This is a genomic window from Salipiger mangrovisoli (genome assembly GCF_015223355.1).
GTDB classification, from domain to species: domain Bacteria; phylum Pseudomonadota; class Alphaproteobacteria; order Rhodobacterales; family Rhodobacteraceae; genus Salipiger; species Salipiger mangrovisoli.
Map to the genome: position 1 here is coordinate 224,059 of NZ_JADFFK010000005.1, position 57,671 is coordinate 281,729.

25 protein-coding genes (1 of these 25 running past the window's edge) are annotated in these 57,671 nt (G+C 67.6%); 12 read left to right on the forward strand and 13 right to left on the reverse strand.

The window, feature by feature from the left end:
- Window positions 1-65, reverse strand: partial view of a MurR/RpiR family transcriptional regulator gene (locus IQ782_RS08990; protein ID WP_194134288.1) — the beginning only. Its footprint begins 802 nt before the window's first position; only the first 65 of its 867 coding nucleotides appear in the window; its start codon is at window positions 63-65; its stop codon lies beyond the left edge, outside the window.
- Window positions 66-176: 111 nt separating this feature from the next.
- Here IQ782_RS08990 and IQ782_RS08995 point away from each other — a divergent pair, with 111 nt between their 5' ends.
- From IQ782_RS08995 to IQ782_RS09045, 11 genes are all read left to right on the forward strand, one after another.
- Window positions 177-1,199: an ABC transporter substrate-binding protein gene (locus IQ782_RS08995; protein WP_194134289.1), complete on the forward strand. Its 1,023-nt coding sequence runs from the start codon at window positions 177-179 to the stop codon at window positions 1,197-1,199.
- A 122-nt stretch (window positions 1,200-1,321) separates the two neighbouring features.
- On the forward strand, window positions 1,322-2,320 hold the full coding sequence (locus IQ782_RS09000; protein ID WP_420832631.1) for an ABC transporter ATP-binding protein: 999 nt from the start codon (window positions 1,322-1,324) through the stop codon (window positions 2,318-2,320).
- A complete protein-coding gene (locus IQ782_RS09005) occupies window positions 2,317-3,201 on the forward strand; it encodes an ABC transporter permease (protein WP_194134290.1) in 885 nt (294 codons plus the stop codon). Before IQ782_RS09000 ends, IQ782_RS09005 begins: the two co-directional genes overlap by 4 nt.
- Window positions 3,198-4,016, forward strand: coding sequence for an ABC transporter permease (locus IQ782_RS09010; protein ID WP_194134291.1), 819 nt, complete (start codon window positions 3,198-3,200; stop codon window positions 4,014-4,016). The genes IQ782_RS09005 and IQ782_RS09010 overlap by 4 nt, the downstream gene beginning before the upstream one ends.
- Window positions 4,013-5,119, forward strand: a complete 1,107-nt coding sequence (locus IQ782_RS09015) for a DmpA family aminopeptidase (RefSeq protein ID WP_194134292.1) — start codon at window positions 4,013-4,015, stop codon at window positions 5,117-5,119. Before IQ782_RS09010 ends, IQ782_RS09015 begins: the two co-directional genes overlap by 4 nt.
- Before the next feature lie 356 nt (window positions 5,120-5,475).
- Window positions 5,476-6,303, forward strand: a complete 828-nt coding sequence (locus IQ782_RS09020) for a hypothetical protein (protein ID WP_194134293.1) — start codon at window positions 5,476-5,478, stop codon at window positions 6,301-6,303.
- Window positions 6,304-7,087: 784 nt separating this feature from the next.
- Window positions 7,088-8,830: an Ldh family oxidoreductase gene (locus IQ782_RS09025; protein ID WP_240989192.1), complete on the forward strand. Its 1,743-nt coding sequence runs from the start codon at window positions 7,088-7,090 to the stop codon at window positions 8,828-8,830.
- Between the two features lie 37 nt (window positions 8,831-8,867).
- Window positions 8,868-9,857 carry a sialic acid TRAP transporter substrate-binding protein SiaP gene (locus IQ782_RS09030; RefSeq protein ID WP_194134294.1) on the forward strand — a complete coding sequence of 330 codons (990 nt, stop codon included), beginning with the start codon at window positions 8,868-8,870 and terminating at the stop codon, window positions 9,855-9,857.
- 70 nt (window positions 9,858-9,927) lie between these two features.
- Window positions 9,928-10,524: a TRAP transporter small permease gene (locus IQ782_RS09035; RefSeq protein ID WP_194134295.1), complete on the forward strand. Its 597-nt coding sequence runs from the start codon at window positions 9,928-9,930 to the stop codon at window positions 10,522-10,524.
- A gap of 9 nt (window positions 10,525-10,533) precedes the next feature.
- Window positions 10,534-11,811: a TRAP transporter large permease gene (locus IQ782_RS09040; RefSeq protein WP_194134296.1), complete on the forward strand. Its 1,278-nt coding sequence runs from the start codon at window positions 10,534-10,536 to the stop codon at window positions 11,809-11,811.
- 131 nt (window positions 11,812-11,942) lie between these two features.
- Window positions 11,943-13,280 carry a cytochrome P450 gene (locus IQ782_RS09045; RefSeq protein WP_194134297.1) on the forward strand — a complete coding sequence of 446 codons (1,338 nt, stop codon included), beginning with the start codon at window positions 11,943-11,945 and terminating at the stop codon, window positions 13,278-13,280.
- Between the two features lie 41 nt (window positions 13,281-13,321).
- Here IQ782_RS09045 and IQ782_RS09050 read toward each other — a convergent pair whose 3' ends face one another.
- A complete protein-coding gene (locus IQ782_RS09050) occupies window positions 13,322-13,933 on the reverse strand; it encodes an RraA family protein (protein WP_194134298.1) in 612 nt (203 codons plus the stop codon).
- A 159-nt stretch (window positions 13,934-14,092) separates the two neighbouring features.
- Between IQ782_RS09050 and IQ782_RS09055 the strand changes: the two genes are divergently transcribed.
- The gene (locus tag IQ782_RS09055; protein WP_194134299.1) at window positions 14,093-15,028 is read left to right on the forward strand and encodes a LysR family transcriptional regulator; all 936 of its coding nucleotides are present in this window, start codon (window positions 14,093-14,095) and stop codon (window positions 15,026-15,028) included.
- A 78-nt stretch (window positions 15,029-15,106) separates the two neighbouring features.
- On the opposite strand, the gene IQ782_RS09060 is transcribed toward IQ782_RS09055, so the two are convergent.
- The 11 genes from IQ782_RS09060 to IQ782_RS09110 form a co-directional block, all read right to left on the reverse strand.
- Window positions 15,107-16,351: a Zn-dependent hydrolase gene (locus IQ782_RS09060; protein ID WP_194134300.1), complete on the reverse strand. Its 1,245-nt coding sequence runs from the start codon at window positions 16,349-16,351 to the stop codon at window positions 15,107-15,109.
- 33 nt (window positions 16,352-16,384) lie between these two features.
- Complete coding sequence (locus IQ782_RS09065; protein ID WP_194134301.1) at window positions 16,385-17,665, reverse strand: TRAP transporter large permease; 1,281 nt, start codon at window positions 17,663-17,665, stop codon at window positions 16,385-16,387.
- On the reverse strand, window positions 17,662-18,129 hold the full coding sequence (locus tag IQ782_RS09070) for a TRAP transporter small permease (RefSeq protein WP_194134302.1): 468 nt from the start codon (window positions 18,127-18,129) through the stop codon (window positions 17,662-17,664). Before IQ782_RS09070 ends, IQ782_RS09065 begins: the two co-directional genes overlap by 4 nt.
- Complete coding sequence (locus IQ782_RS09075) at window positions 18,126-18,503, reverse strand: cupin domain-containing protein (RefSeq protein WP_194134303.1); 378 nt, start codon at window positions 18,501-18,503, stop codon at window positions 18,126-18,128. Before IQ782_RS09075 ends, IQ782_RS09070 begins: the two co-directional genes overlap by 4 nt.
- Window positions 18,500-19,483, reverse strand: coding sequence for a TRAP transporter substrate-binding protein (locus tag IQ782_RS09080; RefSeq protein ID WP_194134304.1), 984 nt, complete (start codon window positions 19,481-19,483; stop codon window positions 18,500-18,502). Before IQ782_RS09080 ends, IQ782_RS09075 begins: the two co-directional genes overlap by 4 nt.
- 283 nt (window positions 19,484-19,766) lie before the next feature.
- Complete coding sequence (locus IQ782_RS09085; protein WP_194134305.1) at window positions 19,767-49,571, reverse strand: LEPR-XLL domain-containing protein; 29,805 nt, start codon at window positions 49,569-49,571, stop codon at window positions 19,767-19,769.
- A 70-nt stretch (window positions 49,572-49,641) separates the two neighbouring features.
- On the reverse strand, window positions 49,642-50,445 hold the full coding sequence (locus IQ782_RS09090) for an efflux RND transporter periplasmic adaptor subunit (RefSeq protein ID WP_194134306.1): 804 nt from the start codon (window positions 50,443-50,445) through the stop codon (window positions 49,642-49,644).
- On the reverse strand, window positions 50,442-52,436 hold the full coding sequence (locus IQ782_RS09095) for a preprotein translocase subunit SecA (protein WP_194134307.1): 1,995 nt from the start codon (window positions 52,434-52,436) through the stop codon (window positions 50,442-50,444). The genes IQ782_RS09090 and IQ782_RS09095 overlap by 4 nt, the downstream gene beginning before the upstream one ends.
- A 5-nt stretch (window positions 52,437-52,441) precedes the next feature.
- Window positions 52,442-53,227 (reverse strand): SapC family protein, encoded by a 786-nt coding sequence (locus IQ782_RS09100; RefSeq protein ID WP_194134308.1) that lies wholly within the window; start codon window positions 53,225-53,227, stop codon window positions 52,442-52,444.
- On the reverse strand, window positions 53,161-55,437 hold the full coding sequence (locus IQ782_RS09105; RefSeq protein ID WP_194134309.1) for an efflux RND transporter periplasmic adaptor subunit: 2,277 nt from the start codon (window positions 55,435-55,437) through the stop codon (window positions 53,161-53,163). Before IQ782_RS09105 ends, IQ782_RS09100 begins: the two co-directional genes overlap by 67 nt.
- The gene (locus tag IQ782_RS09110; protein WP_194134310.1) at window positions 55,434-57,137 is read right to left on the reverse strand and encodes a GAF domain-containing protein; all 1,704 of its coding nucleotides are present in this window, start codon (window positions 57,135-57,137) and stop codon (window positions 55,434-55,436) included. The genes IQ782_RS09105 and IQ782_RS09110 overlap by 4 nt, the downstream gene beginning before the upstream one ends.
- Window positions 57,138-57,671 lie beyond the last annotated feature (534 nt).

Sequence of the window (57,671 nt, forward strand, 5' to 3'; positions counted from 1 at the left end):
TCTTCGACTCTGCTCACAAAATCATCGATCGGCGCCTCGGCATAGGACGCAAAGCCGTGTGACATGGCGGTTCTCCCAATGACAGAAAACTAACATTTGACGAAAAAGACAGTATCGAACCATTTTGACGACTCAAGGCGAAACCGAAAACAGCCTGACAGGGAGTCACAGAAAACATGAAAAAGATGCATCTTGCCGCAACCACGGCGCTCGTCTTCGCACCGCTGACCGTGTCAGCCGAGACGCTCTCGCTCTACAACTGGGGCGACTACATCAACCCCGCCGTGCTCGAGGCCTTCACCAAGGAGACCGGCATCGAGATCACGCTCGACAGCTACGGCTCGAACGAGGAGATGCTGGCGAAGATCCAGGCCGGCGCCACGGGCTACGACATCGTCTTTCCCTCGGTGCACATGCACGACATCATGTTCCAGCTTGGCCTGCTGGCGAAGACCGACATCGGCCAGGCGCCGGACTTCCAGAACATCGACCCGCAGTTCGTCCGCGCCAAGACCGACCCCGACGCCGAGTACTGCCTGCCCTACGCCTGGGGCAACGTCGGCATCGTCTACAACAAGGCGCTGGCGGGCGACATCAAGAGCTGGGACGACTTCTTCGCGCTTGGCGCGGCGGGCAACAAGATCACCCTGCTCGACGACCTGCGCGAGACCATCGGCATCGGGCTGATCAAGACCGGCAACTCGGTGAACTCGACCGACCCGGACGAGGTCACGGCGGCGGCGGACTACATCATCGATCACATCGCCGGGGTCACCGCCTTCACCTACGACTCGGTGCCGCAGGTGATCTCGGGCGACGTGGCGGCAGCGCATTGGTACGTGGGGGCAAACCTCTATGTCTCGGAGAACCCCGAGACCATCGGCTACATGATCCCCGAGGAAGGCGCGACCATGTACCAGGAGGACATCTGCGTGCTGGCCTCTGCGCCGAACAAGGACGCGGCGAAGAAGTTTCTCGAGTTCTACCTGCGCCCAGAGATCGCCGCGCTGAACGTCGAGCAGCAGATGAACGGCACGCCGAACCTGCCCGCCCAGAAGCTGATCCCGGTCGAACTGTCGTCGAACGAAACGATCTACCCGCCGGAAGCGGTGATGGAGAAGCTTCAGATCTTCGAGGACCTGGGCCGCGACCTGCAGCTCTACAACTCCGAGTGGACGCGCATCAAGACCGCGCAATGATGCCCTTTGACACGTTTCCGGCGGGGGTCTTCCCCGCCGGTATGCAGGACCACACGCCCATGCCCTCGCCCCTAGAAATCATCGACGCCCGCAAATCCTTCCGGACCCCGGAGGGCGGGACAATGACCGCGCTCGACGGCATCTCGCTGAAGCTTGCCAGCGCCGAGTTCGTCACGCTGCTCGGCCCCTCGGGCTGCGGCAAGACCACGCTGCTGCGCACCATCAGCGGCTTCGAGACGCTGGACGCGGGCGAGGTGCTGATCGACGGCGCCGCCGTCACCCAGATGCCGGCGCACCGCCGCCCGGTGAACACCGTGTTCCAGCGCTACGCGCTCTTTGGCCACATGAGCGTGGCGCGCAACGTCGGCTACGCGCTCGAGATCGCGGGCCGCGACAAGCGCGAGATCCGCGCCCGCGTCGGCGAGATGCTGGAACTGGTCGGTCTCGCGGGGATGGAGCAGCGCGCGATCCAGCAGCTGTCCGGCGGCCAGCAGCAGCGCGTCGCGCTGGCGCGGGCGCTTGCCGCGAAACCCAAGCTGCTGCTGCTCGACGAGCCGCTTTCGGCGCTCGACAAGAACCTGCGCCAGAAGATGCAGCAGGAATTGAAGGCGCTGCAGCGCGAGCTCGGCATCGGCTTCATCTTCGTCACCCACGACCAGGAAGAGGCGCTGACCATGTCCGACCGGATCGCCGTGCTGGCGCATGGGCAGATCCAGCAGATCGGCGCGCCGACCGAGCTTTACCAGACCCCCGCCAACCTCTTCACCGCCGACTTTCTTGGCGAGAGCAACTTGCTGCCCGTGTCGGTGACCGGCGGCAGGGCCTGCCTGACGGACGGCCAGAGCTTCGCCGCCGCCCACGCCACCGGCGCGGCGACGCTGCTGCTGCGCCCCGAGGCGCTGTCGATCACGCCGCCCGAGGGCCATGCGCTCAGTTTCACCGGCACCCTGCGTGAAACCTATTACACCGGCACCGACCACCAGATCACGCTGGAGACCCCCGCCCATGGCACGCTGCACGCGCTGCTGCGCAGCGGCGCTGCCCTGCCCGGCCTCGGCTCCGAGATGACGCTGCACGCCCCCGCCCAGGGGCTGCACCTGATCGACGAGACCCTGCCATGACCCTCGCCCGCCGCAAGCTGCTGCAACTGGTCGGCCTGCTCGGTGCGCCGACGGTCTTCCTGCTGATCTTCTTCTTCGGCCCGCTGCTGATCATGCTGGTCTACAGCCTGCTGACGCCGGGGCTCTACGGCGGGGTCGACTGGATCTTCTCGCATCTCAACTACGGCCGCATCCTTGGCTGGGCCGACACGCGCTACGAGAAATTCGACCCGGTCTATATCGCCATCTTCCTGCGCTCGCTGAAGCTGGCGGCGCTGACCGTGGTGTCGAGCCTGGCTGTCTGCTACCCCGCCGCCTTCTGGATCAGCCGGATGCGCCCCGGACTGCGCGATTTCGCGATCTTCCTCGTGACCCTGCCGTTCTTCGTCAGCCTGATCGTCCGGCTCTTCGCCTGGGTGCTGATCCTGCGGCCCACGGGATTCCTCAACCAGGGGCTCATGGGGCTGGGGCTGACCGGCGCGCCGATCGAGTTCCTCTACACCGATTTCGCGGTGATCCTCGGCATGACCTACGTCTTCATCCCCTTCATGTTCCTGCCGCTTTACGGCTCGATCGAGAAGCTCGACATGGCGCAGATCGAGGCCTCTTCCGACCTCGGCGCCACCCGCTTCCAGACCTTCCGAAAGGTGATCCTGCCCGCCACCCTGCCCGGCATCGTCGGCGGCTCGGTCATCACCTTCATCCCCGCGCTTGGCAACTTCATCGTGCCCTCGGTGCTGGGCGGGGCGAAGGTGCTGATGATCGGCAACCTGATCGAGCAGCAGTTCCTCTCGGCGCGCAACTGGCCCTTCGGCTCGGCGCTGGCGATGCTGGTGATGAGCGCCGTGCTGATCCTGCTGATCGCGCAGTTCCGGCTCGCCAAGAAGGAGGCACAGTCATGATCCTGCGCCGCCTGCTGAGCCTCTACGGGCTGCTCTTCTTCGTCTTCGTCTACGCGCCGATCCTGCTGGTGGTGATCTACTCTTTCAACGCCAACACGCTGAACATGATGATCTGGGACGGCTTCACGCTGGACTGGTACCGCCAGCTCTTCGGCATGGAGACCTCGCTGACGCAAAGCGCCACCTTCGTCGACAGCACCGACCAGCTCTGGGGCGCGGTGCGCACCAGCCTGATCGTCGCGCTCTCGACCTCGGTGTTCTCGACGGTCTGCGGCACCGCGCTGGCTCTGGCCGTGGCGCGCTACCGCTTCCGGCTGGCACGCTTCTACCGCACGCTGATGATGCTGCCGATGATCATGCCCGACATCGTGCTGGGGATCGCGCTGCTGATCTTCTTCATCACCATCGGCATGAACCTGTCGATGCTGACCATCATCATCGGCCAGTCGACCTTCCTGATCTCCTACGTCTTCGTGACCGTCTCCGCCCGTCTCGCCGAGGTCGATACCTCTGTCGAGGAGGCCTCGGCCGACCTTGGCGCCACCCCGGCGCAGACCTTCCGCAAGGTGACCCTTCCGGGCATCGCGCCGGGCATTCTGGGCGGCTGGCTGCTGGCCTTCATCATCTCGATGGACGACCTCGTCATCACCTATTTCATCGCCGGCACCGGCAACACCACGCTGCCCATCCACATCTGGGGCCTGCTCCGCCGCGGCATCAAGCCAGAGATCAACGCCATCGCGACGCTGATGCTGCTCTTCACCCTGGTGATCGCCGCCGCCGGCCTCTACTTCAGATCGAGACGACAGAAATGACCTGCAACACCAAGCCCCGCGCCCGCGAGCTGGGCATCCCCCTGCCCGGCACCCCCGGACCGCTGAACGCCATCACCGACGTGCCGGGCATCGAGGTCGGCACCACCGAGCTGCTGTCCTCGCGGGATCCGGCGCTGGCCACCCGCGGCATCCAGGTGCAGACCGGCGTCACGGCGATCCTGCCGCGCGGCCGCGATCCCGAGCCGAAGCCGGTCTGGGCCGGGCAGTTCAGCCTCAACGGCAACGGCGAGATGACCGGCGCGCATTGGGTGCGTGACGGCGGCTGGCTGGCCGGGCCGATCATGATCTCCAACTCCCACGCCATCGGCCCCTGCCACACCGCGGCGGTGCGCTGGATGGTCGAGACCTATGGCGCCACCTGGGAGGACAACCACCTCTGGGCGATGCCGGTGGTGGCCGAGACCTACGACGGCGTGCTCAACGACATCAACGGGCTGCATGTGACCGAGGCGCTGGCGCGTCAGGCGCTGGATGCAGCGAAACCAGGCCCGGTGACCGAGGGCAATTCGGGCGGCGGCGCGGGGATGATCTGCTACGAATACAAGGGCGGGACCGGCACCGCCTCGCGGCGGATCGAGGTGGACGGCCAGGTCTTCACGCTCGGCGCGCTGGTGCAGGCCAACCACGGGCTGCGGCCCTGGCTGACCGTCGCCGGGCGCCACGTCGGCGCGCAGATGACCGAGCACCGGATCATGGACATGGTGACCGAGCGCGGCTCGATCATCGTGATCCTTGCAACCGACCTACCCTTGTCGCCGAGCCAGCTCGAACGCCTGTCGCGCCGCGCCGCCATCGGCATCGGCCGCGCCGGCACGCCCGGCGGAAACAACTCGGGCGACATCTTCCTCGCCTTCTCCACCGCCAACGAGATGCCGCTGCCACAGCTCTCCGGTCCGTGGCGGCAGATGACCTGCCTGAACGACGAGCTGCTTGATCCGGTCTACATGGCCGCCGTCGAGGCGGTGGACGAGGCCGTGCTCAACGCGCTCTGCGCCGCCGAGGACGTGCCGCTGGCGCGCCCGGCGAACGGCATCTGCCGGGCGCTGGACACGGGCCGGCTCATGGCGCTGCTGGACGCCTGATCGCGCCACCGCGCAGAACGGTGATTTGCACGCCCGCGGCCCCCCTCGCCGCCGGCTTGCCGTTGCCCGCTGCGCAGATCGACACTGCCACCGTGCAGGCCCGGCCGAGGCACGTCGGCGGTCCGGAAGTGTTGCCCATCAAGAACTTCACCTGCATCGCGCTCCGAGCGTTCGCCCCGGAACACTGTCAGCGCCACGCTCAGAGAAACGATTTGTTCACCAATTTCTGGAAAGACGATCCTTACCCGATTGCTGGAGCCGTGCCAGCCACCCGAAATGGTCCTGGATCGATAGGCTTCACCAGATGGAAATGATGCGGCGCTCCTGTGCCCGCGAGTTTTACCAGTGAGGTCGAAATGAGACGTCTTTACACCGCAATGACGACGATCCTGTCCTGTGCAGCCTTCGCGACGACGGCATCCGCGGTGACAGCGGTTTCGATTTCATCCTATGACGCCCTGACCTATCCCGGCGTCGACTACGCTCCGGGGTATCTGTTCGAAGGGTTCGAGAACGTCGCCGGTGGACCCGTCATCGACGCAAGCGACTCCTTTGCCGTGGGCAGCTTCCAAACCATTGGCGGGGTCGGTTCGGGCAGCGCCGTCGGCGCGTTGCCCTGTCCGAATGGCACCACGCTTTGCATCGGGTCCGGATCGCCGGTCTTTGGCCGACAGAATATCGCACCTTCCGATGGTGACAGCTGGCTCGACAGCAATGACACATTCGGCATTGTCTGGGACGTTTTCCTGGGGGGCACCGAATTCAATGCGCTGAGTTTCACCATGCAGGATGCCACCGATGTCGGAGCCTATGTCACGGTGATCAGCGGAAGCACCACGCTCGACGCCATTGACGGCAGTGCCGCGGATGGGCAGGTCTCGGCCACTGAAGTCCAATATGCATACAATAACAATCTGTTCGGCGGCGCGCTGCTCAATCCCACCCTGCCGAACGGCAACATCCAGTCAGTGACCGTCACCTTCGGCGAAATGGTGACCAAGGCACAGATCGTGATCGCCAGCTTCAAGGACAGCCAGAACGGCGCCTATCTGGTCAACGACGGCATCGGGATCGATGGGCTCATGGTCGGAACGCTGGCTCCGGTCCCCCTTCCGGGCGGCGGCCTGCTGCTGCTCGGCGGCCTGGGGGCACTCGGTTTTGCGCGCCAGCGTCGGCGCGCCTGAACCGTCACGACCACCTTCAAACGCCCGGTGCTATAAAGGGGAAAGGCTGGCGCGACGTGCGGACATTTGAACCCGCGCCCGCCTGTCACCTGCCAACCTTTTCCATCCGCAGAGCGGCTGCTTCTTCGCCCTTGCAGGACCTTGCACCGCGCGACTGACAAGACAGCAAGATACAGGATCACACGCCGAAGCGCGTTGCGCACGGTCGACGGATCGCGTCCGGGACCGAAAGCTGATCCCACGCCGCGCGGCAAGGCGCGGCGGCATGGCCATGCCTGCCGTCGAGCAGCGCGGCGCCGGCGCTCGCGGCCGATTTTCACGCGGCCAAGCGCCGGGGCGTGCTGGCCGCCAGCCGGATCGCCCCCTCTCCGTTGAGACACGACCGATCAAGAGCGTAGCGCTCTGATGCGCTGCGGCACGGGCAATCTCGCTCGCGCGCGGACCGGCGGCGGAGACGGTCTTGTCCCGCGGCACCTAACTTTTCTTTGCCGAAGCGCTCCCGACACCGTCCCTTGCCGCGCCTGTCGTGTTGGGGCCTCGCCGATCCTTGGCGTCCTGAACCGCTTCCGAGGCGACCTGCCCCGCATCCTCAGCGCCTACACACCCGGTTTTCCGGGCCTTATCCGCCGGGCTCCGCGCCGAAAGGAAGCCGGTGGCACCAGGTCCCCACATCTTCCAGTCCATCGCGCGAAGGCGGCGCACCTCGGTCCCCGCGACGGTAAGATCACAGTTGACCGGCCTTTGGTATACCATATACCGTGGCGTCATCTGGAGGAGAAACACCTTGGACTCACCGACCCTGCGTGAGAGCGCGCCAAAGCTGTCCGACCGCGCCCGCGATGCAATCCGTGAACAGATCATCACCGGCGATCTGCCGATGGGCTCTGCGCTGCGCGAGTCCGAACTGGCGGCCAGCCTTGGCATGTCCAAGATCCCGGTGCGCGAAGCGCTGGTGCAGCTCGAGTGCGAGGGCATGATCACCACCCGGCCGAACCGCAGCCCCCGGGTCTTCGAGATGTCCCAGGACGATATTCGCAGCCTCGGCGAATTGCGCGAGATGCTCGAAACCGAGGCGCTGCGCCTTGCCGTGGCCCGCAACGCCCTGCCGCTTGCCAAACGCCTGCGCGAGATCACCACGCAGATGGAAGCGGCGCTCAAAGCGCCGAATGGCGACAGCTACAAGCTGCTGGACAATGCCTTTCACCACGCGATCTTCGCGGAATGCGGCAACGTCTACCTGGAAAAGACGCATCACATGCTGTCCTTCCGCATCCAGGCGCTGCGCAATCGGCTGAGCCGCGAACATGCTCTGAACGCCCGGTCACTGGCCGAGCACCAGCAGCTTACCGAGCTGATCGCCGTCGGCGAGATCGGGGCCGCCGAAGCCGTGATGCGCAGTCACATCCAGGACACCACGCAGAACTACCTGGCCCAGGATCGCGCGGCGAGCACCGCGCCGCGCCCGCCCGCGCGGGTCATGCAGGCCGAGATGGAGCGTTTCGCAGACAGGGCGATGGCGGCCGCGGGCTGCGATGCCGCGACCCGTGCCGCGGTGATCCGGGCGCTGAGCCATGCCTCGTCGTTGGGGGTGGACACGCACGGCTACCGGCTGCTGCCGCATTACCTCGAGGGTTTCGTGAAAGGCCGGCTCAACCCGGCCCCTGAGCTGCGTTTCGTGACCGAGAGCGCCGGTGCCGCGCTGCTCGACGGCGGGGATGCCCATGGGGCCCGCGCCACCTATGCCGCGGTGGACAAGGCCATCTCGCTTGCCCGCGCCAATGGCTCGGCGGCGGTGGCCATCCGCGCCAGCTCGCATTTCGGCGCGGCCGGGGCCTATGCCCGTGCGATCGCCGAGGCGGGTCTGCTCGGCTTCTGCTTCTGCAATTCCGACAGTTTCGTGCGTCTGCATGGCGGTGCCGCGAAGTTCCACGGAACCAACCCGATCGCGATGGCCGGTCCCGCTGGTCCGGGACAGGACCCCTGGCTCTTCGACATGGCGACCAGCGCCATTCCCTTCAACAAGGTGCAGTTGAGCCGGGCGCTCGGCATCGAGCTGCCCGCCGACACCGCCTCGAACGGGCTGGGCGAGAATGTCACCGATCCCGAGCTGGCCGAGATGCTCGCGCCGCTTGGCGGCGAGTTCGGTTACAAGGGTGCGGGGCTGGCGGGGATCTCCGAGATCCTCAGCACCGCATTGTCGGGCGCGCCGCTCAGTTTCGAGCTGCCCGGCATGATTTCCGACGACATGGCCACGCCGCGCGGGCTGGGTGCCTTCGTCATGGCCTTCGATCCGGCGGGGTTTGCCGGGCTCGAGGTCTTTACCGGAACGATCCGCCGCTACCGCGACGCCATCCGCAGCTCGACCACCGCGCAGGGCGCAGAGGTCATGGCCGCCGGTGACCGGGAATGGGCGGAAGGCAAGCGCCGCTTGGTGCAGGGCATGACGCTCGACCAGACGGCCGTCGAGGCGCTGGAGCGCTTCGCCGAAGAGAACGGCATCCCGCCATTGGAGGTGGTGGGCGGCTGAAAAGGTCCAACTTTGGGAATTTAGGGAGGAGAACCAAATGACCCGGATCACCAAGACACTGGCATTCCTGACCACCGCTGCGGTGGCGCTCGGGGGCGCGCTGCCCGCGGCGGCGCAGGCCGAGCGGGTGCTGAAGTTCGCGCATGTGTACGAGACCGCCGAGCCCTATCACACCTGCGCGGTGGCGGCGAATGACGCGCTGATGACGGCGACCGACAACCGCCTTGGCATCGAGGTCTTCCCGGCCTCGACCCTGGGCAAGGAGTCGGACATCAACGAGGGCCTGAGCCTCGGCACCGTCGACATCATCTACACCGGACAGCTTTTTGCCGGGCGCTACTACGGCCCGCTGGCCATCGGCGGCGCACCCTTCATGTTCCGCGACTACGCGCATTGGGATGCCTACCGCACCTCGGATCTCTTCGACGAGCTGACGCAGGGCTACGCCGATGCCACCGGCAACCACGTGACCTCGCTCACCTACTACGGGCAGCGCCACGTGACCTCGAACAAGCCGATCCTCACCCCCGCCGACATGGACGGGCTGAAGATCCGCGTGCCGAACGCGCCGCTCTACATGATGTTCCCGAAAGCCACCGGCGCCAACCCGACGCCGATCGCCTTCGCCGAGGTCTACCTCGCGCTGCAGCAGGGCACGGTGGACGCGCAGGAAAACCCGCTGCCGACCATCCAGGCCAAGAAGTTCTACGAGGTGCAGTCCAACATCAACCTCACCGGCCACATCACCGACGCGCTGCTGACCATCGTCGGCGGGCCGACCTGGACCAGCCTCTCGGAAGAGGACCAGGCGGCGCTCGAGCAGGTTCTGGACGACACGGCCACCTGCGCCACCGAGCAGGTGATCGAGGCCGAGAACAACCTCAAGCAGTGGTTCGTCGACGAGGGCGTGACCGTCAACGAGGTTGATCGCGGCCCGTTCATCGAGGCGGTGAAGGCGATGCACAACGGCGACATGGCGACCTGGGACCAGGCAACCTACGACCGGCTTCAGGCCATCGGCCAATAAGCCCGACCTGTCGCGCGCCGGGGACGGAAGTTGCGTCCCCGGCCACCCGACGCTCACGTGAGGCGCCCCCATGTATGACGATACCGAGCCGCGTAAGACCGGCACCGAGTCCCGCCCCGAGGACTACACGCTCGACATCTCCGACGAGGACACGCAGGAGATCGATCTTTCCGACATCCGCCCGCAGGACTACCTGGTACTGGCCCTGTTCTGGGTGCTGGCCTTCGTGGTCTTCCTGCAATTCTTCACCCGCTACGTGCTCAACGACTCCTTCGGCTGGACCGAGGAGATCGCGCGCTACCTGCTGATCGGTGTCACCTTCGCCGGATCGGTCATGGCGGCGCGCAAGCACAGCCACATCGCGGTGGAATTCCTCTACCGCTGGGCACCGCGCCCGCTGCGCCGGATCATGCAAACCGTGATCGACCTCATCACAACCGGCTTCTTTGCCACGCTCGCCTGGCTCTCGGGACAGCTTGCCACGCGCACCGGCGGCATGATGGTCTCGATCGACGTGCCGAAATCCTATGTCTACTGGTTCGTCGCCGTCTGCTTTGCCGGCATGGCGATCCATGCCGCGATCAACGCGATCAAGCATCTGACCAGCGGCACCAGCCGGCTCATCGATCCCGAAGCCTTCGCGGATGAAACCCGCGCCATCGACTAGGATCCGGACATGACACTCACGCTTCTCTTCGTGCTGCTTTTCGTGCTCATCCTCGTGGGCGTGCCGGTGGCGATCGCGCTGGCCGGAGCCTCGCTGGCCTTCATCCTGTCGGGCACCGTGCCGCCGATGGTGGTGGCGCACCGCATGGTGAACGGCGTCGACAGCTTCCCGCTGCTCGCCGTGCCGTTCTTCATTCTCGCGGGCAACCTGATGAACACTGCCGGGATCACCGAGCGGATCTTCAACTTCGCCCTCGCCCTCGTCGGCTGGATGCGCGGCGGGCTCGGTCATGTGAACGTCGGCGCCTCGGTGATCTTCGCGGGCATGTCCGGCGCGGCCGTGGCCGACGCGGGCGGGCTCGGCGCCATCGAGATCAAGGCGATGCGCGACGCGGGCTACAAGACCGACTTCGCCGTCGGCATCACCGCGGCATCGTCGACCATCGGCCCGATCATCCCGCCTTCGCTGCCGATGGTGATCTACGGAGTGGTCGCCAGCGCCTCGATCGGCCAGCTCTTCGCCGCGGGGTTCATCCCCGGGCTCGTCATGGCCGTGGCGCTGATGCTCATGGTGGCCTATTTCGCCCGCCGCGACGGCTTCAAGCGCGACCAGCCCTTCGTGCTGCGGGTGCTTGGCCACAGCTTCAAACGCGCCTTCCTGTCGCTGCTGACCCCGGTGATCATCGTCGGCGGCATCCTCACCGGTGCCTTCACCCCGACCGAAGCCGCGGTCGCCGCCTGCGCCTATGCGATCTTCCTCGGGGCGGTGGTCTACCGCACGCTGACCCTGCGCCGCCTGATCCGCGTCAGCTACGACACCATCGAGACCACCGCCGTGGTGCTGCTGGTGGTGGGCGCGGCCTCGATCTTCGCCTGGATCCTGACCTCGAACCGGGTGCCCGAGATGGCGGCGGCGCTGCTGCTCGGCGCGTCCGACAACCCGGTGGTGATCCTGCTGCTGATCAACCTGATCCTGCTCATCGTCGGCTGCTTCATGGAGACGGTGGCGGCGATCACAATCCTGGTGCCGGTGCTGCTGCCGGTGGCGGTGCAGATCGGCGTGGACCCGGTGCATTTCGGGGTGATCGTGGTGCTGAACCTGATGCTGGGGCTGCTGACGCCGCCGGTGGGCATGGTGCTCTATGTGCTCAGCCGGGTCGCCAACATCCCCTTCGAGCGCGCGCTTTCGGGCACCGCGCCCTTCCTGATCCCGCTGGTGCTGGTGCTGCTGCTGGTGACCTTCGTGCCGGGCATCACCATGTGGCTGCCGACGCTGATCTATCGCTGATCGGCCGAAGACCTCCGCGGCGCGCCGGCACGACCCGGCGCGCCGCATGCGGATACGGGCCGCGAGCCCGTGGATGACTTGATAGCGGCGGCAAAGACGATAGATTCCAATCGTCCCGCGAAGGAAAGATCATGACGCTGCCGCCCCGCATCGAGCCCGCGACCGAACCGCTCGGCATGCTCGCCAGCCTCCGGGCGGCGCGCAGCAACGTGCTGCGGATCATCCCCGCCATCGCCTACACCCAGCCCATCGTCACCGGCACCACCGGCCACGCCCGCTGGCACATGGTGCAGGGTCCCGAGGGCATGAGGAGGCTGTTTCTCGACAATGTCGAAAACTACCCGAAATCCGAGGTCATGCTGCGGATGCTGCGTCCGGCGGTCGGCGACAGCCTGTTCACCTCGGAAGGCGCGCAATGGCGCTGGCAGCGCCGTGCCATCGCGCCGGTCTTCGCCGCGCGCAACGTCGAGGCGCTGGCACCGGTGATGACCGCGACGGCGGAACGCGCCTGCGACCGGCTGGCCGGCACGACGCAGGCCGAGATGGTCACGGAAATGCTCTCAGCGACCTTCGACGTGATCTGCGACGTGGCGCTCTCCGGGCGCGCGCATTTCGACGCGGAGACCTATGGGGAGGCCATCACGCGCTACTTCCTGACCGTTGGACGCGCCTCCTTGCTGGATTTCCTGGAGGTCCCGCCCTGGGTCCCGCGTCCGGCCGAGCTTTTCGGGCGCGGCGCGGTGAAGACCATGCATGCGATGGTCGCCCGCGCCATCGAGGCGCGGCGCCGCGAGGCAAGGGGCGGTGCGGAGGATCTGCTCGACCACATGCTGGCGGCGCGGGATCCGGACAGCGGCCGCACCATGTCGCCGCAGGACCTGCTGCACAACATGCAGTTTTTCATCGTTGCGGGGCATGAGACCACGGCGCTGTCGCTGGCCTGGGCGCTCTACCTGCTGGCCCATGACGCGCCGGCCCAGGACCGCGCGCGGCAAGAGGCGCGCGACGTGCTGCAAGGCGGCCCCTGCGGCCACGCCGAGCTGGCGCGCATGCCCGGCATCACCGCCGTATTGGACGAGACCATGCGGCTCTACCCGCCGGTCGGGATGCTGGCGCGCACCGTGCGCGCGCCCGACATGCTCTATGACCGCGAGATCCGCCCGCGCGAGACGATCTTCGTGAACACCTGGGCGCTGCACCGACACCACGACTACTGGCAGCAGCCCGACCATTTCATCCCCGCGCGCTTCGATCCCGGCCAGACCAGGGATCGCTACCTGCACCTGCCCTTCGGGGCCGGGCCACGGATCTGCGTGGGGGCGAATTTTGCCATGATGCAGGCGGGGATCATCCTTGCGACGCTGCTGGCGCGCTATCGCTTCGCCCCGAAGGGTCCGAGACCCGAGCCCATCATGCACATGACCGTGCGCCCCGACCCCGGCGTGACGCTCGAGGTCAGCCCGCTCTGAGAGGCAGCCCCCCGGCCAGCCACGGACGCTCTACTACAATCTCAAACCGACGTCCCGGCAAGGCACGCCGTGACCGACGCCAGGGTCTCTCCGGCCTCGAGCCGGCGGATGATCTCGGCCTCTTCTTGCTTCAGGCGTCGCGCCGTGGCGGCGTGACGTGCGGCCTCGGCGGGATCAAGCACCAGGACGCCGTTCTCGTCCGCCAGGACAATATCCCCGCGTGAGACCGTGGCCCCGCCGCAGCTGATCAGCCCGCCGACCTCTCCGGCAAGATTGCGGAGGCGCGTACTCAGGGGCGACCTGCCGCGGCACCACACCGGCAGGCCGATCGCCTCGAGCGCGGCACGGTCGGAGACGAACCCGTCGATCACCACCCCGGCCACGCCGCGGGCCCGCGCCGCGTGGCCCGCCACCGCGCCGAAGCAGGCGTGACGCAGGTCGCCGCAGCGGTCGATCACGATGACCTCGCCGGGCGCGGCCGACGACAGCGCTTCGACCAGGGCCGAGCCGTCCGGTCCGGGCAGGCGCACCGTCAGCGCAGGGCCAAAGATGCGGCGATCGGGCAGCAGCGCCTGGATCGAGGGGGCCATGAAGCCCACACGCAGGAATCGGCCAAGCGTGGCGGTTTCAATCCCGGAAAGATCGGGCAGCATGGGCGGCTCCTGTCAGCGATTGCCGCCAGACTATCTGCTCGCCCGAAGCGGGCGAAGCGGACATTGCCGCCGCCGCCAATCGGAACGATAAGCCCTGCCTATGGTCGGGTTGCGGCCGCCCTGTGCTACACGCCTGTCATCCTCATGAGACAAAACGCCATGCCTTCCAAACCGGCCATCGCCGACCTCAACTGGAACCTGCTGCGCAGCTTCTGCGTGATCGCCGAGGAACAGGGCATCACCCGCGCCGCCAAGCGCCTGAACATGAGCCAGCCCTCGGTGAGCCTTGCGTTGCAGCGGCTGGAGGAGCAGCTCGGCTGCCAGCTCGTGTTCCGCGGCAGCCGACACTTCGCGCTGACGTTGCGGGGCGAGAAGATCTACCAGGAATGCGCCGAAATCTTCCGCGGGGTCGACCGTATCGCGGTATTGTCGGAAGATCGCAACGACGAGGAATTCGGTGAGCTGACCCTGTCGATCATCTCGCGGCTCCAGTCGCCGCTGATCGACGAGGCGCTCAGGCTCTACCACCAGCGCTACCCGTCGATCACCTGGCGCATCGAGGTGCAGAACTCTGCCGAAACCGTTCGGAGGATAACCCAGGAAAAGACCGGGATCGGCATCTGCCTGCTGACCAAACCGATCATCGGACTGACCTGCCGGTACCTTTTCCGCGAGGAATTCAGCGTGTTCTGCGGTGCCGAGCATCGGCTTTTCGGCAAGACCGAGATCGACGTGCGCGACCTTCAGCAGGAATCCGTCGTGGCTTTCACCTGCGCGACCGAAGGCATGGGGCTCGAGCCGATGACCATGCTGCGCGAGGGGCTGGGGCTCGGCAACCGCATCAGCGGCTCGAGCCATGATCTCGAAGAGGTGCGCCGAATGATCGTCTGCGGACTCGGCATCGGCATCCTGCCCGCCGTGGCAGTGGTCGAGGAGGTCGAGAAGGGCCAGCTCTGGCCTTTGAAACTGGTCGACCAACCGCTCGGCGCGGATGTGTTCCTTGTCCACAGCCAGCAAAGCCAGCTGACGCCGCCCGAACAGCTCTTCGTCGACCTGATCGAGGAGCTGCTGAACCTCTACCCCGAGATGTCCTGACCGATCCGGGTTGCGATCGGCCCCGGCCTGCCGGCCGGGCTCCGATCGCCCTGGGAGCCCCGGCGGCCATGGGCCGCCTTAGCGGTCGGCGCGCGTGACCACCGCGTGCAGCAGCATGTTGAGCCCGGCCTCGAAATCTTCCGGCTCGCAGCTTTCGTTGTTGTTGTGGGTGATGCCGCCCTTGCAGGGGGTGAAGATCATCGCCGTCGGGCAGTGCAGCGCCATGTGGTAGGCGTCATGCCCGGCCTGGGACTGGATGTCGCGCCAGTTCCAGCCCTGCCGCACCGCCTCGTCGCGGATGCCGGTGATCAGCTCGGCGTCGAAGATGTCGCCGCCCCAGCTCCATTCGTCCTCGAAAACCGCCTGGCAGCCCGCCATGGCGGCGGCGGCATGGGCGGCGCGGCGCATCTTCTCGGCCATCACCCGCGCGGTGATCGGGTCGGGGTGGCGCACATCGGCGATGCATTGCGCGGTGTCCGACAGGATCCCCGGCTTGTTCGGCCAGGCGGCGAGGCGCGAGCCGGTGGCCTTGCCGTCGCCCACGGCGAACTCCCAGCCGATGTCGTCGACGGCGGTCAGGAAGCGCGCCCCGGCGATCAGCGCGTTGTGGCGCAGGTCCATCGGGGTCGGGCCGGTGTGGGCGGTCTCGCCGTCGAAGCGGACCCGCACGCCGTGCGAGGGATAGCCGCCGGTGACCACGCCCACCTGCCGCTTCTCGGCGTCGAGGATCGGCCCCTGCTCGATGTGCAGCTCGAAATAGGCGTCGATCTCGCCCGCCTTGCAGGGCATCGCGCCCTTGTAGCCGATGCGCTCGAGCTCGTCGCCGAAGCGCGGCCCGTCATCGGCTTCCAGCGCGTAGACCCAGTCGCGCTCGTACTTGCCGACGAAGCAACCCGAGGCGACCATCGGCGGCGAGAAGCGCGCGCCCTCCTCGTTGGTCCAGTCGACCACCACGATGGGGCGGCGGGTGACATGACCCAGATCGTTGAGGCAGCGCACCAGCTCGAGGCCCGCCAGAACCCCGGCGATGCCGTCGAAGCGGCCGCCGTTGATCTGCGTGTCGAGGTGGCTGCCAATGTAGATCGGCGGAAGATCCGGGTCGGTGCCCTCGCGGCGGGCGAAGATCGAGCCCAGCTCGTCGATCTCGACTGCAAGGCCGGCGTCTTCGCACCAGCTCACGAAGAGGTCGCGCATCTCGCGGTCGTTGTCGGTCAGGGTCAGCCGCGACAGGCCGCCGGGTCGGCCGGTGCCAATCTCGGCCGAGGCCTCGATGGTCGACCAGAAACGGTCCAGCGAGACGCGGGAGTCGGGGGAAAAGCTCATAGAATGCCTCGTGACGTGAGAGGGAGCGGGGCGTCAGAACGCCCCGGTCAGGCCGGTGACGATCCCGGGGAACAGGACCAGGAGAAGCAGCACCGCGACCATCGAGCCGAGGAACGGCAAGAGGTAGCGGAAGGCGGCGGACATCGGGATGCCCCCGGTGCGGCAGGCGGCCATAAGGTCGATGCCGAGCGGCGGTGTGTTGGCACCGATGGCGAGGTTGATGGTCAGCAGGATGCCGAAATAGACCGGATCGATCCCGTAGGCCCGCAGCACCGGCAGGAAGACCGGCGCGAGGATCAGGATGATCGCGATGCTTTCCATGAAGGTGCCGAGGATCAGCACCAGCAGCATGATCAGCAGCAGCGCCACGGTGGCGTTCTCGGTCAGCGCGAGGATGCCGTTCACCGCCAGCTGCGGCACCTGCTCGGCGGCAAGGATCCAGCCGAAGACCGAGGCGGCGGCGATCACGAAGAGGATCGATCCGGTCATCTCGGTCGTGTCGCGCAGGATCTTCCCGATGCCGCGCAGGTCGAGGCTGCGGTAGAGCAGCCCACCGGTCAGCAGCGCGTAGACCACGCCCGCGCCCGCCGCCTCGGTCGGGGTGAAGATGCCGAAGCGGATGCCGCCGACGATGATCACCGGGGCGATCAGCGCGGGCACGGCCTCGATCAGCCGGCGCCGCACGTTGGCGCCCGAGACCGGCTCGCCGCCGCGCCAGCCGTGGCGGCGCGAGATGAGCCAGGCGACGACCATCAGCCCGAGCCCCAGCATCAGGCCGGGGATGATCGCGCCGAGGAAAAGCTGGCCGATCGAGGTGTTGGTGGCGGTGCCGTAGACGATGAGCACGATCGAGGGCGGCACGACGGTACCGAGCGAGCCGGCGCAGCCGAGCGCGGCGCAGGAAAAGCCCGGCTCGTAGCCGCGCTCCTTCATCGCGGGCAGCAGCATGGTCCCCACGGCGACCACGTCCGCCACGCCCGAGCCCGAGAGCGAGCCGAAAAGCAGGCAGGCGGTGATCATCACGATGGCGAGCCCGCCGGTGCTGCGCCCGACCAGCGCCGAACAGAGCGCGACGATGCGCGGGGCGAGCCCGCCCTGCACCATCAGCATCCCGGCCATCAGGAAGAGCGGGATGGCGAGCAGCGTGAAACTGTCGATGCCCGCGATCATCCGCTGCGCCACCACCATCATCGGGGCAAGATCGGCCACGGCGATGTAGAGCGCCGAGGCCAACCCCAGCGCCACGGCGATGGGGGCGTCGATCAGGATCAGCACCACGAAGCTGCCCAGCAGCAGCGCAAGTTCCATGCTCATGACCGGCCTCCCCGCAGCAGCAGCGCCAGCACCGAGAGCCCGGCACCGATCGGCAGGCAGAGGTAGAAGAGCCCGCCCGGCAGGCTCATCGCGGTGGTCTGGTGGTGCCAGGTGAAGAGCGTGATCTTCCAGCCGGTGACCACGAGGATCACCAGGAAAGCGGCGCTCGCCAGCCAGGCGAGAGCAAGAAGCGCGCGGCGCGGCGCGCCGTCCGGCAGCAGCATTTCGAGGATGCCGGCGCGGAAATGCGAATTTCTCAGGAAGCCCGAGATGATGCCGATGAAGGTGATCCAGACCAGGATCAGCCGCGGCAGTTCCTCGGACCAGCGCGGGGTCTGGCCGAACGCGTAGCGCGACAGCACGACCCAGGCGACCAGCGCCGCCAGCGCGGCGACGCCGAGCGCGCCGACATGCCGCGCCGCGCCGTCGAGCAGTGCGGCGGCACGCGCGCGCAGAGCGGTCATTTCGGCACACCGAACTCGGGCACGTGGCACAGCTGGCATTCGTCGCAATAGGCGGCGACCACCACCCATTCCTCGCTCAGCACCTCGACCTCGTGCACCACGCCCGGCGGCAGGCGCAGGGCGGTGCCCTCCTTCATGAAGAACTCCTGCCCGTTCGCGCGCAGCACCGCCTCGCCCTTCAGCGTCAGCGTGACCTCGTCGCGCGGATGGGCGTGGGGCACGCTGCGCGCGCCCCGCCTGCCGGTCGTGACCGCGAACTTGATGAAGCCTTCCCCACGTTCCTTCGGCGAAAACAGCACCTTCTGGCTGAAATCGAACAGCTGGACGGGGGCGATCTCGCCCAGCTCCTTCACTTCCGGCAGGCGCTCGCTCATTTGCGGTACTCGTTCAGGATCGAGAGCAGCTCGTCGCCGTAGAGACCGGCGTTCTCGTCCCAGATCGGCTGCACGGCCTCGATGAAGGGCGCCTTGTCGACCTCGTTGACCTCCATGCCGTGCTCCTCGAGCTTGGCGATCATCTCGGCGTCGCTGTCGGCCACCATCTGGCGCTGCTTCTCACCCCATTCGAGGGCGGCCGCCTGCACGATGTCCTGGTCTTCGGGCGAGAGTTTCTCCCAGACCGGCTTGGACAGCACGAGGGTTGCCGCACCCCAGACGTGGCCGGTCAGCGAGACGTATTTCTGCACTTCGTAGAAGGACGAGGAATAGATGATCGACAGCGGGTTCTCCTGCGCGTCGAACACGCCCTGTTGCAGGGCAGAGTAAAGTTCGCCGAAGGCCAGCGGCGCGGGTTCGGCGCCAAGCGCCTCGAAGGTCGCGAGGCGCACCTTGTCGGGGGTGACGCGGATCTTCAGCCCGGCGAGATCGGCGGGGGTCACGACCGGTTGCTTGGAGTTGGTGACGTTGCGATAGCCGTTTTCCCACCAGGCCAGAACCTTGACGTTCTGCGCGTCGAGCAGCTCGCCCAGCTTCTCGCCCAGCTTGCCGTCAAGCGCGGCAAAAGCCTGCTCGCGGCTGGTCCAGGCGTAGGGCATCTCGATGATGCCCATCTTGGGCTCGACCGTCTGGAACGAGCCCGCGCCGATGACACCGCCCTGCACCGAGCCGAATTGCAGCCCTTCGATCATGTCCTTCTCGTTGCCGAGCTGGCCGCCGGGGAAGATCTCGATCTTCACGCGGCCCTCGGTCTTTTCGGCGACCTCTTCGGCGAAGCCGGTGGCGGCGACGTTCCAGCTGTGGCTGTCGGCCAGCACGTGACCGATGCGGATGGTGGTTTCGGCCAGCGCGCCGCTGGCGCAGCCAAGGCCGAGCACGGCCGAGGCGACGGCGCTCTTGAGGAGGGTGTTGAGGTTCATTTCGGACTCCCGTTGGTTTGTGCCGGGATAGAACCTCGCGGGGGGTGAATGCGCAAATAGGCTGGGGCTATGCTTCCGATGGGGAGGACCAATGAATGTGGGTCGGGCCACTCGGAGCCAGTGGCAGAGCGGCCCACGCTGCCCCTCCAGGCGCGACCCAACAGCGCTTGGCCGCGCCCCGCGCAGGTGCCGACGGACTGGGCTTCGTCACGGTATCGCCCTTTGCGAGCCGGACGCGAAGGGCCATGCCTTCGCGTCCGGGTGCTGTGCGACCGGCAGCCCGTTACGCCGAGCGGATGCCCCGCAGACGAGCCAGCAGGCCCCGCCGGCGCGGCTCCGCATCCGCCGCCATCCGGTCGATGCGGAGCGCCTCTGGGCGAGGCCCGGCCGAGGGGCCGCGCTTCGGCTTCGCCAGCGTCGCCGCCGCGGCCAGCGAGACGGCTCCGGCCGCATCCTGCCTGCGCGCGGCGAAGAGCTGCTCTGCCTCTGCGGCAGCGACGAGCGTTCCGGTCTCGCCGTCAAAGACCAGCGCGGCGCGCTTGCCCTTGCCCGGTGCGGCCGGCTCCGGCGTCACCGGGATCGGGTCGGCCTGAGACGGGTCGTCATCGCGCACCACGGCACTGTCCAGCTCGCTTGGATCGATGGCGATCCGGGTCTGGCTCTCCAGCTCTTCGGCCATGATCGCAAGCTGGTCATGCTCGTAGCCCAGCAGGTGTCCGATCTCGTGGCGCAGCACCGTCAGAAGATCGACCCCGCTCGCGATGAGCGTGCCGCCTTCGTCTGCGCTGCCGGTCACATGCCAGCCGGCCCCGGCCGCCGTGACGTCGATCAGGATGGTGTTTTCGCCGAGCGTCCGCGCCAGCGTGGACCCCTCGAGTTCCGTCACCACAAGCGACACGCTGCCGAGCTTGTCGAGATCGGCATCCGTCAGCAGCCCGCTGGCGATCCAGTCCGCGACCGCCTCCTCGTAGACCCGCTGGAGATCGGCGTCATCCAGCGCGCCCGCGGTGACGTAGCTGTCCCCGGTCACAGCCGCCTGGCTGTCCTGCGCCAACTTCAGCGCGGTTTCGAAGGCCTCGTCGTCGGTGGCGAGGCGGAAGTTGTCGAAGACCGCCTCTCCCTCGAGCACCGTGAGGCCGAAGCCGCCGTCGACCAGAACGGCGTTGAAGCCGAAGTTGGCGACAGTGGTGCCGTTGACCGTGATGCCCAGGCCGGCGCCCTGCATGGTGAGCTGAAGGTGCTGGACCGCATCGGGGCTCATGTCGAAGGCAAAGCTGCCGTCGATCACCAGCCCGTCCTCGGCCGTGGCGTGGCCGACGATCACCCGGTCGCCAACCGGATCGAGCGCCACGAACTTGTAGTGCAGCGCATCGTAGCGGTCGAAGACGAAGCCCGCGATGCCGGAGGTCGTCAGGTCAACCTCCATCTCGAGCACCGAATTGGCCTGCAGCCCGACACCAAGATCGACGGTCTGCATCGCCGGGGCGGTGCCGTTGACCGTGCCGATCAGGGTGCCCGAGGTCTCGACCCAGCCGCTCGACTGGTTCACCCGCGGCAGCTCCATCACCGGCGGCGCGAAATCGTCGGTCTCGTCCAGCGTCCAGGTCGGCGGAAGCACCTGCACCCGGAAGTTGTCGACCTGGCCCTTCGAGCCATCCATCGCCACGCCGACCATGCCGCGGTTGAGCGGGATGGGATCGCCGTAGACGTCGATACGCGGGGTGAAGGTGTAGGTGAAATACTGCACCCCGTTGACCGCCAGCGTCACGTTGGTGCCGTTCACCGCCACCAGCGTCTCGTAGGTGGTGTTCGGCTTCAGGTGCACCGGCCCGGTGGACTGGGCGACGTAGTGGATGCCCTGCTCGTCGTAATAGCCCATGACGATCTTGTCGTTCGAGACGTCGATCCCGGCGAACTTGAAGTCCTGGTCGTTGCGGTAGTCGAAGACCACATAGGCGTTGGCCTTCCAGCCGCCGGTCGGCTTGATCAGCTTGAACTGGGCCTGCACCTCGAAATACGTCGGCAGGTAGTCGTCGAGCAGGAAGACCGACGAGGCGACGCTGGTGGTGGTTTCGGATTCGATGGTCATCACCCCGCCGGTCGCGGTGAACTTGCCGCGATCCACCGAGAAGCCGTCGCCCGAGCGGTCATTGAAATCCGCCGTGCGCAGGATGTCGCGCCGCCCGCCGGGGATGTTGCCAGCCTGCGGATCGGTCGGCGGGCCGGACTGGTCCTGCCAGAAGCCATGGTCGCGCTGGGTCACCAGGCCGATCTCGCCATAGGGATCGCCCTGCTGCTGGATCACCGCCGAATAGCGGCTGTCGTGGTTGGGATCGCCCTGGTCCGTGGTGCGGGTCATGTCCACCCCGTCGCTGGCCGCCTGCGCGGCGAGGAAGTCCCAGAGCTGGGGCGGCACCTGCCGGCTGACCGTCGCGATCCCGAATGGCGCGAAGGGCACGATGTAGGAGTTGAACTCGCCAAGGTGGTCGATCAGCCGGTCGCCGCCGGTATTGCCGATCAGGATGTCGAGCCCCGCGCCGCCGAACACCCGGTCCTCCCAGGTGTAATGGGTTTCCGGCGTGTCATTCAGCCCCATGTCGCCGCCGGGGTTGTCGGCCGAGCCATAGCTGCCGTCATCGTAGCTGCTGCCCGGTCCGCCCATCACGTCGTCTGCGTTGATCAGGTCGTTGCCGAAACCGCCGTAGATGTGGTCGCGCCCGGTGCCGCCCACCAGCCAGTCGTTGCCCATGTCGCCGAAGATCCGGTCATCCCCGTCGCTGTGCACGGACTTGAGCGAGCTTGCGACCGGCGTGCCGTTGGGCTCGAAATCGGTGTAGCCCTCAAGCAGGATACCCTCGTTGTCGCGGGCGTTCAGGAAGTAGTGCTTGTAGACATATTCACCGTCCACCATGAGGTTCGGGTTGGGGTCGTCGGCCTCGCCCCAGACGGTGCCGTCGGACTTGAACAGGATGATCCGGCGCGGGTCATACTCGTCGTAAAGCAGGAATTCGCCCGTGCGCGCCCGGACCGGGGTCGGCTCGTTCCAGTGCGGATCGCCGTCGTAGAACATCAGAAGGTTGCCCGGATTCCACGGCCGCGTGTAGTCGGTGCGCGCGATGCCCAGCAGATCGGTGTAGGGCCCCTGCGGTGCCGAGGCACCGTAGAGCTGGACGTAGCTTTCCGGCAGCGCTTCCTGGCCGCCGATGGCATCGTCGCCGGACCCGCCGTGCAGGAAGTCGTCGCCGAGACCGCCGAAGATCACGTCGTCGGCGAAGAGCGGATCGTGATCCGCCGGGTTGGCCGAGGCGACCGGCACGAGCACCGCGCCCTCGACCACGTCATAGGGCGTGAGATCGACCGATTTGGTCAGCTCGCCCGCCCGGTTGATCAGCGCGCGCTGCACCTGGCCGGGGGTGTAGATTTCCTCGTTCAGCACGTTGCCCTGGCTGGTGCGGCTGTCCGGATCGCCGTTCAGCAGCGCCCAGATGCCATACAGGCTTTCGGAATATTCCGTGCCGTAGTTGCCGAAGCTGCGGGTGTTGCCCTTGAGGCTGACCGCGCCATCCGAGGACAGGCCCTCGTTCCGGCTGGTGAAGATCCGCCCGTCGTCGCCCAGCACGCCATCGGTGCCGGTGCCGCCGGAGATCCAGTCGTTGCCCCAACCGCCGATGATGTCGTCATTGTCGGCGTCACCATAGGCGATGTCATTGCCCCCGCCGAGGTAGACGACATCGTCGCCCGTCTCGCCATGCACCTCGTCCGCACCGCCGATATCGACCAGCGACCAGAAGCCGTAGGTGCTGCGCCACAGGTCGGATCCCGCGGACAGACCGGCGTTCTTGTCGGCCGAGACCGGGGTCTCGAGATCGTAGAGCGCCGATGCGTAGTCGGGTCCGCCCGGCGTGTAGTCGAGCAGGCTGACCCCCCGGACGATGATCCGCTCGCCACCCTCGTCATTGTAGCCGGTGTCGCGGACGTTGCTGTTCGGGTTCAGGAATTCGCCGATGTTCACGTCGTAGTCGAAGGATAGGTAGAGCCCGTTGCGCTGCAGGTAGCGCGCGCCGTAGAGCGCCCCGAAGACATCCGGGTCGTCATGGGCGATCGGGGCGAGATCGAGCAGGTCGATGCCGTTGATCCCCACCAGCCTGACGATGTCGGCGTTGTCCCCGGCGATCACGTCGGCATCTCGGGCATTGCGGCCCGCGCCCACCACCTGATCATCCTCGAAGCCCGCCGTGCCGTCGTCGGCGGCGCGCTCGTCGTTGCGGTCAATCCGGTCGCCGGTGCCGCCGAACAGCATGTCGTTGCCGTCCGGGCGCAGATCCGGCGTGATCAGGCCGAAGAAGCTCGACGAACCGCCGACGATGTCATCCTGGCCCAGGCCACCGAAGACGATGTCGCAACCGCCGCCACCCTCGATGTAGTCGTTGCCATCTGTGGCGTGATCCCCCTCGGTCGCCGCAACGATCTTGAGCGCGCCGACCGGCTCGAACATAGAGGCCGCGACCCGCCCGGCGCTGACGTAGCGCGTCGGGACGATGAGCCCGCCGTAGGGGGTTTCGGCACCCTGCCCGCTCAACGTGCCGTCGCCCCGCGTGGCGATCGCCGCGTCGATGGCACCGTCCCCCTGGATGATGTCGTTGCCGAGCTGGCCGAAGAGCATGTCGTTGCCCGCGCCGCCAGCGATGTGGTCATTCCCGAAGGAGCCGACCCCGGCGAGCCCGGCCTCGATCTCGAAGGAATGGTACTCGGCGTAGTCGATCTCGTATTCCGTCCACCAGCCCGGCCCGTTGGGGTCGCGGTAGTCGCGGGCAATGCGGTTTCCGGTCTCGTCGAGCGAGACCATCAGCTCGCCGCTGCCGCCCTCGGTGATCTCCCACAGGCCGGTGGAAGCGTTGAAGACGCCATAGCCTGCCTCGCCCGGACGGTCGGTGCGCGAGTAGATCAGCGCCCCCGCGAGGGTCTGGAACCGCAGGCTCTTGATGTCGTCGTAGAGATCACCGTCCGCGACGATCCCGTCCTCGCCCGCCATGCGGTAGAGATTGACGTTGTCGCCGAAGATCAGATCGTCCCCCGCGCCGCCATCGAGCATGTCGTTGCCCGCGCCGCCGATCAGCACGTCGTCCAGCTCCGAGCCGAAGAGCACGTCGTCGCCGCCGGTCTGCGGCTGCTGCGAGACGATGGCAAGCACCGAGTCGAGCCGCGTGGTCTGGATCTTCTGCAGCAGCTGCCCTGTCACCGGAACGCCGAAGAGCTCGTTCGGATCGGGCAGGTTCGGATCTACCACGAACTGCTCCACCCGGCCGTGGTCGCCGAAAATGATGTCCGGGGTGCCGTCGGCAAGACCCGAGCCATTGCCGTCGATCACGTCGTTGCCGGCACCGAAGACGTTCAGAAGCCCGGCCAGGATCAGCGGATCGGTCGGCCGGTTGCCGAGCGGGTCGCGCACCGGGCTGGCGACCGGGTCGATGGATCCGTCGCCACGCGGCAGCGCCGGGTCGGCGGTTGGCAGCGGGCTTGCATCCAGCGTGGTGACGTAGAGCGCCCGCGTCAGGATGTTCACGTTGAGACCGCTGTCGCCGTAGATATGGTCGGTGCCGCGGTTGCCGATGATCGTGTCGTCACCCGAGCCGCCGGCCAGATGGTCGCCGGCCTGCGAGCCGATGATCAGGTCGTTGCCCATCCCGCCGTAGACCGAGAGGCCCACCGAGATCATCTGCGCCGCAAGCGTGTCCGAGACGCCGTCGCCGTCGAAATCAGCGAAGAGCGCCGAGGCGTCGATCACGTCATTTCCGTGCCATTTGAACGGGTTGGCTAGAGCGAAGACCCATTCGTCGTCCTCGTTCTCCTGATCGGAGAGCTTGGGGAAGGGATCGAAGGGCTTCTCGCCCATCTCGAGTCCGAGCCGGTCGTAGGAATGGCCCGAGTACCACATTCCGTCCTGGCTGGTGTCGCCGTAGATGACGAGCGGGCTGTCCGGTCCGGCCCCGCCGGTGACGATGAAGTGGTCACCGCCGACCCGCTGACCACCCGAGGTGGTGACGTCGATGGTGACGATGCGCAGCAGCGACGGCCCGTCGCAGCCGCAGAGCGCGCTCAGGGCCGTGTCCTGAAGCACCAGCTTGGCGCCGTCGACCGCCGCGATCTGGAAGCCGCCGGCGTAGCCTTCGATGAAGATGACGCTGCCCACCGTGAACGCCGGTCCCCAGGCGGAGCCGTCGTCGGTGGTCACCACCGTCTCGAGGCCGCCGCCGAATTGCTCGACCGCCACGGTCACCAGCACCTCGACGACCGTCTGCCTTGCCTCGGCCTGATAGATCAAGAACTTGCCCTGCGTGTCCGCGGTGAAGACGTTGTCATAGCTGACCGCCGGACCGGCGAGCGGATCGCTGAGCACGATCTGGCTGTCGCGACCCCAGCTCTGGAACGGATTGTCCTCGCCGAAGCTCGCCGCATCGTCCTTGGTAAGGCTGCGGATCTCGAGGATGACACGGGTATGCGCCTCGCCCTCGAGCTGCACCACCTGACCGACGGCGAAGCCGGTATCGTCGCTGAAACTCCGCCCGTCGAGCCGGGTCACCACCGTCTCGCCATTGGCCGTATCGAGGTGGAAGCTGCCGTCAACGTTGACGTAGAGGTTGCCGCCGCCATGCAGCGTGGTCAGCCCGCCGTGCGCACCCTGCACCCAGAACTGGCTGGTGAGCGCACCATTGGCGAGGCCGGTGCCCTCGACGGTGATCGCGCCGCCATCGATCTCGACGATCCGGTATTGCAGCCGGTCCTCGCCGATGCCGATCTGGAGCAGATGCCCCGCGAGGAAGCCGTCCTCTTCCCAGGAGCCGCCGCTGCGCGTGATCGTCGCTAGGCCGGTCGCGGCATTGGCCACCACCACGTCGAGCACCTCGAAGACCTCCTTGTCCTCTGCCACCAGCTTCACGTCGACCCCTGGCACCGCCGGCGTCAGCGCCGCGAAATCACCGGGCGCAAGGTCGTTCTGTGTGTCGAGCACCAGGATCGAGTTGTCGTTGGGATTGCGCAGCGGGTTGCCCAGACTGTCGAGATCCGCCAGCGAGTAGGCCAGCGCGTCCTCGATCGCGATCACCCGTCCGATGAAGGTCTGTACGCCGTTGCGGACGACATAAACGTCCTGTCCGACGACGAAGCCCTCGGCCTTCCAGTCGAAGCCGTCGAGCTTGACGACGTTCTTGCCGGCGTATTCGGCGATGAAATCCTCGTCCGCGGCCGTCCAACCTTCGGTGAACCCGAAGGCATTCTCGGCCGAGACATGCGGCGCGGGATTGAGCGTACCCTCGACCTCGATCAGGTCGTTGCCTTCACCGAGCAGCAGGTTCACCACCTCGATGGTGCTGACCTGGCTGTCGTTGCTCACGCCGCCGGAGCCGAAGTTCACCTTGCCGAAGCTGATACCGCCCGGATAGGTCAGCGTCACCGGACCGCCATCGTCGTTGCCCTCGCCGAAGAGCGGGCCGCCGACGAAGGGGAAGACGATGTCCGGACCCATGTTGAAGCCCGACAGCGTGGTATCGGTCAGCACGCCCGACGTGTCCGCCTTGCTGCCGTCGTTGAAGATGTTCAGCACATCGATCTGCTGGCTTTCCGGCGGCTGCGCGCCGATGGCGATCAGGAAGTCATCCGTTTCGCCAGGCAGCTTGACGCCGGGGCTCAGCGAGCGGTCTGCCCCCGAGGGGCCCCCCTCCACCGCCAGCGGGCCGCGGATGTTGCTGAGCAGATGCGCCTTGACCGGGAAGATCTTGACGCCCTCGCGGGTGGTCGGCACGTCGTAATAGGGATCAGCCGTCAGCTCGACGGTCTGGAACTTGTAGAAGTTGCCCTCGATCACCATCTTCGTGGCCGGGTCGTCCGGCGTGAAGCTGGCGATCATCGCGATCCGGTTCACCTCGACCACGATCGGACCAGAGGTCAGCCAGCCCGCCGCCTCGAACGCGTCGTTCTTCTCGAAGGTGAACTGCATCGTGGCATCCTTCGTGGCGTTGAAGCCGCGAAGGATGGCGATCTTGGCGTCGATGAACTGCGCCGGGTTGGCGACATTGGTGATGCGCACGCGCATCCCCTCGACGAAACCCTCGCTCAGCCAGCCCTGAACGCCGTAGTTGGCGTCATTCTGCGGGTCCGCCTCGCCGGTCAGCGCCTCGAGCCGGTTGAGCCGGAAGCTGCCGTCAGCGGCCTGCACGAGCTCGGCCTCGCCGGTCCAGATCTCGGTCTCGATCAGCTTGGACAGCAGGACGTTCTCGACGCCCGCGGCCACCGCCGACGCCGGGAAGGGGTTGCCTGCGGTCGGGATCAGCCGCAGCCATTGACCCTCGGCGGTATCGACCACCGACACCTCGTAATCGCCATCGAAGCCGCCGCTGTTGAAGACGCGGATCAGGTCGCCGACCGCCCAGCCCTCGGAGACGAAGTTGCCCAGCTCGGCACCGGTCCCGCGGCTGACCAGCATCTCGGTGCCGTCGCTGTCGAAGTCGAGCGTGCCGCTGAAGAGTTGCACCGGGCGCTCACCGCCGATGGTCTGGTAGGAGACCGGCAGGGCGAGGTCGATCACCCCGTCGCCGTCGGTGTCATAGCCCACGCCGGTCACATCGGCGAGCCCGTCGGTCAGGAAGGCGACCTCGACCGTCTCGGTCGGTGCCAGCGTCAGCCGGAGCTTGTAGCTGTCGAGCTTCTCGGTGTCGGCGACGAGGACGCGGGCATAGTCGTCCGCCTGCGCCGCCAGCGCGGCGCCGGAGTAGGTCAGCACGCCGTTGTCGGTGCCGCCGATCGACAGGATCACCCGCGACTGGGTCGCCCCGCCGCGGCCCTCGATCATGATCGTGTCGCCCTCGCCGAAGCCGGCGGCGATCCAGTCGAAATTGCCGGTGATGGTGGTGCCTGCAAAATCGAAGATCCCGGCCTTTGCCGTCAGCGGCACGAGCACGGTGTCCTTGCCGGTCTCGATCACCACCGAGCCCGCGGTCTCGTCGTCGAAGATCTCGACGTCGAGCAGCCCGGTGCCCGAGCGCAGGTTGGGGAAGAGGTAGTCTCCCGCCGCGTTGTGGGTCACCTCTTCGCCCAGACCGAGCACCCGCGTCGCGGCCGCGCCCGCGGCGCTGCCGAGGCTGACCCCGGTCGCCGCGACGTCGAGCAGCGCGGTGAGCCCGCCATCCTCGAAGCCGACGATGGTGGCGCCGGAGAGCCCGCCGATGCCGCTCAGGGTGAGCGCTTCAAGGCCGAAGCCCGATGCGATCCAGCCGCCGGACCCGAGGGTGAGCTTGACCCGCTCGGTGCCCTGGTCGCTCCAGCTGCCCACCGTCATGGTCTGGTCTATGGTCTGCTGGTTCATCCCGAAGCTCAGCACCCCGGTCTGCGGATCCTCGCGCACATCGTCGTCGCGCTGGAGGATGTCGATCACGACCGGCTTGTCCCAATTGGTGCTGTCGAAGGTGATCGTGTGGTAGGTCTCGTCGAAGCGGCCCGTGCCGCCGTCGCGCAGTTCGAATGCCTTGTCCGAAAGGTCTGCAAGGCCCGCGCTGCCGGCGAGGTCGCCGAAGTTCACCTTGACGGTGATGCTGTCGCCCGGTGCGACCTCACGCGAGAGCTGCACGAGGATCTTGTCGCCGAGCCCGGTCACGCTGCCACCCTCGACGATCAGCGAGCGCTGGTCCTCGACATAGCCGGTGACCACGCCGCCAGAGATCGTCACGCTGTCATAGGCCACCTCGGTCACCAGCACGCCGGGCGTGTCATTGTCGCGCAGCTGGACCTCGACGTTGCGCACGTCGACCGCGTCGTAGTCGTCAGAGGTGCGCGAAATCACCGAATGCTGCACCACGACCACCCGGTCGCCCTCGGCCCGCTGATCATCGACAGCCCAGAGATGCACGTCAAAGCCGGTGTCCCAATTGCTGGCATCGAAGCGCAGCACGACCGAGCGGTTCGGAACGTAGAAGGTCTGGCCGTCGATCACCACCGCCCGCAGGAAGCTGTCGTTGACGGCGATGCTGCCCGGCTCGAGATAGGTGATGGTCTCGGGTGCGCCGGGGAAACCGCCCAGGTAGTAGTCCGATGCGAGGATCCGCGACTGGCCCACGGTGCCGGCGCCGTAGCTGCCGCCCGCGTCGGTCGCGGTGATCCACATGGTGTCGGCCTCGCCGTTCTCCAGCGGGAAGGGGTTGGCGAAGCTGTCGTCCTGCTCCTCCTGCCAGGACCGCGCCGCCGAGACGGTGACGTAGACCACCTCGCCCGCGGTCAGCTTGCGGCCGAGCCGGACGGTGTAATCGTCATAGGCATTCGGCCCGCCCTCGCGGATGGCGGTGAACCCGTCGGTGCCTTCGTCGATGATGACGAGCCCCTCGCCGTCCTTGACCACGTTGTAGTCGAGCCCGTCGATCACCAGACCATCATAGAGGATGTCATCGGAGCGCACGAGATGATCGGCGGCGCCGGAGACGCCCTCGAGCTCGCGGGTGACGATGTCTTCCTGCACGTCGCCGGCCACCTCGATGATGTCGGAGCCAAGACCGCCGATCACCCGGTAGGCGACGCCGAAGGCGGTGGACTGGACGTAGAACTTGTCATCCCCCTCGAGCCCGTCGACCTCGACCACCTCGACCGTGGAATAGCGGACGTTGAGCCCGGCGCCGAAGATGCCCTTGTCGGTGATCGCGATGTCGTCGGCGAACTCGGTGCCAAGGATCACCAGCTTGTCGAAGCCGGTGCCGCCATCGACGGAAACCGGGGCGTTGATGTTGTAGCGCACCTCGTCCTGGCCGCCGCCGGCGCGGATGTCGGGCGCCTGCGCGACCGAGAAGCCAAGACCGATCTGCGGCTGCGCGACGCCGTCCGCGTCGAGCAGGATCTCGTCATCCGTGGTGTCGCCCACGGTCAGGTACAGGTCGAGATAGTTGATCCCGCCGTCGCCGTTGCGGTCGAAGACATAGCTCGGAGCACCGTTTTTCAGCGCCGCCTTCAGGAAGGCTGCGTCGGAACGTCCGGCGATGGCTGCCTCGAAGGCGGCGCTGCCCTGCTCGAAGCCGAGCGTCAGGAGCGCGACCCCGGCGTCGAGATCAAGCAGATCGATCGCCCCGTCATCGTTCCAGTCGTGGTCGCTGGTCGCCGCGATGGCAAAGGCACGGACGATGAACAGATCGTTGTTGTCGTCGCCCTCGAGCCGCAGCTCGGACTGGTTGGAGTAGACCCGGAAGGTGTCATTGCCGGTGCCGCCCTGCACCAGCAGCGGGGCCGAGCTGCCGCGACTCAGCCAGCCGCGGGTGGTGGGCCGAAGGTCGGGGAAGACATCCTGCGCGAGCAGGTTTCCATCGGCCACATTGCGGTTGGCACCGAAGATCTGGCCGATCTGGAAGCTGTCGTTGCCGGCACCGCCGTCGAGCGTCGCGGTCACGGTGACATCATCGGAGAAGAAGGCGTCGTTGCCGCCTCGCCCCTCGACCGTCAGCCGCCCGTTGAGCCCGTCGTCGTAGCTGATCCGCTGCACCTCGGCGCTGTCCTCGTTGCCGGGCAGCGTGTCCTGATAGGGATCGAGCGTGCCATGCAGCAGCGCGACATAGCCCGGCCGGCTGGCGCTCTCATGTGGCAGGAAGGCGGCGGCGCGCAGCAGGAAGATGTCATCGACCGGATCGCTGGTGCCGTTGGCGCTGCTGTCGAAGCCGTAGATCGCCAGTTCGTCGACGCCGTCATCCTCGGCGCCGGTGTCGAGCACGTTGATGATGTAGTTTCGAGCGTCCCCCTGCGAGCCCAGCGTGAACACCTCGTAGGTGTCGCTGTCGGACTGGCCGTCGAGGGTCAGAGTGTGCTCGGCGAGAACCGAGAGCGTGTAGACCAAGCCGTCCGAGGCGTTGCCCGGCTCGGCGCTGTTGTAGGGGTCGGTGACATAGCCAACTGTGGCGAGAGCCGGAGAGGTCTGCGCCGCGGCATCCTGTAGGTAGTAGACGACGAAGTGATCCTCGCCATCGTTGCGCAGCTCGGGCGCGGCATAGACAGGGGTCGCCGCCAGGCTGCTGCCGTGCACGCGGGTCTTGGAGCCGAGGAAGATGTAGCCCGCCGAGCCCCAGGCGGTGGTGCCGCCCGCGCCGCCGGTGTCGCCGAACTGGAAGAGATCCATGTCGGCGTTGCCGTAGATCGAGGTGATCCGGTCGGCATCGGTGACATCCGCATCGTCGTCGTCGGGCCGGAAGGTCCCGATCGGCGCCGTGCGCGGGGTTCCGGCGGGCAGACCGGTGCCGCGGTTGCCAAGCGTGACCATCACCGCACCGGCGATGATCTGGCCGCGCAGCACGACCTCGGTGCCGTAGCCCGGATCGGCGGCGACGCTGGCGCCGTGGATACCCAGGCTGTCGCCGTGGATGTCGATCGCCTTGGCGGCGACCACGGCGCTGTTCGCATGGGTCGCCATGTCGTCGCCGACATGCAGCGTCACGGCGCCCTGCTCGGCGAGGATCAGCCCGTGCGCCAGAATCCGCGGCGCGTCATCGTGGAAGCCCGGCCCGACGAGGGCGTCGGTCTCGGCAAACCGCGCGCTGCCACCCTTGACCAGTTGCAGGTCATCCCCGTCGATCCCGATCGAGCCGCCCTCGCGAACGGTCAGCAGGATATCGCCCTGGTAGGCATGGGCGAGCACGAGACGCAGCTCGCCCCGCACCTCGGTGAGGTAGATGTGCCTGGTCGCCTCAAGCCCGACGTCGTCGCTGTCGGCCGCCAGGTCATTGACCTGACCGAGCTGGCTGCGCTGCGCGGGATTGGTATTGAGATGGCCGCTCGCGTTGCGGCTGTCGATTTCGAACGGATTCAGCAGCGTCCCGATGGAGGCATTCGTCCCGTTCGCGTCGAGGTCGATGGTCCGGCCGATCACGTTGGCGAGGGTCGGATCGCTTGCGTTGGCATCGAAGATCGAGCCCGCGGTCGTGCGCAGCGACACGTCGTGCACCGTGGTGACGATATGCACCCGCAGGTTGCCCGCGACCTCGTCGAGGAAGATGCCCTGCGTCCGCGCGATGCTGCCCGACGCGTCGAAGGCCCGCAGGACGCCGAACCCGTTCCCGGCCGAAGAGACGTCGATCTCGATGAAGTTGTCGGTGCGACCGATGCCGCCACTGAGCCCGCTGTCGAGCACGGTGGGATTGACGATCTGTCCCGCCACGTCGGCGTGGTCCGGGTTCACGAAGGAGGCCGCCGCCACCAGCGTGACGTTGTTGCCGGAGATATCCGCGGTGGCCGAGTTGAGATCCCCGTCCGCATCGATGAAGCGCTGCGGCGAATAGAGCAGCACATCGTTGCCGGTCGAGATGATGGTGCCGATGCGGAAGTCGCCGGTGATCTCGGTCGCGGCGATGTAGCCGTCGGTGATGATCGAGGTGTCGCCGTCCCCGACGGCAACGCCGGTCCGGTCGAGCTCGATCAGCGCCAGCACGTTGATCGTGTCGGCCACGACGAGCGGCGCGCTGTCGACCGCCTCTACCCGGATGTTGCCCTCGCCATCCGCGCCGGTCGCGGCGAAGCCTGCCTGCAGGCCCGCGATGGTCCGATCGCCCGAAAGGTCGAGGCCGCGGAAGTCATAGGTCGTCGGCGTCAGCGTGGTGCCGGTTCCATAGGCGCCGCGGCTCAGCCCCTGCGGGCTGCCCTGCGGCGCAGAGAGCGTCTTGTCGAACTTGGTGTAATAGACGTAGGTCTCCGGATCGACAAAGCCGTTCCGGTGCTTGACGATCACCCCGCCAGAGGCGCCGGTGCCGCTCTGCAGATAGCTTGGCCGCAGCCAGACATCCATGTCATCGCCCGCGGCAATCCGGTCGACGTTCACGATGTAGGTGCCCGCGGCGGAATTCTGCGCGTCAAGATCGGTCCGGATCAGCGCCCGCACATCAAGATGCACGTCGTTGCCCGCATCGACGGTGAAGCTCTCGACCCCGGTGAACCTGTGCAGATCGGTCAGCTTCGACGGATCGATGCTGAGGTTGATCGCGCTGCCGGTCAGGTCGGCATTGCCGTAAAGCTGCACCGCGATCATGCCGGTGTCGGGGTTATAGGCATCGGCACCGAAGGAGAGGTAATAGAAGCCGCCGTCGGCCAGGCCGCCGATAGCGCTGCCCGAGACCACGTCGTAGCGGACCATCTGGCCCTCGAAGAAGCGGTTGCCGAGCCCGAGGAAGACGGTATCGCCCAGCCCGTTCACCTGCCCGGTGCGGAACTGGAAGCTCTGTGGGGCGTCGTCGCTCTCCACGATGTCGATCACCACCCTGTCGGCGGCCGACCCCGCGTCCTCGGCCGCATCTATGTTCAGCGTCTCGGTCCGCACCACGCCGGCGCCGCGGGCTTGCGTGCCCAGCACCGAGCCGCCGAGCGCGACGATGGTGGTCACCCCGATCGGGTTCTCGATGATGCCGTTCAGCAGCACGTCGCCGGTCCCGGTCGAGGCGATCTCGATATAGGTGGGCGCAACGTCGTTCTCGATGTCGAAGGTCAGCGTCATCTCGCCATCGCTGTAGAGCGGGTTCAGCGTCACGATGGGTTGGCGATCGGCAAGGACGTCGATGTCGTTGATCTGGATGTCGTAATCCGAAAGGTTCAGGATCTCGACCCGCTGCAGCGTGTCGCGGAAGGTCCAGGTACCGCCCGACCCCGCGATGGACCCGGACTCGAAGGCCACGTCGCCCGGCCCCGGATTGACGATGTCGTTCACGTAGATCTTGTCGCGCTGGATGGTGCCCGAGGTCGCCTCGGTCCGGCCCGGCCCGTCGTTGATCGTGACATTGACCGCGGTGTCGATATAGGCGCCATCCGGCCCGTTCACGACCACCAGCTTCTTGGTCACCAGCTCGGGCGAGCGGCCCGAGAGGATCAGCACGTCGCTGGAGAAGGTGATGGCATCGCTCACCTCCACCACGAGATTGTCGTCGGCGTTGCCCGCCGCGAGCGACCGGCGCGAGACCTTCGATTCCTGCGAGATATCATTGTCCGACACGCCCGCGACGACGAGGAAGGCAAGCCGCTGCTCGTCGTAATCGGCCTCGTCGTAATCGTAGGCCGCTAGGTCGCCCGTGCCGGTCTCGTCGCGCGGACCGGCGGTGAAGAGCGCAGCCGCCGTGCCGGTGATGCGCGCGTGAAGCCGCTGTTCGGTATGGCTGTCGGCGCGCACGTAGCCGAAGACCCCGGTCGAGCGGGCGTAGGCGTCGGTGCGCAGATCGTTGCCGGTCACCTGCGACAGCACGTCGATCCCCTCCCAGCCGGTGACGCTCGCGTTGCCATCCACCGTGACATCCGTGTCGAGGGTGAGCCGGGCGTAGGCGTCCGAGGTGCCCTCGGCATAGAAGCCGCCGCCGCGACCGTCGGACTCGGAGGTGACATCGGTGCCGGTGCCATGGGCGTCGAGGCTGACCTCGTTGCCCTCGATCAGGGCCGCGCTGCCGACGCTGATGCCGAGGTCAGAGTTGAGCATGTCGAAGCGCGACTGGGCATTGCCGTCACCGCCGATCCCGATTCCCGAGGCATAGGCCTTGGCGCGGCCGGTCATTGCCCCGCCGACGCGGACATCGACAAGGTCGCCCGCGAGCATGACCGCGCTGCCGTTGATCGTGACGTTGGCCGCGTAATCGGCCTTGATGATCGCCCGCGCCGTGGCGAGCCCGATCGCCCCGCCGGTGGTGGTCTTGCTGTCGGCGACGAAATGTCCGCCAGCATCGGCCGAGATGAGGATGTCCTCGGCGGCCACGATCTGGGTGCCGGTGCCGATGGTCACGTCGCTCCGGGTGACCTGCCCGTCTTGGTTAATCTTTGCGTCGGCCCTGCCATAGGCGATGAGCCCGCCGTTGCCGTTGCGGCCATTGGTCGATCCTTCCACATCGCCGGACGCGGCTATGCTGACGGTGCCGCCGGCGGCGATCAGCGAGGCCTGCACATCGACATCGATGTCGAAGGCGGCGGTGAGAAGGGCCTCTTGCAGAGAGATATCGCCGAGGACCGAGCCGCCCGAGCCTTTCACCACCGCCGAGGAAGTGCCGTCACCGGCCTGCGGCGCGATGGTCGCCAGCGAGACACCGTCCGGCCCGAGCAGGGTGTGCTCCAGGAAGCTGCCGCCGTTGCTGTCGGTGAGGTCGATGCGAAGCTGGTAGACCTCGGTCTCGGCCTGCTCGGTCAGGTTCACGCCGAAGGTGCCGAGGTGGTGCTCCAGATGGTTGCTGCCCGGCGACGTCAGGTTGATCGCCGCACCGCCGAGGGTCTCCGACAGGCGCACCTGATTGCCGTTGGACTCGATGACGTAATAGGTTTCGCCATCCACCAGCCCGCCGATCGGCAGATCGCCGAGATGCGTGAGCGTGTGCAGCGAGGTGTTGGCGGTGTCCGGCCCGGTGCCGTCGGTGTCCTTGTCCGGGGTCAGCTCCACCACGTTCGACAGGAAGGTGTCGGTCGCCGGCACGTTGGTGATCGATCCCAGCGGGTTGGTCCCGTCCAGGGTCAGCGTTCCGCCCGAAAGCCCGTCGATGGCATAGGTCCCGTTGTTCCCGGCCGAACCGGAAATGGTGATCATCTGCCCAACGCGGAAACCCGCCGCGTACCAGCTGCCACTTTGCAGCACGATCCGGTCGGTCGAGCCCGAGCGGGTGTAGGTCACCGACTCCGAGAGCTGGGCGCGGAGCTGCACCGAGGTGCCATTCGCGTTCGTGATGCGGTAGGTCGCGTTGGCGCTGAGCCCGCCGAGCGCGATGGCCGAGGCCCCGACCGAGGCGGGCTCCACGGTGTAGACCACCAGGTTGCCATTGCTGAAGCCGTGGTTGCGGAAGGCGAAATCCTCCTCGCCCACCTCGTCGACGAAGTAGATCCGGTCGTTGTCGGTGTTGTTGAAGTCGTTGGTGCCGTCGACATCCACGGAGGAGGACGAGAAGCCCTGCCCGCCCGGAGCGCGGTAGGTCAGCAGCGTGTCGACCGCGTAGGGTTTCGACAGGGTGATCCACTGGCCGCTCACGTCGCCGGGCTGGAACTCGCCCGCGTTGGCCTCGAACCAGCCGTCGACCGCCTTGGCCGCGCTGTCCACCAGCTTGATCGTCTGCGGGTCGATGACGTGGACGTAGAAGGTGGTGCCGCTCGCCACATCGGCGGTGGTGTCCTCGATCTTGTAGAGCACCACCTTGTCGCCGTTCACGAAGTTATGGTTCTGCGCGAAGGTGATCTCGTCGCGGCGCGAGTCGACCTCGGAGCCGGCGAACTGGTTGCCGAGCGCGACGGTGGAATTGCCCTCTCCGACCGAGATCGCATTGTAGTCGCGGTCGCTGCCGCTGATCTGCACGATATCGCCGGTGCTGACGCCATGGCTCTGCACCAGCAGCGTGTCAGACCCGATATCGAGCGATTGGATCAGGTAGGTCGGCGTGTTGCCGGACTGCGGCTCGGCGGTGGCGTCGACGGTGACGTTGCCGCCCGCGTCGATGGTGGTGCCGGTGTCGATCCGCGCGGTGATCGTCGGGGTCATCGTGGCATAGGCGAGCGAAGCGCGGACCGAGATGCCGCCGCCGCTGGCACCCTTGGCGTCGGCGTCGACCTCGGGGTTGGCATAGGCCTCGACGTTGACGTCGCCGGTCGACTGGATCGCGAGGTTCTGGCCGATCTCGGCCCGGACGTTGCCGTTGGCGCTGGAGGTCGCGGTGTTGTCGGAGACCGACAGCACCCCGCCGCCCGCCGCGTTGACGCGGGACGAGGCGGTGTTCTGCCCGGTGGCCTTCACCGTCAGGCTGCCGACGGAGTAGTCGGCGATCCCGTCGTTGGAGCCCTGATTGCGGATCTCGGCCACGGTTCCGCCATTGGCGGTGGCCAAGGCCTGGGTGACCCCGATGGCGCCGATGATGCCGACGTTCAACCCGTCCGAGAAGCCGCGGGCGATGTTCACCGAGCGAGCGATGATGTCCACCTGCCCGTTGGTGTTCATGTTCACCCCGCCGTTCACGTAGGCGTCGTTGCTGGCGTTCGCCGTCGCATTGGCGATGTTCACCTGCGCAGAGAAGCCCGCCCCGGTCGCCGCCTCGGTCTTGGCATAGGCGCGGTAGTAGGTGGTGTTCGGGGTTTCGAGGAAGTTGTGGCTCGACCGGACCGTCACGGTGTCCGCGGTGATCGTGCCCGAGGTGATGCTGGCCTCGAGATCCGGCGAAAGGGTCGCCGTGGCGACGCCTGCACCGAAGCCCGCGAGGCCGAAGGCCTTGCTCTCGGTCTGGGCCACGGCGCGGCCAAGCGAGATCGCGTCGACCGTGACCGCTCCGCTGACCGTGGTGCTGCCCGCGATCCGCGCGGTGATGTCGGGTTCGACCGTCGCGGTCCCGACATGGCCGTTGGCCGAGATCAGCCCGCCGCCCGACGCCTCGGCGTAGACGTCCGCGAGGTTGTCCGCCGTGGCCTCGACCAGCATCGAGGCGCCGCCGGTGACGGTGCCGTTCGAGATCGCCTCGGAGGCGCCGCTGGCGGTGGCGATGCCGACGCTCGCGCCGAGGCCGAGGGCCCCGACCGCGACCGCGAGGGCCTCGGCCTCGGCGCGGTTCCGGAGGTCGGAGCGGACGGTGATCGCCGCCGCGCCCGCGTTGATGGCGCCGCCGACACCGATCAGCGCATGAGTCTCGCCGTTGGCCGTGGCGATCGGCGTGGCACCGGCCCCGCCGACGACACCGCCTGCCGCCGCGACCGAGAGCGACAGCGCGCCCTGGCCGGAATTCTGGTCATTGTGCCGCGCGATGACCGAGAGGCCCTGCGTGTTGGCCAACAGCCCGCTGCCGATCTCGGCGGTCAGGACCGGGCTCAGTGTGGCCTGCGAATAGGCTGACCCGATACCGGCGAGGCCCACGGTCACGCCATAGAGACGCGATTTCACGTCCATGTCGCCGATCGCCTCGACGGTCACGAGGCCCGAGCTCTCGATCTCGACGTCATCGCCGATCTCGGCCAGCACCTGCGGGTTGGCATCGACGAAGTTGAAGTTGATACCGATGGCGACCCCCGCCACCGCGACCGCGTAGGTATCGACGGAGGCGCGGACCTTCGAGGTCGCGGTCACCGAGACCGCGCCGACCTGCCCGTCCTTGCCGATGTCCGCATCGTGGCCGATCCGGGCCACGGTCTCGTAATCCCCGGTGCCGTCATCGAGATTCATGCGGGTGAAGTTCACCCCTGCCCCGACGAGGCCCGCCTGGACCGAGAAGGTCTGCGCTTCGTAATCCTGGTCATTGCTCGCCGAGACGGTGATCGAGCTCGCGTCATCAACCGAGGCGCCGTCGCTGATCTCGGCCAGTTGCATGCCGTTGTCGTTGACGACCGTGACGGTCGCGCCGACCGCGAACACCCCGCCGGCGACGCCGACCGAGATGATGTCGGCCTGGCGCTTGCCGTTGGCAGAGACGGTCACCGCCCCCGCCGCATCGACCGCGCCGCCAAGCTTGGCCCGGACGCTGGAATTCACCGTCAGCACGGTCACGCCCGCGCCGACGCCGATGACGCCGCCCGCCGCCGAGCCGGTGATGATGTCGATCGCGATCCGCTCGTCCGCGGTGACCGAGACGCTGCCGCCGGTTTCGATGGTGGTGCTGCCCTCGACGATGGCGGCCACGCCGTCCTCGCCGATCGGCGTGTAGCCGAGCGCGCTGCCCAGATCGAAGCTCGACTGGTTCAGCTTGGCCGAAAGCACGCCCGCCGCCGCGCGGCCGTCGGCGCTGTTCGGATCGGCTGCGCCCGAGGCGCCGTCCAGTTCGTCGAACTTCTGGTCGACGCTGCCGGTGGCGCCATCGGCATTGGCGGTGCCGTCATCCGCGAGCGATTCCTCCGAATCCGGCGTGTCGTCGCCGTTGTTGTCACGCTCGACCGTGCCGGCGTTGCCCGGATTGCCCTCCTCGTCCTGGTAGGCGGTCTCGAAGTCCGAGCCGATGGCGAAGACGTTCACAGCTCCGGCCACCCCGCCGAACCCGGCGCCGAGCGCCATCACGTAGCCCTTGATCACCCGGTCCGCGAGTGCCGTCACCTCGACGGGTCCACGGGCAGACAGATCCGCACCGAGGCCGATCTTGGCGCTGACGTTGTTGCGAATGCCGCCGAAGCTGACCGAGGCGCCGACGCCCACGACCCCGCCACCGGCGCCAAGCGCGGCATGGACGATGGAGAACTCGTTCGAAGCCGTCACCCAGACGCCCTGGTCACCCTCCGCGGTGCCGCCGTTGAAGAAGTCACCAGCGCCCTTGTTGATCTGGGCGTCGTTGCCGATCGTGGCATGGGTGTTGCTGTCCACCACGGTGATCGCGATGGCGCCGCCGATGCCCACGAAGCCGAAACCGCCGGCGAAGGCCAGGTTCAGCAGGTCCTCGCCGGAGCGGGCCTGGACGATCACACCCCCCGCGAGGCCGGTGTCGAAATCGCCGTCACCCGAGAGCGACCCCTGCAGGATGCCACCGACCTGGTCGCCGGTGGCCGAGGCGTCGACCGAAGCGCCGTTTGCGATGGTGGCGGTGGTGTCCTTGCTGAGCACCACCACGCCGACCGAAGCGCCGACCCCGGCGCCCGAGACGCCCACGCCGACGCCGCCCGTGATGATGGTGTAGTCGGTATAATCCTCGGCGATGACCGCGACGTCACCTCCGGCGACGACGATGGCGCCGGTCCCGATGGTGGCCGAGGTCATGTTGGTGACCGCGACCACGGCCACGCCGCCGCCGACGCCCACGACGCCGCTGGCCGCGACGCCGAGGCCAACGATGAAGAAGTTCTCGTTGGCATAGGCGGTGACCAGCACGTCCTCCTCGGCGGTGACAGAAGCGCCCGCGCCGATGGTCGAGGAAACGGTCTGACTGATGACCGAGACATCGACGCCCGGGGCCGCCGCGACCGAGCCCGCGCCCGCGCCGCCGGCGCCCACGCCGGTATGGCTGAAGTCATTGGCCGAGATCACGTAGACGCCCTGCCCGTTCGTGGGCGTGCCGGTCTGGTTGATCTGCGCGCCCGCGCCGATATCGGCGGTGATCACGCTGGTGGCCTTGCTGACCGAGGCGCCCACGCCCACGGCGACGCTGCCGCCGCCCGCGAGGCCGATGGCGATGGATTCCACGTCGTCCTTGCCGCTGGCCGAGACCACGACGCCCCGCACGTTCGATTCCCCCAGCGTCGCGGTGCGCGCCGCCGTCAGGTCGGGACTGTCGATCTCGTCGGTGTCGGCCTTGTCGTCGCCGGTCTCCGGGTTGGTCTCCTTGGCAAGGTCGGTGTCCGTGCTGGTGTCGGGCAGGCCGACCTCGAAGTTCTCGGCCGAGGGCCGGCTCGACTGGAAGTCGAAGGCATTGGTGTCGACGCCGGTGTCCGAGGCCGCCGAGCCGATCGCGTATTGCCCGGTCCGCGCCGAGACGGTGCTCTGGCCGAGGCCGGTCACCGCCGCGCCCGCGCCGATGTCGGAATCCACCGTCTTGTTGATGACCGCGACGCCCACGCCCGCGCCGACCCCGCCGGAGCCCCCCACGGCCACTCCGACGACGATCATGTCGACCTCGGTCTCGTCAACCGCCTGCACCTTCACGCTGCCCACGGTCTTGGCCGAGGCGCCCGCTCCGATGGCGGCGATGGTGGTCAGCCCCAGCACCATGACATCCGCGCCGATGCCGACGCCGACCGAGCTGCCGCCCGCGGCCGAGACGGCAAACGTCTTGAAGGTGTCGATGCTCTTGGCATCAACGACGATATTGCCGTCGACCATATCGCCCGAGACCGTCGGGTCGCCGCCCAGCTCCGCGTTCTCGCCGATGCTTGCCTCGGTCAGCTTGGTGAGCGTGTGCACGTTGACGCCCGCGCCGACCCCGGCGCTGCCGAGCCCCACGGCGACCGAACCTGCGACCGACAGCATCTCGGTCGTCGCCGAAGCCTCGACAAAGACGCCGGGATCGATGGCATCGCTGGCATTCCAGGCGTTGACGTGGACCGAATTGCCGATGCGGGCCGTGGTGGTCTCGCTCATCACCGAGACGAGCACCGACGCACCGACGCCCACGGAGGTGCCCGAAACGGCGGCGGCGACCACCAGGTCGAGGATTTCCTCGCTCGAGGTCGCTTTGACCGAAAGCCCGATGTCGCCGTGGGTGGTGACCTCGGCATGATCGCCGATGTCCGCCATCACCGTGTCCGTGTGTACCAGCACCGACGAGGCGATGCCGACACCCGCACCACTGAGCGAGGCCGCGCCGCCACCCGCGATGAACAGCATGTCGAAGCTGCCGGAGGCGGAGACGGTGACGTCACCGCCTGCGTCCACCGTGGACTTGAGCAGCGCCGCGCCGCTCTCGATGTTGGCCTTGGTGGTGGTCAGCACGACCGCCACGTCGACCGAGAAGGCCACGGCGCTGCTGGAGGTAGAGCCCCCGAAGGTCGCCGCGACGCTGTCCATGCTGTCGCTCGCCATGGCGGTCACCGAAACGTCGCCACCGCCCGAGGTCAGTGTCACGCCGGTGCCGACCCGCGCCAGCGTGTCGCGCTCGACCACATCGACATTGATGCCGATGCCGACGCCCACGCCGCCCGCCGAAAGCCCGAGCGCGCCCGCGCCGGTGAACATGTCGAGCGTGTCCGTGGCACTGACGGTGATGCCCGCGTCGCCCTCGACCACCGCGTCATCGTCGATCTCGGCCGTGGTGTTGATGTCGATGACATTGACCGATGCCGAACCACCCGCCGCCGCGCCGCCGCCCGAGGCGGCCACGCCCGCGGCGAAGTTGGTCAGCGCAATCGGAACCCCGCCGCTGCCGCCGGTCAGGCTGAGGTTGTCGTTGATCGGGGTGAAGCTGCCCGTCGCCTGGACCGTCACCGCGCCGCCGTTGGCAGTGACGCTCGCGCCATCGCCGATCCGCGCCGTCGTGTCGAGGTCCTGGCCGATGTTGATGGCAAAGGCGATGCCGACGCCCGCCCCGCTCGAGGTCGAGAGCGCCGCGCCGCCGGCGATGTTCTGGATCTCGGTCTTGTTCTCGGCGATCACGGCCACCGACCCGGCCGAGGTGGTGACGCTGGCGGCGTCGCCGATCTCGGCGGTGGCGCCGACGTTCATGAAGTTGATGGCGATCGATCCCGCGATGCCGTCACCGCTGGCGACGGCCCCCGAGAGTGCCCGAACCTGATAGCTGTTCTTGCCGCCCGCGGGATGCACGGCCTTCACCGAGACCGAAGCGCCCGTGACCGTGGCCGCGGAGATTTTCGCCGAAGCATCAAAATCGGTGATGTTCAGTCCGACCGCCGCCGCAACGCCGGTGTCGGCGCTGATGTTGGTCGAGGTCGCCGTGGCCAGCGCCTTGGCGGTGATCTGGTAGGTCGTCTCGACCGCCACCGCGCCGGTGGCCGCGATATCCGCATCCTCTGCCACCAGCGCATCGGCACTGCCTTCGAGGTAGTTCACCGCGACCGTCGCGGCGATCGAGGTGCCGCCCTTGGCGTTCGAGGAACTCGCCGCCTGCGACATCCCGGTGCCGCCCGATTCCGTGGTGGCGCTGGTCTCGGCCTGGGTCGACATGCCCGCGCCGGTCTGGCTGGGCGTGTTCGTCGCCTTGCCGCCGGACTGGTCAGAGGCGAAGCTGCCGGCATCTGTCGTCTGCTGGTCCGAGCTTGCGGTCTTGGTCTTGTCGGCTCCCTTGGCGCTGGCCTTGGACTGGGTGATCGAGGTCAGCAGCGCGCCGGCCTTGATGTTGGCGCTGGCCGCCTTGTTGCTGCCGGTGGTCATCGCGCGGTGGACGCTGGCCTCGGTGTCATCGAGCCCGATGTTGATCGCCACCGAGGCACCGACGCCGGTGCCATTGCCCGCCGCCTCGCCATCGGCCTTGGAGACCAGCGTGCCGGTGTGATCCGCCGTCACCGACAGCGCCCCGCCGATCATGGTGAAATTGCCCGTGCCGGTGCCGATGCGCGCCTGCGCCAGGTTCTCGACGTAGGTGATCGCCACGGCGCCGCCGACCGCGGTGCCCGAACCCGCGGCCCCGCCGATCGCCTCGGTGGTGGCATCGTCGCTGTCCGCGTCGTCATCTCCCGACAGGAAACTCGTCTCGACATCCACCGAGACACCCGTCGCGGTGCCGGTCATGACGGTGGCATCGCGGATGCCCGCATCGGTGGTGTCAAAGGCCACCTCCAGCGCGATGGCCGCGCCGACGCCGGTCGAGGAATTGCCCTTGCTCAGCCCCTTGGACGAGGCGAGCACGTAATGCTCGGAATGGCTCTCGCCCTCGATGTCGAGCGCGCCACCGCCAAGAGCGATGGTGCTGCCGGTGCCGCCGGCGAGCGGGGTCGTGTCGGCGGTGATCACGTTCAGCGCGAAGCTGCCGGCAATGCCGGTGTCGCCGCCCGCCGCCGAGCTGGTGGCGCGCGAGATGAAGCGGTGCGTGCCGTCGCCGCCGGGCAGGTCGCGCATGGTGGAGGAGAGGATGAGCCCCTCCGCATTCACATCCGTGCCAACGGCGAGGGTCGCCGCGTTGGTCATCGTCGCGACGTTGATCGCGACGCCGACCCCGACCGAAGTGCCATTCGCCGTGGTCGCGCTTTCGCCAGAGCCGGTCGCCAGCGCATCCATGTTGTTCTGCGTGGTAAGCGAAACGGTGCCATCGGTGGCCATGACGCCGCCGCCCGAGATCGTCGCAAGGGCGGTCGAGCCCGCAACGTTGACCGCGATGGCCGCCGCGACGCTCACGTTGGAGCCGTTCTGCGAGGCGTTCGAGCTGGTCTGCTTGTTGCCCGCCCCGGTGCCGGCCTTCTTGCTGTTGGCAAGCTGGGTGCCCTGGCTCTGCTGGGAGTTGGCGGTGCCGCCGGATTTCACCCCCTTGGCCGAGGCCGTGGCCTTGGTGTCGGACGCGCCGTTGCCGAGCGCCACGAGGGTCACGCTGTCCGCCGAGACGCTGCGCGCGATCTCGGCCTTCGCCACGTCGTCCACAAGGCCGATGGCGACCGAAGCCCCGATCGCCGTGCCGCCCTGTGCATTGCCATTGGCATAGGTCGTGGTCGCGCCGCTGTTGTCGGCGTTGAGCGAGATGTCTCCGCCGGCCGTCAGCAGCCCGCCGGAGCCGATGCGCGCAAGGGCGGTCTCGTCGATGAACGAGACGACGATGGCTCCGCCGACCGCGGTGCTTCCGGCCACGGTGCTCTCGGCTCCGCCACTGCCGCTGATGGTGTTCTTCGCCGTGCTGGTGGCCGAGAGCGTGATGTCCGCCGCCCCGGAAACCGCCGCGCCATCGTTGATCTCGGCCTCGGTTGCCGAGACCGAGACGTCGATGGCGATCGAGGCACCGACGCCGGTCTTGCCGCCGCCGGTGGCCGCGGTCGCCTCGGCCTTGGTCTCCTGATCAGAGGCCGCGGACAACGCGACGTCGCCGCCGCCCGCAGTCACCGTACCGCCGATTCCGGCACGGGTGTCATTGTCGAAGATGTTGAGCGCGAAGGAGCCCGCGACGTTGAGGTTGCCGCCGGTGGCGCCGGACTGGGAGCCTGCCGAGATGACGTGGGTGGCATCGCCCTGCGTGGCCATCAGCGCCTCGGCCGAGAATGCGCCGTTCACGCTCCCCGAGGCCAGCTCGGCCCGGTTCGACAGGTCGGCCACGTTGATCGACACGGCAACGCCGACAAGATCCGCATCGGCGGTATTGCTGTCGTTCTTCGCCGCCGCGGCCGAGCCGTCGGCGATGGCCGAGGCATCCATATCCGCCCGGCTGTCGAGCGCGGTCGCCGCGGTCACCGTGACACCCGTGAGCACCGCCTCGGCACTCAGCGAAGAGACGTTCAGCGCGATCGCCGCGGCGACGCCCACGGCTCCGCCGCCGGTCCCCTCGGCCGAGGTGTTCTTGCCGTTGGGCGTGGCGCTCTGCGGCGAGCCCTTCTTGCTGCTGGCCGTGCTCACCGCCCCGGCCTTCTGCTGATCGGCGGTGGTGTTGCCCTTGCCGCTTTCCTGCGACTTGCTGGTGCCCTTGGCCGAGGCGGTCGCCTCGGCCTTGGAGGCGCCGCGGCCGCTGACGCTCATCGCCAGCGAGATCGCGGACAGGTTGCGGTCGAGGTCGGCCTCGGCGGTGTCATCCACGAAGGCGAGCGCGATGGAGGCACCGACCGCGGTATTGCCCGAGGCGTCGGATTTCATCTTGGCATGGCTCGAGCCAGCGTGGGTTGCCGTGAGCACGGCCGCCCCGGTCAGCGTCAGCGCCGCCCCGGTGCCGATGCGCGCGCGGGTGACCCGGTCGTGCACGTCGAGCGCGAGACCGCCGCCGATCGAGGTGCCGGTGCCCGCATCGGCACCCGCTTCGGCGGAGGTGCTAGCGGTATGGCTGCCGGTCGCGGCGGCGGTGAAATCCGCGCTGCCGGTCAGGATGGCGGCATTGCCAAGCTCGGCAACGGTCAGGTGATCGGCGACCGAGATCGCCACCGAGGCGCCCACCCCGGTCGCGGTGCTGCCAGTCTGAGCGGCGGTGGCGGTGGCGGTGTCGGTGCTGGTCGACGCGGCGGTGAGCGTGGTTGCGCCGCCATTCGCGCTGAGCGAACCGTCGATGCCGGCGCGCGTGTCATTGTCGCCCACCAGCAGCGCGAAGCTGCCCGCGATGCCGGTGTCTCCACCCGAGGCGCCGGACGTGGCCGAGGCGCCAAAGGCATGGGTGCCGCCGCCCGCCATCGTGGCCGCGGCGCTGAAGCCGCCGTTGCCGGTCAGCACCACGGCGCCGGAGGCAGCTATCCCGGCGGTGTTGGACAGGGTCGAGACGGTGATCGCCACCGCAACGCCGATCTGGGTCGCGCCCTCGGACCCGTCGCTGGCCGCGCCATCGGCGGTCGTGCTGGCGTCCATGTCCGCCGCGCTGGCAAGCGTGACGCCCGTCGCGGTCAGCGTGCCGGCGCTGACCGAGGCATCGGCCTCGCCCTCGATGACGCCAAGTGCAAGTGCTGCGGCAAGACCGACGCCGCCCCCCGAGGTCGAGGCCTCGGAAGTGGAATCCGTCTTTCCGGACAGGGTGTTGTCGCCCGACTTTGTCTCTGCGAGCGCGGTCGTCTCAGCCTTCTGCCCCTCGGCGTCCGAGGCGCTTTCGCTGCCGCTGTCGGTGCCCTTGGTCGAGGCGCTGGCGGTGATGCTGGTGCCAGTGGTGGTGCTGGCGGCAAGATCCGCCTGACCGCCCGAGGTCACGTTGCGCCGCACCCGCGAGGTCGCGCGGTTCTCGACGAAACCGAGCGCGATGGCCGCGCCGATGGCGGTCGATCCGCCAAGCGCATCGCCGTCCGCCGTCAGCGTGCTCGCGGCGGTATGAGTGGCGGTGGCCGCCACGTCGCCGCCGGTCTCGAGCGTGCCGGTCGTGCCGAAATCGGTCGCGGTGCCGTTGTCCACGACCACCAGCGCCAGCGCGCCGCCGATCACCGTGCCGTCCCCCGCCGCGCCGCCCTCGGCGGTGGTGGTGTCGGCATGGCTGCCCGCCGCCGTCAGGGCGAGCGCGCCGATCCCGGAGCTGCCGCCGCCGTAGCCGCCCTCGGCCAGCGCGTTGCCCTGCAAGGCGGCGGTGGTGGTCTGGCTTCCGACGAAGATCGCGAAGGAGGCGCCGATGCCCAGCTCGGTTCCGCCCGCGGAGGTGTCAGGGTCCGGTGTCGCAGAGGTGGTGACCGCCGTGGTGCTGGTGGCGCTCAGGCTCAGGTCGGCACCGTTGAACTCGATCAGCGCGCCGCTCAGCACGAGCGCGCGCACGTCGGTCTCGACATACTGGAAGGCGAGCGCCCCCGCGACGCCGGTCTTTGCCGAGTCGCCGGTGCCCGAAACCGCGGTCATCGTGTAGCCGCCCGACGCGTCGAGCGTGGCCGAGGCGCTGACGCTGCCGGTGTTGTAGTTGGTTGTCCCGCCGAGCAGCGCGGCCACGTCCGCCTCGATCACGCCGATGCCCACGGCAACGCCCACGCCGGTGCTGCCGCTGCCGGTGTTTATGCCGCTGGCGGCGCCGGTGATCGTGTCGGTCTGCACCGCGGAGAGCGAGACGGAGCCCGCCCCTGCAGTGACAATGGCGCCGGAGCTGTCTACCGAGACGCGTGTTTCCGGCAGGTAGATCGAGACGACCACCGCACCCGCGAAATCTACGGAATTGCCGCCGCCGGTCGAGGCATTGTCGGTGCCCGAGGGATCGCCGTCCTGGTTGGCGTCGGCCAGGCGCTTCTCGGACTGGTTGTTGCCGCCGTTGGACTCCGCGCCGCCCGCGGTAGAGGTCGCCGTGGTGCTGATCGTGCTGCTGGTGGTTGCGCCCAGCGTGATGCTGTCGGTGGCCAGGCTTCCGAGCGAGCTGCCGTCGGTCACGGTCACCCCGGTGGAGACCACCGCCACGGTGACGGCGAGCGTCGCGCCCGCCTGCCCGCCCGAGCCATCGGCCGCATTCGCGGCATCGATCGTCTGCGCCGCGTTCATCGCAAGCGTGCCGCCCGCGTCAACGGTGCTGCCGCCGTAGACGCCGACCTCCGACGAGGTGATGATGGTCGAGATCGCAATCGCCGCGTCCACATCCGCCTGTGTGTCGGAGCCATCCGCGGAATCGTCCATGGCGATCGTCAGGTTGACGGCGGTGTCGATATCGACGTTGCCACTGGCCGAGACGGTTGCCGCCGAACCCGCGTCCTCCGGGTCGCCAATCGTCACCCGCGCGCTGTTCAGCGCGGCGACCACCGACCCCTCGAAGCTCGCGCTGCCGAAGTCATTGGTGTCGACCGTCAGGTTCGAGGTCGAAGAGGCGGTCATCACAAGGTTTCCGGCGGTCGCCGAAACCGAGCCCAGCACCTCTATGCGGGCGGTCGGGATGGCGAGGAACAGCCCGTCGGTCTTGTCCTCGAGCAGCGCGGGCAGCAGCCCGCTGTCGGTCGCCGCCGCGGTGAAGGTCACATTGGCTCCGTCAACGCTTGCGCCGGCATCGACCTCGATCTGCTCGGCGTTGATCGTGACATCGCCGGTGGTGTCGAACGCGCCGGTGAAGGTGACCCGGTCGAGCCCGTCGCCGCCATTGACGATGAAATTCGCCGCGCCGAGATCGAGCGTGCCAACTTCGAGCAGGTCGCCCTCGGCCACCGCCGCGATCAGGTTCAAGAGGGTAGGCAGGTCTTCGGTGAACTCATCGAGATTGGGGAAGAGCCCCTGGTCGCCGAGCATGTTGATGGTCAGACTCGTGGTCGGAATCGCGATGTCATGCATCTCGAAGGTCGGGACCATCGACGCGCTGGTGATGGTCAGCCCGTTGCCGCCCGCCTGGAGGATCGCATTGTCGCTGACCTCGTCGCCCAGCGACGGGACGGTGAAATTCACCACGACGTTGTCAGCGGCCATGGTGCTGGTCACCGGCTCGAGCCCGGCATAGTTCAGCGTCCGGCCGTCGCGGGTGACGGCGCCGGAATTGCCATCGACCGCGGTGAAGCTGACGGTCTCGAAGCTGCCGCCCTCGAAGGACAGCACGTCATAGCCGCCGTCGCCACCGTCCACGCCGCCGTCGAGCGCGCCATCCGCTTCGATGACGAAGGTGTCGTCGGTATTGTCCGCACCCGTCAGCGTTTCGACGCTGGCAAAGCGCAGCCCGTTCACCGCACCGGCGTTGTCCCCGTCCACGCGCCATTCCGTGTCCTGCGCCGCCCCGGCCAGGACGTCGCTGCCGCCCGCCCCGTCGAAGCGCAGCGACACGCCGGTGGGGAAGTTGCCCGCGACGCTCAGGGTCAGGCGGTCATTGCCCGCGGTGCCGATGATCTGGATGTCGCTGACGTCGGCCAGCGCCTTTTCCTCGACGAGCGTGCCGGTCTCGTCATCGTAGATGCGGAACATCTGCGCGACATTGTCGAATTCCAGGGTCCAGGCGGCGCCGTCACCGTCCAGATCTGCCATCGGCATGATGTCGGCGGAAAGCAGGTAGCGCGGTTCCAGCGCCTCGACCTTGACGGCCGAGACCCGGACCGGCACGCGCCCTTCCTTGATCGCACGGAGCTGTTCGAAGAAACGGTGGCGCGTCTGGCCCGCGAACCATTTCGGCTCGGGCCGCTTGCGCGCGGAGATTGCAGGGGACACCGGGGTTGCGCCGGTCCAGATCGTCTTGAGTCCAAACGGGAAAGACATGTTCTAAACTCCCTGAAACGTTTACGTTTCTCAATTATCAGCCAGATGTGGCCAGCATGTTCGGGTCTTCTCAGCTTCCGCCGAAATCAAGCTGGCAACGGTGCCCTGCGGGCAGCGCGCCATCCTCGTTCGGCAATTCCAATTCGATCACGAAGGTGCCGCTCGCCGCGTCGAAGACACGGTCCACGGCGGTGACCGTCGCCGCATGAGCGCCGGTCAGCGGGGCGACGGGGTGGATGATGGCGGTGTCGCCGACCTGCACCTCGGCGTAGAGCGAGACCGGCAGGAAGGCCTCGACCTTCAGCGGGTCGAGCTGGACGATCTCCAGCACGTGGTCGTCGGTGCCCACGTATTCCCCGGCGCTGAGCACGCGTTTCGCCACCACCCCGGCCACCGGGCTGGTGATGCGCCGCTGCGCCAGCGCGATCTCGGCGCGGGCCAGTTCCTTGACGGCGATCTCCTGGTTCAGCTCGGCCTGCGCCAGCAGGCTGCGGCCGGCAATGATCTCGCCTTCGACCTGGTTGTAGAGCTCCTCGGTCGTCAGCCCGCGCTCGCGCATCTGCGAGATCCGCTCGAAACGTTTCTCGATCATCGCGAGCTGCTCTTTCTGGGCGATCACCACAGAGGTGTTCTCGGCCCGTGTCCGGAGCAGGTCGACGGTGCTCTGCTCGATCTCCGAGACCAGCCTCGCAACCACCTGCCCCGCATCGACCCGGTCCCCGCGCGAAACCAGGACCGCCTCGAGCAGACCGGTCGCCGGGCTGCCAAGCTCGATCATGTCCGCCGGGTCCATCAGGCAATCATAGCTCTCGGCGCGGGCCGAGGCGGCGGCGGCGCAGGCGAGACAGACCACAAGGAACGGAAGCCGGGTCATTCGAGTCCTCCGGTGAAGGAAAGCATCCTGTCGAGCCTGCGGTCCTGGCGAACCAGGTCCTTGCGGGCGCGGGCGTGGCTTTTCTCGACGCGGCCTTGCGCCCTGTCGAAGACCCGCAGCCGTGCGGGCAGGCCGAAGAAGGGCACCCGCGCCCAGGCCTTGAGCAGCGGCGCGCGCAGCACCGCGGCAAGCGGATCGTCGAGCGCGAGCAGCGTTGCGGCGCTGCCCGGCTCGCCGCGACGCCCGGCGCGGCCGGCGAACTGGCGATCGATGCGCGCGGAATCGTGGCGCTCGGTCAGGATGACATGCAGCCCGCCGGCCTCTGCCACGCCCGGTGCCAGCGCGATGTCGACACCCCGCCCGGCCATGTTGGTGGCGACGGTGATCCGACCCGGCTCGCCAGCACGGGCGATGATCTCGGATTCCGCGCTGTCGTTCTCGGCGTTGAGCACGACATGCGCGAACCCCGCCGCCGACAGGTGCTCGGAGACCGTCTGCGAGGTGGCGACCGAGCGGGTGCCGATGAGCACGGGTCGCCCCGCGGCAATGGCGCGCTGCGTCTCGCCGAGCACGGCGGCCCACTTCAGGCTGCCGCGGCGGTACACCTGCGGCGGCAGCAGACGCAGCCGGGATCGGCGGTTCGGCGGGATGCGCTGCACCATCAGCCCGTAGACCTCCTGCAACTCCCCCCGCACCTCGCGGGCGGTGCCGGTCATCCCGGCGAGCGTCTCGTAGCGGCGGAAGAAGCGCTGGTAGGTCATCCGCGCGACGGCAAGGTTCTGGGCCGTGACCTCGGCCCCTTCCTTGGCCTCGACGAGCTGGTGCATCCCGTCGGACCAGGAGCGGTCGGGCTGAAGCCGGCCGGTGTATTCGTCGACGATCTGAACCTTGCCCTCATGGACGAGATAGTGATCGCCGCGGTGAAACAGGAAAAGCGCCGAGAGCGCCTGGTGCACCACCTCTTCGCGCTTGATCCGGCTGAGCCAGATGCTCGCGTCCCCGGTGGTCAGCTCCTCAAGCCGGGCCTTGCCGCGTTCGGTCAGCGTGACGCGCTTTTCCTCGCGGTTCAGCTTGTAATCCGCGCCCTCCCGCAGCGCGCGGGCAAGGTCGAGAGCACGGTTGGCCCAGATCGCCTCTTCCTCGGGATCAGTCTGGCGCGAGATGATGAGCGGGGTGCGGGCCTCGTCAACGAGCACGCTGTCCGCCTCGTCGATGATCGCGAAAGGCAGGCCCCGCATGACCGGCTCCTGCGCCGCCTCGCCGCCGGTCAGCCGGCGCAGGCGCTGGCGCAGGGCCTGCGGCCCCTCGGGGCCAAAGGTGATCCGGTCGCGCAGGTAGTCGAATGCGATCTCGGTGTTCGAGCCGTAGGTGACGTCGCAAAGATAGGCGGCCCGGCGGTCTGTCGGTGCCATCTTCTCGAGGATCACGCCGACCCGCAGCCCCATCCGCGCATAGAGCGGAGCAAGGGTTTCGGCGTCGCGGGCAGCCAGGTAGTTGTTGACGGTGATGACATGGGTGGGCCGCCCGCAGCAGGCCGCGGTGGCGGCGGCAAGCGCCGCGGTGATCGTCTTGCCCTCGCCGGTGTCCATCTCGATCAGCCGCCCGCGCAGCATGGCAAGCGCGCCACGGATCTGCACATCGTGGTGCCGCAGGCCGAGACTCCGGTAACTCACCTCGCGGGCCGCCGCGATGCCGAGGCGGATGCTCGCGGCTCCGAGCCCGCTGCGGCGCAGGCGCATCCGGATGCGACCAAGCTCGGCATCGAACCCGGCATCATCGAGCGCCGCGAGGCGGCGCCCGATGCGCTTGATACGGGCTACGGTGATGCGGTCGCGGAGCGGCGCGGTCACGCGGGACACTGTCCGCGTGACCGCGCCGAGCACCGCCTGCCCGGCGTCCTCGAGCCAGCCGTCGTCACGGTCCTCCCTTTCGGGATAGAACCTTACGGCGGGGGCCCTTGGAGTGGCGCTGGCTGTCCGCGACCCGAGCATCTTGGTTACGCGTCCTCGGTCTCGGGCGTTTCAGCGTCGGGCGCGGCGGCCTCGGCCGCCGGCGGCGCGGGTGGCACCGCGATCTGGCCGATCATGTCGTTGAAATGCCGCATCGAGTGCAGATGCAGGAAGGTGCATTCCAGCTCGTCGGTGTCGAACATCGCCCGCAGGTCCTCGTCGCCAAGCTTGCGCAGCTTCTCGCGGTTGATCGCCATGAAGCCCGAAAGCGAACGCCGTGCCCCGTCGGCAAGATTGAACTGCGCCTGCATCGGTTGCAGCAGATCGAGGTCCATCAGCCGCTTGCAATAGGCCTCGGTCCGGCGGAACTGGCCCTGGTACTCCTGCAGGAAGCGCAGCATGTTCTGCAGGTACTGGGTCTGGTTGCCGTCGCTGTCGAACAGCCGCTCGCCCTTGCCGTCGCGGTTGCAGCCCTCGAAGGTCTCGTCGACATGCAGGATGAAATTCGCGTTGTCCTTGTCGGTGGCGAAAACGAAGGGATAGCGCCGGACGAAGGCTGGGATGTAGCCGCCGGTCCATTTGCCCTCTGCGTCGACGTAGAAGTTTTCCGACTCCTTCACGCCGAGGATCACCGCGGGCATCACCTTGTCGGCGGTGCCGGCAAAGACTATGGGATAATGCGCCGCGGCTGCCGAGAACTCGATGGCGGTCAGCGGCACCGAATTGACCTTGGTGGCGAAACGGTAGGTCTGCCCGGTTCGGATGCTCAGGTCGCCATGCGCCTTTGCGGTGACCGGAACGGCCTGTTCGTAGAAGAGGAGTTGGGTTGCCATGACGTTCTCCCTGTCAGAGTTGGCTTGTGATTTGGCTGGCTCCACGTCGCGACCCGGTCGGGGGCCGCGAAGTATTTGAGGAATATGCGAGTGGCCGCGCGGTAGAGCCGCGCGGCGATCGGCGCGTCGCCGTGCGAGAAGCGCACGTGGACGCGATCGCCGTAACTGTTGACGGCGCGCGGTCCGTCGAGTTCCAGGTCAAGCAGCAACACCGGCTCGAGCGTTTCGAGGCGGCCCGGCGGGCTGGCAGGATCGATCAGCACCCGCCCGCCACCCGAGGTCGCAAGCGCACCGCTTGGCAATGTGCGGGTGAGACCCGGCGAGGCGCGCACCACATGCGCGGCGCTGGCGACCCGGTCCCCCAGGAAGCGGACCTGCATGGCGCTGGTGTCGGCGCGGACAAGCTCGGCGTCGGCTTCCGGGACGGCGACCCGGATCAGCGGATTCTCGAAAGAGGCGACGAGCGCGAGCAGGTCGCCCGGCTCGGCGAAACGCCCGACGAGGCTGCCGGGGTCCGGCAGGATGACCCGCCCGTCGGTGCGCGCAAAGACGGTCTGCTCGCGCAGGCGCTCCTCGGTCAGCGCAAGATCGGCCCGCGCGGCTTTCAGCTCTTCCTCGAGGATGTTCACCGCGGTGCGCTGGGACGCGCGCTCGCTGTCGAGCCGGCGCTCGATCTCGGTCAGCCGCGCTTGCAGCAGGTTGCGCCGCGCCTCGATCAGCGGGTCCTCGATCCGCAGGAGCGCCGTGCCGCGGCTCACCTGCTGGCCGGGGGCGACAAAGACCTCTGTCACCACGCCTTCGGAGGTGGCATTGGCGAAGGCATCGGGGCGCGGGAAGACCACGCCTTCGGCCATCGTGTTGTGCGGCACCGGCACCGCCAACACGGCGGTGATCATCCCGCCGACCAGCACCGCGGTGACGGCCAGCGCCCTGCCCCGGTTGCGGCGCAGTGCCGGATCGGCGAGCACGAACCACAGCCCCTTCAGAACCGGCAGGATCAGCATCAGGAAGAACGCCCAGATCGCCAGGATCACGCCGATCACGAAGAAGCGGGTGGCGACCAGCCCGACGATGCCGATGGTGATCAGCAGCCGGTAGAGGAAGGCGGCAACGGCATAGCCGAACAGCCAGGGCGCCTCACGCGGGGCGGTCACCGGGCTCTCGGCCCAGGTCAGCCCAAAGCCGTAGCGTTGGACGAGGTAGCCAAGATAGCGGTTCGCGCGCTGGCCGAGGTTCGGAATTTCCAGCCAGTCGCAAAGCACGTAGTAGCCATCGAAGCGCAGCAGCGGATTGCCGTTGAAAAGCAGGGTCGAGACGCCGCCGATCAGCATGACGTTGAAGGCGAAGGCGCGCAGCAGCCCTTCCTCGGCCCCGTCCCAGACGATCATCGCCAGGGCGGCAAGGAAGATCTCGACGAGGATCCCCGCCGCGCCGACGAGCATGCGCTGCCACTTGCTGGCAAAGGCAATGCTGTCCGAGGCATCGACATAGGGGACCGGCACAAAGACCAGGAACATCAGCCCGATCTCGTGCACCTCGCCGCCCCAACGCTTGATCGAATAGGCGTGCCCCAATTCGTGCAGCGCCTTCACGCAAGGATAGGCGAGGAGCAGCAGGATCACGTTCTCGGCTGTGGCGAAGCGGTCGAAGACATTCGCCGTCAACGGTCCCCAATCCAGCGCCGCGAGCACAAGCCCGTAGCCCACCACGGAGAGGAACAGCAGCACGCCGAGGATCGAATAGATCGGCCGCACCAACGGCAGCGTGGCCGAGAGGAACCCGTCAGGGTCGAAGACCGGCACCCGCAGCGCCAGCGGATTCATCACCGAGCGCAGCAGCTTCTGCCGCGCCATCCGGCGGCCGCGGTCGGAAAGCTCGACAATGTCGGGCGGCACGTCGCCGACGAGGACGTCGGCGGTGTAGAGCTGCCCCACGAGGCGCACCAGCTCGTCCTGGGTGACCGCATCCAGCGCGAGCTGCTCCAGCGCGAGCGTCCAGATCTCGTTCAGCGTCCGGCTGCCGTCCATCATGCAGATCAGACGGTAGGCCTCGGGGGTGAAGCGGTGGAACCGGCCCGAGGCGCGGTCCTGAAGCACGAACCAGAGCGTGCCGCGGTAGACGTGGCGGTGAATCCTCGCATGGGTGCGCAGCCGTGGCCGGAATTCGGCCACCCGGTACCAGGAGGTGCTGGACCAGCTGCGCTGCGTCATGGCTGCCACCTCCACCAGGCAAGGCGCGCCCAGTCGACGATCTTGTGGCTCAGTACCCAGGCCAGCCGCGCCTCGGCGATGGCGGTGCGGGCTATGCCCTCCATCCCCGGCCGCAGCGCGGCGCTGTCGCCGAGCGGTTCCGCCTCGACCCGGAAGAAATTGCGCCCTTCGCCCTGCCGCGCCAGCGGCGTGATCGAGGTCACGCGATAGTCGAGCGGGCGTTCGGGAAAGGCCGAAAGCCGCAGGCTGCCGGTCTGGGCCTCGGCGATCTCGTCGATGTCATGCTCGTCCACCTCCAGCACGACGCGGAAGGACTCGAGCGGGGCGATCTTGAACAGCGTCTGGCCGCGCTCGATCGCGCCACCGACGTTCTGGCTGAGATCTCCCTCGACCACGTAGCCGGCAAAGGGGGCGCGGATGCGGGTCCGGGCGAGCTGCTCCTCGACCAGCGCGAGCTGCGCCTCGGCCTGGTTCATCTGGGCGCGGATGATGTTCGCCTCGGCGATCTCGCGCTCGGCGATGGCGCGCTCCAGTTCGCGCGTGCGCTGCTGCAGCGCCGTCGCGAGGCGGAGCCGCTCCAGCCCGAGGTCCTTTTCATCGAGCACGGCGATGACCTGGCCCGCGGCAACCACGTCGCCCGCCCGCGCCGACTGGCTGGCGAGATAGCCATTGAACGGCGCAACAAGGCTGCGCTGCACAGTGCCCTCGATCCGGGCGACCGAGGTGACATCGTAGTTCGTTGTCGCGACCCACAGGAAAGCCGCCAGCCCTGCCGCCGCGAGCGTCGCGAGCTTTGCCCCGAAATGCACAGGTCCGAGCAGCGCCAGCAGCAGGTCCCCCAGCGCGCCAAGGATACGACGCGGCAGCCAGCGGCCCGCAAGCTCGCGGTCGCGGAGGATCGGACCGGCAACGCTGGCGACGGCGTCGCAGATCTCGACTTCGGTGGCGGAAAAGCCAAGCCCCTCCCGCCGCTCGAAGGTGAGCGCGCCGATGACCTCTGAGCCGGAGGTGAGCGGAATGGTCAGCACCGCGCCGACAGCATGCGACCGTGCGAGGTCTTCATGCGCGCGGGTCACGCGGAAATCCCAGCCCTCCGGTTCGGGCCAAAGCACCACGGCTTGCTGATCCACGGCCTCGTCCATCGCGTGCTGAACTTCCTTTATGAGGCTCACGCGCCGACCGAAGCTCGCGGCACTCGAGACCGCGCGGATCTTCATCCGCCGGCCCTTTTTGAGCCCGATGCTCACGGTCTCGCAGTCCAGTCGCCGGGCCAGTTCGGTGACCAGCGCCGAGGCCGCCTCGGCCAGCTTCGGCCGTTCAAGCAGGGTGGCCAGCACGTCGAAGGCCAAGGTCATCCGCTCGCGCAATTCGCCGTCCCGCGCCTCCTGCTCGCGGCGCAGCATGAGTTCGATCCAGCCCGCGGCCCATTGCAGGCGGCGGAACAGCGTGGCGGTCGGCGCGGCGCTGGCGGGCACGGCGACGGCGACGGCGCCGAAGAGACCTTCGTCAACGATCAGGGGCTGGGCCAGCAGTCGGCGCGCCGTGCCCTCTCCGATGACGACGGGCTGGCGCGTGGAGAGCGCTTGCCGGGCAAGATCCTGGAGGTCGTCCTCGGGGGGGCCGCCTGCCGGCCATTGCGCGGCCAGCGTGAAGGCGCTGCTGTCCAGAATGTCGCCGGCGAGCAGAAGGCCGGTCGCCATCCCGTCGATCTGGCGCGTGGTCAGTCCCAGCCATGTCTCTAGGAATTGTGCGAGCGTCTCCGCCTGCTGAAATCTCGCCCAAAGGGATTGGTCGAGAATGGCATAGGAAACGGCGACATTCGCTGAAGGAGACTCGGAATACTGACTCATATCTTCCACATTAACCCGACACAGGGAAATCATCGTTGCCAAGCGGGACCGTCATAAAGACGGATACACGGAACCACCCCACAAACGCAGGGCAGGATATTAATAAATACTGAATGAGGTTTTTTCTCTCCCGGTCCCAAGCGTAGAACCGCCACGACCATGCGTCAATTTCTTTGTTGTGACCGACCTTCGAGGACAACACGCAGAATAACGGGGCAATCTCCGCCCTTAATTGTCATGAAAGCCAAGAAAACATGACAGCGCAAAGCGGCGGAGACTCGCCGATCTGCTGAAAATTAGAATCAATGAAAGGCATGTCTCCGTCACAGTTTCGCCGCCCTCTCGACGCCCGGTCGCCCCAGACTCAGGCTCGTCGGCATTTTT

Bases quoted from the DNA above. Each gene is read 5' to 3' on its own strand.
- IQ782_RS08995 (WP_194134289.1), top strand. From the start codon at position 177: ATGAAAAAGATGCATCTTGCCGCAACCACGGCGCTCGTCTTCGCACCG.
- IQ782_RS09000 (WP_420832631.1), top strand. From the start codon at position 1,322: ATGACCGCGCTCGACGGCATCTCGCTGAAGCTTGCCAGCGCCGAGTTC.
- IQ782_RS09005 (WP_194134290.1), top strand. From the start codon at position 2,317: ATGACCCTCGCCCGCCGCAAGCTGCTGCAACTGGTCGGCCTGCTCGGT.
- IQ782_RS09010 (WP_194134291.1), top strand. From the start codon at position 3,198: ATGATCCTGCGCCGCCTGCTGAGCCTCTACGGGCTGCTCTTCTTCGTC.
- IQ782_RS09015 (WP_194134292.1), top strand. From the start codon at position 4,013: ATGACCTGCAACACCAAGCCCCGCGCCCGCGAGCTGGGCATCCCCCTG.
- IQ782_RS09020 (WP_194134293.1), top strand. From the start codon at position 5,476: ATGAGACGTCTTTACACCGCAATGACGACGATCCTGTCCTGTGCAGCC.
- IQ782_RS09030 (WP_194134294.1), top strand. From the start codon at position 8,868: ATGACCCGGATCACCAAGACACTGGCATTCCTGACCACCGCTGCGGTG.
- IQ782_RS09035 (WP_194134295.1), top strand. From the start codon at position 9,928: ATGTATGACGATACCGAGCCGCGTAAGACCGGCACCGAGTCCCGCCCC.
- IQ782_RS09040 (WP_194134296.1), top strand. From the start codon at position 10,534: ATGACACTCACGCTTCTCTTCGTGCTGCTTTTCGTGCTCATCCTCGTG.
- IQ782_RS09045 (WP_194134297.1), top strand. From the start codon at position 11,943: ATGACGCTGCCGCCCCGCATCGAGCCCGCGACCGAACCGCTCGGCATG.
- IQ782_RS09050 (WP_194134298.1), bottom strand. From the start codon at position 13,933: ATGCTGCCCGATCTTTCCGGGATTGAAACCGCCACGCTTGGCCGATTC.
- IQ782_RS09055 (WP_194134299.1), top strand. From the start codon at position 14,093: ATGCCTTCCAAACCGGCCATCGCCGACCTCAACTGGAACCTGCTGCGC.
- IQ782_RS09060 (WP_194134300.1), bottom strand. From the start codon at position 16,351: ATGAGCTTTTCCCCCGACTCCCGCGTCTCGCTGGACCGTTTCTGGTCG.
- IQ782_RS09065 (WP_194134301.1), bottom strand. From the start codon at position 17,665: ATGAGCATGGAACTTGCGCTGCTGCTGGGCAGCTTCGTGGTGCTGATC.
- IQ782_RS09070 (WP_194134302.1), bottom strand. From the start codon at position 18,129: ATGACCGCTCTGCGCGCGCGTGCCGCCGCACTGCTCGACGGCGCGGCG.
- IQ782_RS09075 (WP_194134303.1), bottom strand. From the start codon at position 18,503: ATGAGCGAGCGCCTGCCGGAAGTGAAGGAGCTGGGCGAGATCGCCCCC.
- IQ782_RS09080 (WP_194134304.1), bottom strand. From the start codon at position 19,483: ATGAACCTCAACACCCTCCTCAAGAGCGCCGTCGCCTCGGCCGTGCTC.
- IQ782_RS09085 (WP_194134305.1), bottom strand. From the start codon at position 49,571: ATGTCTTTCCCGTTTGGACTCAAGACGATCTGGACCGGCGCAACCCCG.
- IQ782_RS09090 (WP_194134306.1), bottom strand. From the start codon at position 50,445: ATGACCCGGCTTCCGTTCCTTGTGGTCTGTCTCGCCTGCGCCGCCGCC.
- IQ782_RS09095 (WP_194134307.1), bottom strand. From the start codon at position 52,436: ATGCTCGGGTCGCGGACAGCCAGCGCCACTCCAAGGGCCCCCGCCGTA.
- IQ782_RS09100 (WP_194134308.1), bottom strand. From the start codon at position 53,227: ATGGCAACCCAACTCCTCTTCTACGAACAGGCCGTTCCGGTCACCGCA.
- IQ782_RS09105 (WP_194134309.1), bottom strand. From the start codon at position 55,437: ATGACGCAGCGCAGCTGGTCCAGCACCTCCTGGTACCGGGTGGCCGAA.
- IQ782_RS09110 (WP_194134310.1), bottom strand. From the start codon at position 57,137: ATGGCGACCGGCCTTCTGCTCGCCGGCGACATTCTGGACAGCAGCGCC.